37 protein-coding genes and 1 pseudogene are annotated in these 46,045 nt (G+C 37.2%); 4 read left to right on the top strand and 34 right to left on the bottom strand.

From position 1 onward, the window contains the following. The 7 genes from BMY85_RS12190 to BMY85_RS12220 form a co-directional block, all read right to left on the bottom strand. Positions 1-609 (bottom strand): hypothetical protein (locus tag BMY85_RS12190; RefSeq protein ID WP_177180777.1); only part of this gene is annotated, 609 nt, incomplete at its 3' end. 377 nt (positions 610-986) lie between these two features. Continuing rightward, on the bottom strand, positions 987-2,462 hold the full coding sequence (locus BMY85_RS12195) for an L-fucose/L-arabinose isomerase family protein (RefSeq protein WP_092478556.1): 1,476 nt from the start codon (positions 2,460-2,462) through the stop codon (positions 987-989). A 54-nt stretch (positions 2,463-2,516) separates the two neighbouring features. Beyond that, entirely contained in the window at positions 2,517-3,161 is a 645-nt protein-coding gene (locus BMY85_RS12200) for a DUF4867 family protein (protein ID WP_092478557.1), read from the bottom strand. A 39-nt stretch (positions 3,162-3,200) separates the two neighbouring features. Further along, entirely contained in the window at positions 3,201-4,682 is a 1,482-nt protein-coding gene (xylB, locus tag BMY85_RS12205; protein ID WP_092478558.1) for a xylulokinase, read from the bottom strand. Between the two features lie 17 nt (positions 4,683-4,699). Further along, on the bottom strand, positions 4,700-6,850 hold the full coding sequence (locus tag BMY85_RS12210; RefSeq protein ID WP_092478559.1) for a beta-glucosidase: 2,151 nt from the start codon (positions 6,848-6,850) through the stop codon (positions 4,700-4,702). Between the two features lie 32 nt (positions 6,851-6,882). Further along, positions 6,883-9,228, bottom strand: a complete 2,346-nt coding sequence (gene yicI / locus BMY85_RS12215; RefSeq protein ID WP_092478560.1) for an alpha-xylosidase — start codon at positions 9,226-9,228, stop codon at positions 6,883-6,885. 305 nt (positions 9,229-9,533) lie between these two features. Next, entirely contained in the window at positions 9,534-10,259 is a 726-nt protein-coding gene (locus BMY85_RS12220) for a hypothetical protein (RefSeq protein ID WP_143066383.1), read from the bottom strand. 143 nt (positions 10,260-10,402) lie between these two features. Here BMY85_RS12220 and BMY85_RS12225 point away from each other — a divergent pair, with 143 nt between their 5' ends. After that, positions 10,403-11,965, top strand: coding sequence for a response regulator transcription factor (locus BMY85_RS12225; RefSeq protein ID WP_092478588.1), 1,563 nt, complete (start codon positions 10,403-10,405; stop codon positions 11,963-11,965). Positions 11,966-12,133: 168 nt separating this feature from the next. Here BMY85_RS12225 and BMY85_RS12230 read toward each other — a convergent pair whose 3' ends face one another. The 4 genes from BMY85_RS12230 to BMY85_RS12245 form a co-directional block, all read right to left on the bottom strand. Continuing rightward, a complete protein-coding gene (locus BMY85_RS12230) occupies positions 12,134-12,748 on the bottom strand; it encodes a YesL family protein (RefSeq protein ID WP_177180778.1) in 615 nt (204 codons plus the stop codon). Next, positions 12,745-14,403: an extracellular solute-binding protein gene (locus tag BMY85_RS12235; RefSeq protein ID WP_092478563.1), complete on the bottom strand. Its 1,659-nt coding sequence runs from the start codon at positions 14,401-14,403 to the stop codon at positions 12,745-12,747. Before BMY85_RS12235 ends, BMY85_RS12230 begins: the two co-directional genes overlap by 4 nt. An 84-nt stretch (positions 14,404-14,487) precedes the next feature. Further along, the gene (locus tag BMY85_RS12240) at positions 14,488-15,471 is read right to left on the bottom strand and encodes an alpha/beta hydrolase (protein ID WP_177180779.1); all 984 of its coding nucleotides are present in this window, start codon (positions 15,469-15,471) and stop codon (positions 14,488-14,490) included. 143 nt (positions 15,472-15,614) lie between these two features. Continuing rightward, the gene (locus BMY85_RS12245; protein ID WP_092478565.1) at positions 15,615-16,727 is read right to left on the bottom strand and encodes a GDSL-type esterase/lipase family protein; all 1,113 of its coding nucleotides are present in this window, start codon (positions 16,725-16,727) and stop codon (positions 15,615-15,617) included. Positions 16,728-17,008: 281 nt separating this feature from the next. Between BMY85_RS12245 and BMY85_RS12250 the strand changes: the two genes are divergently transcribed. Continuing rightward, the gene (locus BMY85_RS12250; RefSeq protein ID WP_242939736.1) at positions 17,009-18,412 is read left to right on the top strand and encodes a S1C family serine protease; all 1,404 of its coding nucleotides are present in this window, start codon (positions 17,009-17,011) and stop codon (positions 18,410-18,412) included. Between the two features lie 262 nt (positions 18,413-18,674). Here the strand turns inward: BMY85_RS12250 and BMY85_RS12255 are convergent, their stop codons facing one another. From BMY85_RS12255 to BMY85_RS12310, 12 genes are all read right to left on the bottom strand, one after another. Further along, positions 18,675-19,502: an undecaprenyl-diphosphate phosphatase gene (locus BMY85_RS12255; RefSeq protein ID WP_092478566.1), complete on the bottom strand. Its 828-nt coding sequence runs from the start codon at positions 19,500-19,502 to the stop codon at positions 18,675-18,677. A gap of 640 nt (positions 19,503-20,142) precedes the next feature. Next, positions 20,143-21,471, bottom strand: coding sequence for a sensor histidine kinase (locus BMY85_RS12260; RefSeq protein WP_092478567.1), 1,329 nt, complete (start codon positions 21,469-21,471; stop codon positions 20,143-20,145). Positions 21,472-21,583: 112 nt separating this feature from the next. Further along, positions 21,584-22,795 (bottom strand): hypothetical protein, encoded by a 1,212-nt coding sequence (locus BMY85_RS12265; RefSeq protein WP_092478568.1) that lies wholly within the window; start codon positions 22,793-22,795, stop codon positions 21,584-21,586. A 26-nt stretch (positions 22,796-22,821) separates the two neighbouring features. Continuing rightward, on the bottom strand, positions 22,822-23,784 hold the full coding sequence (locus BMY85_RS12270; protein ID WP_092478569.1) for a glycosyltransferase family 2 protein: 963 nt from the start codon (positions 23,782-23,784) through the stop codon (positions 22,822-22,824). A gap of 180 nt (positions 23,785-23,964) precedes the next feature. Further along, positions 23,965-24,402 (bottom strand): MarR family winged helix-turn-helix transcriptional regulator, encoded by a 438-nt coding sequence (locus tag BMY85_RS12275; RefSeq protein ID WP_092478570.1) that lies wholly within the window; start codon positions 24,400-24,402, stop codon positions 23,965-23,967. 98 nt (positions 24,403-24,500) lie between these two features. Continuing rightward, positions 24,501-24,812, bottom strand: coding sequence for a thioredoxin (trxA, locus tag BMY85_RS12280; protein ID WP_092478571.1), 312 nt, complete (start codon positions 24,810-24,812; stop codon positions 24,501-24,503). After that, positions 24,812-25,699 (bottom strand): NAD(P)/FAD-dependent oxidoreductase, encoded by an 888-nt coding sequence (locus BMY85_RS12285; RefSeq protein WP_092478572.1) that lies wholly within the window; start codon positions 25,697-25,699, stop codon positions 24,812-24,814. The genes trxA and BMY85_RS12285 overlap by 1 nt, the downstream gene beginning before the upstream one ends. A gap of 18 nt (positions 25,700-25,717) precedes the next feature. Further along, positions 25,718-26,260, bottom strand: coding sequence for a glutathione peroxidase (locus tag BMY85_RS12290; RefSeq protein WP_092478573.1), 543 nt, complete (start codon positions 26,258-26,260; stop codon positions 25,718-25,720). A 12-nt stretch (positions 26,261-26,272) separates the two neighbouring features. Further along, positions 26,273-26,680 (bottom strand): flavodoxin family protein, encoded by a 408-nt coding sequence (locus tag BMY85_RS12295; protein WP_092478574.1) that lies wholly within the window; start codon positions 26,678-26,680, stop codon positions 26,273-26,275. A 115-nt stretch (positions 26,681-26,795) separates the two neighbouring features. After that, positions 26,796-27,518 (bottom strand): zinc dependent phospholipase C family protein, encoded by a 723-nt coding sequence (locus BMY85_RS12300; protein WP_143066384.1) that lies wholly within the window; start codon positions 27,516-27,518, stop codon positions 26,796-26,798. 76 nt (positions 27,519-27,594) lie between these two features. Continuing rightward, positions 27,595-27,909, bottom strand: a complete 315-nt coding sequence (locus tag BMY85_RS12305; RefSeq protein WP_092478576.1) for a hypothetical protein — start codon at positions 27,907-27,909, stop codon at positions 27,595-27,597. Positions 27,910-27,922: 13 nt separating this feature from the next. Beyond that, complete coding sequence (locus tag BMY85_RS12310; RefSeq protein ID WP_092478577.1) at positions 27,923-28,324, bottom strand: hypothetical protein; 402 nt, start codon at positions 28,322-28,324, stop codon at positions 27,923-27,925. Between the two features lie 370 nt (positions 28,325-28,694). On the opposite strand from BMY85_RS12310, the gene BMY85_RS12315 reads away from it, so the two are divergent. Both BMY85_RS12315 and BMY85_RS12320 read left to right on the top strand, forming a co-directional pair. Then, positions 28,695-29,921, top strand: coding sequence for an AMP-binding protein (locus BMY85_RS12315; protein ID WP_092478578.1), 1,227 nt, complete (start codon positions 28,695-28,697; stop codon positions 29,919-29,921). Positions 29,922-30,267: 346 nt separating this feature from the next. After that, positions 30,268-31,551: a hypothetical protein gene (locus tag BMY85_RS12320; RefSeq protein WP_092478579.1), complete on the top strand. Its 1,284-nt coding sequence runs from the start codon at positions 30,268-30,270 to the stop codon at positions 31,549-31,551. Between the two features lie 128 nt (positions 31,552-31,679). Here the strand turns inward: BMY85_RS12320 and guaA are convergent, their stop codons facing one another. From guaA to BMY85_RS12375, 11 genes and pseudogenes are all read right to left on the bottom strand, one after another. Further along, positions 31,680-33,224 carry a glutamine-hydrolyzing GMP synthase gene (guaA, locus tag BMY85_RS12325; protein ID WP_092478580.1) on the bottom strand — a complete coding sequence of 515 codons (1,545 nt, stop codon included), beginning with the start codon at positions 33,222-33,224 and terminating at the stop codon, positions 31,680-31,682. Between the two features lie 104 nt (positions 33,225-33,328). Continuing rightward, positions 33,329-34,267, bottom strand: a complete 939-nt coding sequence (locus tag BMY85_RS12330) for a penicillin-binding transpeptidase domain-containing protein (RefSeq protein ID WP_092478581.1) — start codon at positions 34,265-34,267, stop codon at positions 33,329-33,331. A gap of 94 nt (positions 34,268-34,361) precedes the next feature. After that, complete coding sequence (gene yfbR, locus BMY85_RS12335; RefSeq protein ID WP_092478582.1) at positions 34,362-34,940, bottom strand: 5'-deoxynucleotidase; 579 nt, start codon at positions 34,938-34,940, stop codon at positions 34,362-34,364. A gap of 6 nt (positions 34,941-34,946) precedes the next feature. Beyond that, positions 34,947-37,796 (bottom strand): excinuclease ABC subunit UvrA, encoded by a 2,850-nt coding sequence (gene uvrA, locus BMY85_RS12340; protein WP_092478590.1) that lies wholly within the window; start codon positions 37,794-37,796, stop codon positions 34,947-34,949. 85 nt (positions 37,797-37,881) lie between these two features. Next, on the bottom strand, positions 37,882-39,861 hold the full coding sequence (uvrB, locus tag BMY85_RS12345; protein ID WP_092478583.1) for an excinuclease ABC subunit UvrB: 1,980 nt from the start codon (positions 39,859-39,861) through the stop codon (positions 37,882-37,884). A gap of 327 nt (positions 39,862-40,188) precedes the next feature. After that, a complete protein-coding gene (locus tag BMY85_RS12350) occupies positions 40,189-41,430 on the bottom strand; it encodes a S41 family peptidase (protein ID WP_092478584.1) in 1,242 nt (413 codons plus the stop codon). A 29-nt stretch (positions 41,431-41,459) separates the two neighbouring features. Further along, positions 41,460-42,770 carry a murein hydrolase activator EnvC family protein gene (locus BMY85_RS12355; RefSeq protein WP_092478585.1) on the bottom strand — a complete coding sequence of 437 codons (1,311 nt, stop codon included), beginning with the start codon at positions 42,768-42,770 and terminating at the stop codon, positions 41,460-41,462. Between the two features lie 85 nt (positions 42,771-42,855). Continuing rightward, the gene (ftsX, locus tag BMY85_RS12360) at positions 42,856-43,767 is read right to left on the bottom strand and encodes a permease-like cell division protein FtsX (RefSeq protein ID WP_092478586.1); all 912 of its coding nucleotides are present in this window, start codon (positions 43,765-43,767) and stop codon (positions 42,856-42,858) included. Continuing rightward, the gene (ftsE, locus tag BMY85_RS12365) at positions 43,754-44,482 is read right to left on the bottom strand and encodes a cell division ATP-binding protein FtsE (protein ID WP_242939737.1); all 729 of its coding nucleotides are present in this window, start codon (positions 44,480-44,482) and stop codon (positions 43,754-43,756) included. Before ftsE ends, ftsX begins: the two co-directional genes overlap by 14 nt. Positions 44,483-44,494: 12 nt before the next feature. Next, a complete protein-coding gene (locus tag BMY85_RS12370) occupies positions 44,495-45,580 on the bottom strand; it encodes a PucR family transcriptional regulator (protein WP_092478587.1) in 1,086 nt (361 codons plus the stop codon). Between the two features lie 360 nt (positions 45,581-45,940). Next, positions 45,941-46,045 (bottom strand): annotated as a pseudogene (locus BMY85_RS12375) (IS200/IS605 family transposase); the annotation flags it as partial.

A 46,045-nucleotide genomic window follows, 5' to 3' on the forward strand; every position in this document is an offset into this window, starting at 1 on the left:
GCCCACAAACTTATCTCCAGAGTTGTCCTTATGCTCTATTTTCTTTTTTCCTCTGATCTCATAGATATGCCTGGTTGTTCCGTTTTTGTCATAGTCATACGTGCAGATTGTCTTGTTGTTCCTGTCAACCAGTCCTGTGATAATGCCATTTTGAATACAGTATTTGTAGGTAGCATTGCAATAGGATATGCTGTAGGCACTGGTTTCACTGCCCTTTGCCGTATAGGAATATGTAATCTGCTTTTTGTCTGGCAGCACTTCCGATACCAGATTGGAAAACTCGTCATACTGATACGTAGTGATTTCCTGTCCTACGATTTTTTCCGTTCTCTGTCTCTCTTCATTGTATTCAAATTCAATCTCGGTTCCATCTTCTGTTTCCATTGTGGCAATGGGATCTGGCACAATGGTATATGCAAGGACTCTCTCCACAAACTGCTGGGCAGTGTATCCACAGCCATTGATCGTGATAATGGGTTCGTCCTGCTGGCAGTATTCCGATTCTTCTGGAGGGAAACTGACGGTTTCATCTGCCCGTACAGACATAGGAATGCTAGATAGCATTGTGGAGAAAGCCATAACAGCCGCCAAAGTTTTCTGTATTTTCATAAAGGTATCCTTTCCGTTGCAAAAGAAGCAACCTAATCCATTCATTTTCCTGCTAATTATAGATTGTTTTGGTTTATTATGTCAACTTGCAACTTTGGAAAATTAAAATACATGATATCCTTATCAGTGGAGAGGCAAGACTGGCGAATGCTCTCGGAAATGATTAACATACACTGTGTTTTTTCATTTTTAACGGATTTTTGACATTTCTGTTATAACAGTTTGTCTTTTAGGCATAAGAATTGCATTTAGAACGAGTTTTTGACATTTTTGTTTATTTTATTTTTTCATTTTATTACTTTCACTGTAAATATAGCAATATTTCACCAAAAAGGGCATGCACTCCTAATTTCTTAGGAATGCATGCCCTTCATTTACTAACAGAAAGGATTTTCTGTTTTGTATCTCACGCCTGCTGGCTGATTGTAATCAATTTCATCAACTGGTACTCCAAGGTATTTAAATACTTCGTACATTGTTTTGCCATAATGGCCAAATGCTACTGCACAGTGATGTGGGTAATTCTTTTCTACTAATACGTGACGGTAGAATCTTCCCATTTCTTTAATTGCGAATACGCCGATTGCACCGAAAGAACGTGTTGCAACTGGAAGAACTTCACCTTGTGCAATGTAAGCACGGATTTTTGCGTCGGATGTTGACTGTAAACGGTAAACCGTAACTTCTCCTGGAGCAATATCTCCTTCCAAAGTACCTTGTGTTACTTCTTCTGGAAGTGTTCTTGCCATGATTCTCTGGAATTTCATTTCACAGAAAGAAAGTTTATCTGTTGCTGTGTTTCCACAGTGGAATCCCATAAAGGTATCTTTTAATGTATAATCGAATTTGCCTTTGATATCTTCTTCGTATAAATCCGCTGGTACTGTGTTGTTGATATCAAGTAATGTAACCGTATCTTTGCTGATTACGGTTCCAATGAATTCGCTTAATGCTCCGTAGATATCTACTTCACAAGATACTGGAATACCCATTTTTGTTAAACGGCTGTTTACATAGCAAGGTACGCATCCGAACTGTGTCTGGAATGCTGGCCAGCACTTGCCTGCAATACATACGAATTCACGGCTGCCTTTGTGTGCTTCGATCCAGTCAAGTAATGTTAATTCGTACTGAGCAAGTTTTGTAAGGATTTCTGGTTTCTTGTTCCCAGCTCCTAATTCTGCTTCCATATCTTTTACTACGTCAGCGATACGAGGATCCCCTTCGTGTTTGTTAAATGCTTCAAATAAATCTAATTCTGAATTTTCTTCGATTTCTACTCCAAGGTTGTAAAGCTGTTTAATTGGTGCATTACAAGCAAGGAAGTCTTGTGGACGAGGACCAAAAGAAATAACCTTCATATTTCTTAAGCCAACAATTGTACGTGCAATTGGTTCAAAGTCATGAATCATATCTGCACATTCACTTGCTGTTCCAACTGGATATTCCGGTATGTATGCTTTTAAATTTCTAAGTTTTAAGTTATAGCTTGCATTTAATACGCCACAGTAAGCATCTCCACGACCATCAATTAAGTTGTCTTTTGTTTCTTCTGCTGCTGCAATTACCATGCAAGGACCATCAAATTCTTTTACTAACAATGTTTCTGGTGTCTCTGGACCAAAGTTTCCAAGATAAACAACAAGTGCATTACAGCCTGCATTTTTTATATCGTCTAATGCTTTGCGCATATCTACTTCATTTTCAATACAAACAGGACATTCATAAATGTCACCATATTTTTCTTTGTATGATGCAACAACTGCTTTTCTGCGGTTTACAGATAAACTCATTGGAAAACAGTCTCTGCTAACGGATACAATTGCTATTTTTTCTTTCGGCATATTATTCATGATATTACTTCCTTTCTTATACATAGTCTCACTTTATATTTATACAATGAATCTCTACAGCTCATATGTTGCACAGGAGAGATTTTCACCAATTAAACCAATGTGGCTTCCTTCTGGAAGTCCGCCTTGTGCATGCCCGATAAGCCATTTATTTTTTGCTGTAATTAAAGCATCTTCACCATCTTCTTTTACAGATTTTTTATGAGTATCTGTTAATTCTTCGTTTGTTCCTTTTGGCAGGACAATGCACACTTTAAATCCATCTTCTGATGCATTGCATGGTGCATAATGAAGTGTGGTTGCATAAACTTCTACTGCTGTTCCCTTTGGCAGGAAAAATGCTTCTACTTTGCTTGTATCATAAGTAAATTCTTCTGTCACATCTTGCTGGCATCCGACCATTAAAATGGCATCTGTTGCACCAATGTTAATTTCTGAACTTCTATGATACTCAAGGGCATTTAGTAATACATTATGTCCGTTGCAGTAACCCACCTGAATTGGCATTTCACCATAAATTTCTGTCTGAAGCTGTTTTGCTATCTCTAAACTTTCTAATGAAGAGATAGATGGCTGGTAATCCACACCACTTGGCAATGGAGTTTCCTTCATCATTGTTTCTACTAAGGCGTCTGTGTTCAGGTTTAGCACACGTCCATATTTTTTAAATTGTTCGGATGTAACTTGATATACCTTCATATCTGTCTTCCTTTCTACATGTTTATACAACATTTATTTTTATCGGTTTGAAACACTCAGTAACTTGAAAATGGACTTGCATTGTGGATAGATCTCTTTAAATACCTGATATTTCTTTTCATATTTTGCTGCTAATTCTGGTTCTGGTTCAATCGTATCCACTACTTTCACAATTTTCTGTGCCGCTTCTTCTACATTTTTGAATTCGCCACAGGCAACGGCCGCTAACATAGCACCACCAAGTGCTGGTCCTTCTTCACTTTCGATTACATCAACTTTTATATTCAATACATTGGCTATAATTTTTTTCCATAATGGACTCTTTGCACCACCGCCACAAATCTTGGTACGTTCAATCTGAATTCCTAAGGATTTTGCAACTTCCAGGGAATCACGAAGTGCAAATGCAACCCCTTCTAAAACAGCTTGTGTCATATCGCTTCTCTTAGTATCCATAGACATTCCTATAAATGTTCCTCTTGCATCTGGATCGTTATGTGGAGAACGTTCTCCCATAAGATATGGCAGAAAGAACACATGATTTTCACCAAGAGTTTCTATATCCTGCTGTTCTTTCGAAAATGCTTTTGTCTGTAAAATATCTTCCATCCACCATTTATTACAGGAAGCCGCACTTAACATGCATCCCATTAAATGATAGCTTCCATCTGCATGGGCGAAAGAATGCAGTGCGTTGAATTTGTCTACTCCAAAGCTCTTAGATGCAATAAATACGGTTCCACTTGTTCCTAATGAAATATTGCAGTTTCCATCTCCTACTGTACCAGTTCCAACTGCGGCTGCGGCATTATCTCCTGCACCAGCAGCAACTTTCACGGTTTTAGGGAATCCTAATTCCTCTGCAACTTCCGGCAGAAGTTCTCCAACCGATTCATAGCTTTCATAAATATCAGCTAACTGATCCATGGAAACCCCACAGATTTCACACATTTCTTTGGACCAGCAGCGGTTCTTTACATCAAATAAAAGCATGCCAGATGCATCTGATACGTCTGTACAATGAACTCCTGTAAGTTTATATGCAAGGTAATCTTTTGGCAGCATAATCTTTTCTATTCGTGCAAACTTTTCTGGTTCATTGGCTTTCATCCAAAGAAGCTTTGGTGCCGTAAAACCAGTAAATGCAATATTGGCTGTATATGTACTTAATTTGTCTTTTCCTATTTCATTATTCAGATAGTCACATTCTTTATAAGTTCTTCCATCATTCCACAGAATTGCCGGACGAATTACTTTATCTTCCTTATCCAGCACAACAAGACCGTGCATCTGGCCACCAAAACTGATTCCTCCAATCTGAGATTTATCAATTCCAGAAGTCAGTTCTTTTAAGCCTTCCATGCTTTGTGAATACCAGTCTTCCGGATTCTGTTCAGACCATCCTGGCTCTGGGAAAAATAAAGGATATTCTTTTGACACGACAGCTTCAATGCCACCCATTTCATTCATTAGCAAGAGTTTAACTGCACTTGTTCCTAAGTCAATTCCAATATAATACATTCTGTTTCTCCTTTCGACTAAAATGCCCCTAAGGTAATTGTTGCACGTTCCCTGATATCTCTGGAAGATGCTCCTACCTCAATGACAAAAGACCCTTCTTCTATTATAAATTGCTTTTGCTTTTGTGCATAGTATGAAAATGCATCTTTCCCTAATTTAATTTCTACCTGCTTTTGTTCCTTTGGCTTTAAGTAAATCTTACGAAATGCCTTTAACTCATGGACAGGCCTCCACTCACTGGATTCCACATCACTAACATAAAGCTGGGCAATTTCTTTCCCCGCTCTGTCTCCTGTATTTGTTACTGTAAAAGAAACTTTGACGCATATCTCCTCCTTAGATGGAGATACATACGCTTTTAAATCTGAATACTGAAACTGTGTATAGGAAAGCCCATGTCCAAAACAAAATGCTACCTCTGTTTTATCGGTGTCATATTGCCGGTACCCTACCTTTAATTTTTCTTTAAAAGTTACCTTTCCTGGTTTTCCCATTTCTCCTAACTGAACTGGCAAACAATCCGTTGCATGATATGGAAATGTCTCTGGCAGTTTCCCTGATGGATTTGTATCTCCAAACAGAATTTCAGCCAAAGCTGTTCCCCCTTCCATCCCAGCATAATACTGGAATACAATTGCTTTTGCTTTGTCCTGCCATGGCATTTCCACTGGCGAACCTGCACACATTACAACAACCGTATTTGGATTTACTTTTAAAACTTCCTCAATAACTCGATCCTGCCCATATGGCAAAACCATATTTAGCCGATCAATTCCCTCTAAATCATATGCATGGTTTAACCCGCCGATAAAAATAACTTCATCTACCGTTTTAGCAAGTTCTACTGCTTCTTTTAACAGTCTTTCTCGTTCTTTGTTATCTGTTTTTACTCGTATTTTAGAAATGTCTACTTCTTGGGTACTGCTTGCCTGCCAGCTTTCTTCATCCTCGTAAACAGCTTTTAAATTATCTGCAACTTCATACCCTTTGGCATATTCTACCGTAACATTTCCGCCTAATATTTTCTTTATTCCAAGAAGAGGAGGTGTTTCGTATAAAGCTTTTAACTCGGAACTGCCACCTTTGTTAGAATGAATACGGATTCCGTTTTCTCCTATAACGGCAATTCGCCGAAGCCCTTCTTTTCGTATTGGCAGCCGGCTATCTTCATTTTTCAAAAGCACAATGGATTCTCTTGCAATATCTAATGCCGCCTGATGATGTTCTACTGTACTGTATGTACCTGATTTTCGTTTTCCTTTATCTTCACCAATCATATTAAGGCGTTTCATAAGACGAAGGATGTTACTTACTTTCTTGTCTACAAGTCCTTCGGAAAGTTCTCCATTTTCTATCTTTTCTTTTAAAGGATTTGCCATATAATGTTCATCAAAATCACTATGAATATCCATTTCAATGTCCAGACTAGATTCTGCCGCTTCTACAGTGCCATGAACACCGCCCCAGTCCGAAATAATGGTTCCATCATAATTCCATTTTTCTCTTACTACCTGATTTAACAATTGCCTGCTGGTACAGCAGTATTCTCCATTTAATTTATTGTAAGCCCCCATCAGGCAATAGGAATTTCCTTCTTTGACAGCTGCATAAAATCCTTTAAAATACAGTTCATTTAAGGTTCTTTCATCCACAATGGTATCCACCGCCATACGGTCATTCTCCTGAGAATTGGCTGCTAAGTGTTTTACACATGCTGCAACATCATTCTCTTGTATTCCCTGTATAAACGGAACACACATTTCTTCTATTACTTTGGGATCTTCGCTCATATATTCAAAATTACGACCACATAAAGGTGTCCGTTTTATATTAATGCTTGGTGCTAGTAAAACGTCTTTCCCCCTGCCTCTTGCTTCTTCTCCAAGAACTTTTCCATTTAATCTGGCAAGTTCCGTATTGAAAGTTGCTGCAAGAGCACTTCCACTTGGAAAGTAAGAAGCATAATCCGAAGTCATTCCATTTGGAATCCATCGTTTATCTTCAAATTCAGCCCTGACGCCGATAGGACCATCCGTCATCACAAGCGAAGGGATTCCTAGCCTTTCTACACTTCCAGTCCGGAATAAGCCCGCCCCATGAATCATTGCAATTTTTTCATCCAATGTCATCTGTTTTACAATGTCTTGTATCCATGTTTCTGTCTCCATTCCTTAACTCCTTCCATCCTTACTTTCTATTTTTACGCTAACATAACGGTTATCTCTTTATTTAATTCTGGCGTAATAATAGTATTCTTTCCTTCTATTACAAATGTCCCGCCATTTATTTGAGATACGTTATCCACATTTACTAAAGATATTCTGCATGGTTTTTCACTTATCACTTTTAATCTGTACATATTGTCCTCTTTCTGAATGGATAATGTACTTTCAATTTTTCTGTCTTTGTTATAAACTGCACATGTTTTTTCTTTCTTTTGTGCCAATCTGAATATCTGATAAGTTACTTCATCTGCATAATCATAAACAGGCCCGTTTTCCTTAGCACCTGTTGCAACAATGCTTCCTTCTCTTGCATAAAGAGGAATGCTTAAATAGCTGTGTTTTTCACTATACCATTTTCCGCCTTCTCTTTCTTCTCCTGTTAAGAAGTTCGTCCATGTCCCTTCTGGCAAATAATATTCTCCTATGCTTTCTTCGTTGAAAACAGGTGCAACCAGCAGGGAATCTCCAAACATATACTGTTTATCTAAGTAAGCACAGTTTTTATCCTTTGTAAATTCTAACACCATGCTTCGCATCATTGGAACACCTGTTTCTGATGTTTCAATGGCATTGCGATACAGATATGGCATTAATCTTGCTTTTAGCTTAGTAAAATATCTTACTACATCTACTGCTTCTTCGTCATAAGCCCAAGGCACACGGTAAGATGTGCTTCCATGTAACCTGGAATGAGAAGATAACAGTCCAAATGCACACCAGCGTTTGTATACATCTGGTGTAGAAGTATTTTCAAAACCTCCAATATCATGGCTCCAGTAACCGAAGCCTGACATTGTAAGAGATAGACCGCCTCGAAGGCTTTCTTCCATAGATTCGTAATCAGACCAGCAGTCTCCACCCCAATGAACTGGGAACTTCTGTCCTCCTGCTGTTGCTGAACGGGCAAATAAGACAGCTTCTTCTTTGCCTTTCTTTCTTGCGATTAAATCATATACAGTTTTATTAAATAAATAGGTATAGTAGTTGTGCATTTTCACTGGATCCGAACCGTCGTAATATACGCAGTCCGTTGGAATTCTTTCCCCAAAGTCTGTTTTAAAGCAGTCAACTCCCATATCCATTAATTTTTCTAATTTTTTTGTATACCAGTCCCTAGCTTCTGGGTTTGTAAAATCTACAATGGCCAAGCCCGGCTGCCACATATCCCACTGCCATACATCACCATTGGTCCTTTTTAGGAAGTATCCGTTTTCTACGCCTTCCTGAAACATAGAAGATTCCTGCCCCACATAGGAATTAATCCATACACAGATTTTTACCCCTTTTGCTTTTAGTCTTTTCAACATTCCTTCTGGATCTGGAAATACTCGTTCATCCCAAGTAAAATCACACCAGTTAAATTCTTTCATCCAGAAACAGTCAAAATGAAATACTGCCAACGGAATATCCCTTTCTAACATACCATCTACAAAGGTATTAACAGTTTCTTCATCATAGCTGGTTGTAAAAGATGTAGACAGCCATAAACCAAAAGTCCAAGGTGCTGGCAAAGATGGCTTTCCTGTTAAATCGGTATAGCGCATCAATACTTCTTTCATAGCTGGACCATTTAATAAAAAGAAATCCAAACTTTCTCCTGGTACGCTAAATCCTGCCTTGGTTACCTTTTCGCTTGCAATTTCAAAGGATACTCGTTCTGGATGATTTACAAACACACCATATCCTTTATTGGATATGTAAAATGGAATGTTTTTGTAGGACTGTTCTGTTGATGTTCCTCCGTCTTCATTCCAGATATCAACACTCTGTCCATTTTTCACAAATGGAGTAAATCTCTCTCCCATTCCATAAATCAGCTCTCCTACTGACAAGGAAAGCTGTTCACGCATATACGCATGTCCTTCACTTCCATGCTCGTAAGCATCGCCTTTCCAGTCTGTTCTCATATATGCTAAATCACGATAACCACTGGAGGTAATTTTTTCATCACCTCTGTAATAAGTCATGGAGCAGTCTTCTTTTTTTATTTCCAGGCGAAGTGTTCCACTATATATTGCAATTTTTTCTTCATTTTCTTCTGCTTCAAGAATTGCATCTTCCGATATATTCAGTTCAAATACAGGTGTTTTTTCCTGTACGCCCATATAATGAAACGTCTGAACACGAAGCACTTCTTTCATTGGTGCAGTAACCACAATGGTCAAATTTGCACCGCCTAATGTACATCCACGATTTGCTATTTTATGAGTAGGTGCACATATTCTTACCTCTTTTTCTGTTACCTTTGTAAAATACACTTCTGCAGGTGATAAACACTCAATTCCTTCTCTTTGTAACCAGCATCCATTACTAAATTTCATACTCCTGCTCCTCCATTATCTTATGATTATAATTTCTTCCTTCTGTACTTGACCATGTTTATGGACAGCATCTCTATTTAAATTATAAGATAATTCGTAAAAAGATAATACCATTAATTTTATCACAAAAACACTCTAATTATCCTAGTAAATATGGGGGGAAATTATATATGTTTTTGATTCATTCCAAAACAGTGTCCCCATTCCTCAAATTTTAACAACTCTAGCTATACAGAAGAATTTCCCATACGTAATAAACGGGCAAAAAGTGTAATGCTTTTTCCCCGTAGCCATCTATTTCATTTTTAAATTTCCTCTGGACCAAATACCGTTGCAAATCCCTGCTCCGCTTCTATCATTAACCCATAATTTTTTCGAAACATATTACCTAATTCTTTAAAGGTATATCCATGTATGTTAAAATTCCTTACATTATATTTTTCAGCCCGCTCTTTGGTAGTATAAAGTTTTACTGCCTGATACTCTTCTCCCTTTACCAATACAATATCCATATGAAAAATATCTTCATCCTGAGTAGCGGCTGTTGGCATTTCACCTAACATATAAAACATTCTGTTCTGCAATAGCTGGCAAACTCTCTTTTTCGTAATCTGCTTCACTTTTAAAGCCTGAAACAGATGTATCAGATCTGCAGTCTCTTCAAGGGTTGACAGTTCTTCTTTCGTCAGGTATACCTCTCCTTCTTCAAATCCATGTATTCGCATTCCCTTACATTCATTCTTACATACAATGCGTATGGCTACCACCATGGGAATTTCACTGTAAAGAAGCTTCTGTTCTCCCGGTATCTCATGAATGCATTTTGCAAAACTATCTGCTGATAAACAGATTTCTAAATCCCCATCTATAAAATACTCTTCTTTACTAGGCATTAACACCATCACTGGATTGTTCCAGTGTTCTATTAATTCCAGCTTATCTAAAACCATAACAGCCCCGTCTTTTTCTAGCTTTTCAAAGTCTCCCATGTCAACTACCTCTCTTTTATCAATATGGTCTAATTCTAACATATTTGCCTTAAAAAACAAAGGAAAATGACTGAACTATGTTTCCCTTTATTTGACACGTTTCTTCCTAGGAGGTATAATTTTGATAAGTTTTTTAGGCCAAAATAGTGGCCGTTCAGATTCATTCTATAAAGGCGGAGGATACTATGTATACGATATTAATAGCCGATGATGAATCCATTATTCGTCAAGGATTAAAATACATTATTGACTGGAACAGTTTCGGATTTTCTATTATGGGAGAAGCCTCTAATGGTGCAGAAGCTCTTAATGAAATTTTATCAAAATCACCGGATTTAGTACTGCTTGACATTCGCATGCCTAAATTATCTGGCCTGGAGGTTGTCTGCGAAGCTAGAAAACAGGGCTATCAAGGTAAAGTAATTATCTTAAGTGGTTTTTCCGATTTTAATTATGCAAAAGAAGCGATTGCATATGGTGTTCAGTATTATTTAACGAAACCTATTGAAGAAGAAGAACTAGAGTCCATTGTAAGTGAAATGGCAAAGCAGTTAGAATCTGAGCAGCGCCAGAAAGAAATTATGGAAAACTATCTGGAAAAGGCAAAAGAAAACATTTTAAAAGACCTGTTCCATCGAAGTTTCAAGGAAACCAATTACAATTTAACGGATCTTAATATGACTGCCCATATCTATCAGGTACTTATTTATGAAAAATACAGTCACAGTCAGGATGCTGTTTCCTACAGTTTTTCTGATTTGCTTCGAGTCACCAATAAAAACAATAACTCTTTTGATTTCATAGATTTAGAAGAAAAACAGATTATCTTGTTAAAAGGTGATTATGCTATTTTACGTTTTCAGGATTTTTTATCCAGATACCATCAGGTACTAAAACCTCAAGAAGGTTCTCCTTTGGACAGTATCTTTATTGCCTATGGACGAAGTGTATCGGAACTTACAGATATTTATCTTTCCTACGAAGATGCCTGCCATCTTATGGAACGACGTTTCTTTTGCGAACACAAACAGCATACTTTAGGATATGAAGAACTGTTAGACTTGCCTAATGGACAATTTGAATTAAGTGAAAAACTATTACAGGAGTACAGCGATAAGCTTGTAAATTACATTCAGGCATTCCATAAACATCAGGTAAATGAAGTGTTATCCACCTTGTTTAAAAAATTATACCGTTCCAATAATACTCCTTTGAGAATTAAACAGTTTATGATCGATCTTTATTTAATGGTAAAAGAAAAAGTGTATCATCTGTATAATAAGTCTGATATTCCTTTTCTTCCTAATGGTACGATCATTGAAGAATTTAATAAAAAATATTACTTATATGAAATTATAGATTTGTTCCAGGCACAGTGCGAAATGATTATCCGTTCTATTGGAGATACTTCTCATGAAAATATTATTGATAATATCATCCACTATATAAAGCACAATTATATGAATAATATGAAGCTAGAAACCATTGCCCCTTTGTTTGGCTATAACAGTTCCTATCTTGGAAAAATTTTTAACAAGAAAATGGGCATGAATTTTAACTCTTATGTAGACAGTATCCGCATTGAAAAATCCAAAGAACTTCTAGAACATGAAACCTTAAAAGTTTATGAAGTTGCAGCTCGGGTTGGTTATCAGAATGTGGATTATTTCCATATGAAATTTAAGAAATATATGAATATGAGTCCTGCTGAATATAGGAAAAAAGCAAGGAATTTTTCCAATACATAGTATATATTTAAAATAAAGTGCCTTCCACGTTCTCAGCTCCCTTGCTTCACTTTTGAAGAAGAAGGACTCTTTGTTAATGTAACGTTGGCTGTAATACTAAAGGGATGTGGTCGAATGAATTTTCCTTTTCCATTCGTACACATCCCACACTGTCCTCTCAAGTCTTTTTTATTCCTGGCTTTTCTCTATCTTTTCAAAAATTTCCCTGCAGAAAAATCCGTAGGTGTATAACATACAGCCTGGCCCAATCAGTATCATAAAAATCAGCATAACTGCATTAAAACTTAAAATTATATAAATTAATGCTAGACTAAATAGCATCGCTATGGTTCTTCCCAAATGGTGGAACGTGATTTTTATAGAATTGAGAATTGTATTTTTAATAGAATTCTGGTAACGTGCAATCAAGGCAAATGCATATCCAAAACATATAATAAACAGCATTCCCAATGCAAATGTCATAAAAATAGTCAAATAACTTGGATTTCCTGAGACTTTTAAAATCTGTGTATCCAGATAAAACGCATATCCTACAAGCATCATTAAAATCCAGATAATCGTTCCCTGTTTTAAATTATTCTTAAATTCTTTCAAAAACTGCCTGCCAATATAGCTTTCTTCATTCTTTGCCATTTTCATCGTTACTGCACAGGCTGCCGCTGTTGAAGCTCCAATTGTTACAACAGGCAGACTGCATACAATCCATAAAAAATTCAATTCCAGCAGCTCCATAAGCTGCATCATAAACTTGTAAAATCCTCCATCTGTACGAAATAATTTCAACCTGTTTCCTCCTTCTGTTTCTGCCATAGTTTCACTTGTGCTTGCACAATTTCTGTAAGCTGTGCCTCCACTTTTTCCCTGCCCGCTTCTTTTAGGCTTTTTTGAAGCCAGTTCCAGTTTGCATCAAATAGTTCTGGTTTACAGACAACGCACTGAATTAATCCTTTCCATGCAATCTCATCTAGTTTCTTCTCAATTCGGGTTGCTTCTACTGGAAAAACCTGCGCCCACAATGGAGAATATTCTATCTTTGGCAATGTATCCGCCTGTGGAAATATATCTGTCAGCATATGCACATTCCAGTTCTCCAGAGCTTTTTTTTCAGCAATATTATATTCCTTAATAATAGATTCTTCTGTTGTGACTGAAAAAGAGTTTCCCTTTTCATCTACTTTTTGGGAACCGTAACATGGAAATGGATAGTTATGTTTTCCTACTCCTGTTTCTTCTGCATAATTAGGATCTTCCTCAGAGCGCTTAACCTCTGCTTCAGAACGATAACGTTTTCCTGCTTTATCATAATAATAATTAACTCCCTCAATTCCCCAGTTTACTAGAATCTGTGCTTCGTCAGTACATAACCAGTCCAGAAACTGTACGGCTCTAACAGGATCTTTACAGCTTTTCGTAATTCCAATTCCCCAGCCTGTTGCAATGCCCTGTTCCTGTAATGCTGTACATTTCATATCTTTATTCATAGTAATAGGAAGTCCTGCATATGTGCGGTCATATTTTCCTTCTGCACATAATGCCTGTTCTGCTTCTAGGTAATCCCAAGATGCATCCATAATAGCTAATACTCTGCCAGATGCTAACTTTTCAAGATAATCTGCATAAGTCTGAGTTGCAAATTCCGGGTCTAGGATTCCTTCTGCATACATTCTATTTAACCATGCATAATACTCTTTTTGTCCTTTTACCGCATGTTTATAGTGAACCTTATATTTGTCATCTACAATCCATTGCCCATTGTCTGGCGAACCATTGGCTATGTATCCTGCCGGATTGGAAAGTGTGGGATACCAGTGCCAGTCCGAACAGCATATGCTAATTCCTATCGTCTTTTTTCCCTCTATGGAAGGATTGTGCGATATGTATTTTTTTATCATTTTTTCATACTGATCTAATGTCCTAGGAATTTTATAATCATTTGCCAAAATCACTGCCCACTGAAGCTGTGCACTTCCTGATGTCTCAAGAACCTTATTTTGTATCTTGGTACAGCTTAACTGATATATAGACTTATCTTCCTGACTGTAACGCAGTTTTTCATATTCCTCCCCATAAAACTGTTTTATATGTGGGCCATACTGGTCAATTAAATCACTTAAATCAAGAAGGCTTCCATTATCAATCAAAGCACCTGCATCTCCTTTGGCAAATATTAAATCCGGATATTCTCCCGTAGCAATCATAAGAGCTATTCTTTCATCACTTCCATTAATAGGATAATCTGTCTCTAATGTAACCCCCGTAGCTTTCGTAATTGCCTCAGCCACTGGATCTGTCCAAGGATCTTCTTTCCCATCTGCATTATAAAATACAAATGTAATAGGCTTTCTGCCTGCCTTGTCTGTTTGATGTATTCTGCTGCATCCTGCAAGCATAAGCATGCATAACATACTTATAATTACTCCTGCAATATATCGTTTCATATGTATGTTTCCCTCCTCTCTTTATTATAGAGGATACCAAAAAAAATAACAATCCCACTACCTTTGCGATAGCGGGACTGTTTCTTATTTCTTCTTCGGCGGCTGTTCTGAAAAATAATTTTCAATTGCATATTTAAATGTATCTAATAAGAACCTGGTTGCTTCTCTGCCTATTTTACTATCCTCTCCAATCTTATCAAATCCATGATAACAGCCTTGGTATTCATGGAAAAATGTATCTACCCCAGCTTCCTTTAATCCTTCTATATAAGCAATTGCTTCATCTCTAAAAGGTTCTAAGCTGCCTATAAATGTACAGGCTGGCGGTAAATTACTATAATCTGTTTCTCTTGCTGGGGCAGCATATTTTGGCACATCGTTTGTCTGGAACATGGAACCAAGATAATAACTCCAGCCTTTATAATTCATTTTTGAATTCCACACTGGATAATAATTATTTTGCGATGATTTCGTTATCATCCTGTCGTCAATCATAGGATACAAAGGGATCTGGAAAGAAATATTGACATTTCCTTTGTCTCTTACATACAATGTAAGTGCTGCTGCCAGCCCCCCGCCTGCGCTTTCTCCTCCTACCATTATCTGATTGGAACGAATTCCTAATTTTTCTGTATTGTGTTTCATCCATAGCAATGCTGCATAGCAGTCATCTAATGCTGCTGGATATGGTTCGCTTACAGATAAACGATAATCTGGTGCTACGATTACACAGTCAGCTGTTTCTAAGAAATTGCTAATAAATTTCTGATCCATTTCTGGCAATCCAATGGCATAGCCACCACCATGAATCCATAAAAGGCCCGGTAAATTACCAGTAGCATTTTTCGGCTTATAAATACAGATTCTTAAACGCTTTCCGTCTTTTCTTGTAATCCATCGCTGTTCATATATAACATTTTCAATTTTACATTTTCCCTGAAGCATTATACTATCTAACTTATTAAATAATTTAATGGTTCTTGTATTCGTAAAAACAGCTGGCAACATTTTTCCTAAAATCTTCAATTTTCTAATTTCCGGATCTATTAGCGATTCATCGTATTTCAAACCCATAACCTCCTCATTCGCAAAACAATTTTTCTAGTCCACATTAAAAACACGATTTATGATAACGTTTTTTCCTCTTTATTATAGTATAAAATTAGTTTTGAAGCAAAACATATTTCTAGAAGACTATGGTGTATTCCATATTATGAAAATGTATAAGAAACATTGTCAATTGTACCCATTCCCTGAAAACCAAATGTTGTATAGCTTTTAGATGCAATTGCATTGTTCCATGACATAGGAGTAATGATGTAAGAATCTCCTGTTTCTGTAACTTCTACACACCATGCATTGGCAATTTCAAAATCTTTTTTCTTTATTACAAGCTTCCAGTCACTAACTGTTGCGTTAGAGTTATTCGTAATACTGCCTGAAAATGTGAAACCAGAAGACCAGCTATTCACGGAAGTATCTAATGTCAACTGTCCTGCTGGTGTTTCACTTACTACTGGTGCTTCACTTACTGCTGGTGCTTCACTTACTGCTGGTGCTTCACTTACTGCTGGCGCTTCACTTACTGCTGGCGCTTCACTTACTGCTGGCGCTTCACTTACTGCTGGCTGCTTTCCATCTAAAATCTGACTTAATGCAGCATACCATTTATCACACATTTTTATGCTGCCCGCATCATTTGGATGCACCCCATCATAAGTATCTGTCATAGCATCAAAACCAGTAAACTGATCTACAACATAAACAGGTGACTGGTTTGTGGTAATCTCTCTTGCCCATCCATCAATTGCTAATGCAAGTTCTTCTGCACGATATACAAAATCGGAACTAAAGTTTGGAATAAGAGGTGTTACCTTTCCTACTACAATAATCATATTTGGATTGTTTTCACGCATTAGCCCTATTAATGTGGTATAAGCTTCTAAAATAGCTTTTGCCCCTTTATCACACCAGCAGTCATTTGTTCCAAACAGCATCATTACCATGTCTGGATTAGATGCCTCTAACCAAGATGCTAACTGGCCTGTCTTTGCAAGATCCGTTACAAGCATTCCACTGTGTCCTTCATGATTACCGTATCTTGTTCCAACTGACTGAACATGATATCCATTTTTATCCAGTTTGTTAAATAACATAGTTCTCCAGAAATCACAGTCCGTTATAGAATCTCCAAGTGGCATAATTTTTGTAATCTCTGCCGCCTTTACCTGTGCCACTGGTTCTTTCACCTGCACAAATGTACCTACTACTAAAAGCATGCAAAGTATCTGTGCAAACAATTTTTTTATTGCTTTCTTTTTCATATCATTTTCCTCCTTAAAATTTATTCGCGAGTCACTACAATCTCATAGTAAATGATTTTTTTCTAGTAAACAATGATCCTTGTAAAAGATGTAGGAATTTAGTAAATATTCTGTACATTTATTGAGCCTTTCTCTTCACTGTTTGGTCATATTTTTTACACAAAGCAATCACAAATGCTACAAAATCCCTTCACAAATTTTCATTACTATATAACTATCAAAAACAAATAATTAAGAAACATGTTGGATATAAAATGATTTATATGAAGGAGAGATTATGTATGAACAAGGAATTTTTTCAAGATAACACGGAACAAGAAATTGATTTGAACAAGAACAGAAAAAAAATGAATCCATTAGCTAAAAAAACAGGAATATTAATATTATCAGGACTTATTCTAGGCACTACTGCTGGAGGTGCATTTTCAGCTTCCACCTACTTCCTGCCAAAGAAAACAATTGCTACAGAACAGATTCCGCACAAAACTTCAGCTTCCTCAAATACAGCCCTGACAAAAGTATTAAACACCTCCTCATCAGCTAGCAAAACCTCTGTTCAGGATATTGCCGAAAAAGGAATGCCTTCTATTGTTGCCATTACCAATAAAGGAGTTACCGAAACTATGACTTTATGGGGTAATATGCAGCAGCCAAGCGAAAGCTGTGGTTCTGGAATTATTATTGGTGAAACAGACAAAGAACTTCTTGTTGTCACAAACCATCACGTTATTGAAGGCAGCCAGACACTTACTGTTGTATTCAGTTTTGACGAAGACAATAAAAATGCTGATGCAGTGGAAGCTCATGTAAAAGGATACGACTCTAATAAAGACCTTGCGGTAATTTCCATTTCCAAAGATAAATTAAAAGATGATGTACTTAGCAAAATCAGCATTGCCGCCATCGGTGACTCTGCGAAATTAGGTCTTGGAGAGCAAGTAGTGGCAATCGGTAATGCCCTCGGATATGGCCAGTCTGTCACAACAGGTATTGTAAGTGCATTAAACCGCCAGATAGGCTCTGATAAATCAAACAGCTCTGATAATAGTTATATTCAGACAGATGCCGCTATTAACCCTGGGAACAGTGGCGGTGCCTTATTTAACATGAATGGAGAATTAGTTGGAATCAATACAGCCAAAATCGCTTCGGAGCAAATCGAAGGAATGGGTTATGCAATTCCAATCTCCGATGTTCATGATTTAATTGAAAATCTTATGAACCAGACAACTCGTACGCAGGTAGTAGATGCAAAAAATCGTGGTTATCTCGGTATTAGTGGAACGGATGTATCTTCTGAAGTTACAGAAACTTATAGCATCCCACAAGGTGTCTATATAGCAGAAGTATCCGATAATAGTGCCGCAGCAAAAGCAGGCTTAAAGAAAGGATATGTCCTTACAAAATTTGATGGAAAAACCATAAGTTCCTCAAGCGAACTGAAAACTCTAGTAGCTTACTACAAAGCAGGCGAAACGGTTACCGTTACTGCACAGGTTCCTGAAAATTCAGAATATAAAGAAAAAGAATTTAAAGTGACCTTAGGCAAGAACGAAAATGCTACAGACGATAACGTTCCCAATGAAACTCCTTCTGACGGGACTCAGAACCAGCAAGAACCAGCCAATCCTTTTGAAGAATTCCAGTCTCCTTTTGAAAACCCATTTGGAGATCAGCTTGCATAAAACTCCCCTAAAAATTTCCCATCGAACAAAGTCTGAGTTCTTCAGACTCCCGTGACTGGAATGTACTCAAAAGAACTCAGACTTTGCCGTACCAGATGGGTGTCGCTGTCTTTTAGCTGTCGCTGTCTTTTAGCTGTCGCTGTCTTTTAGCGACTATCTTCCTTACCCATCTGTGCGCATCCTGTGCCCTTCTTTTTCAGGGCACTTTTTATTTGATAGGAAAGACCAGCCACAAAAAATTTACGTGACTGGCCTATACTATTTATAAAAACACAAAATACAAAATCACTATTACCCCTAGAACTACCCGGTACCATCCAAATATCTTGAAATCATGTTTTTTAATATAAGACATCAAGAACCGTATCACAAATACGGATACTAAAAATGCTGTAATGGTTCCAACTGCCAATGTAGTAATTTCATCTCCTGAATAGTGGAATCCATACTTCGCTAATTTCAAAAGACTATATCCAAACATCACAGGTACTGCCAGAAAAAATGTGAATTCTGCTGCTGCCACCCTGGAAACCCCGATTAACAAAGCTCCAATGATAGTTGCACCTGAACGGGAAGTTCCTGGCACAATAGAAAGAACCTGAAATAACCCAATGTATAATGCTGTTGCATAAGTAATGTCATCCAATTTTCTTACTTTCGGAACTCTCTTTTTATTCCAGTCTTCTAGCCAGATAAATACTAGACCGTAAAAAATCAAAGCAGCTGCTATTACCATTGGTGTATGAAAATGTGCTTCTACATAATTGTCGAATAATAAGGTTACCGCTGCACCTGGAATACAAGCCGCTACTACTTTAAACCAGATAGAAAAAATATCTTTTCGAATAACTGGCTGGCTCTTATCTTTGAACTGAAAAGGGAACATCTTATTCCAGAACAATAAAATTACGGCTAAAATAGCTCCTAACTGTATTACAACAAAAAACATTTCTTTAAATTCTGCTGACCCTTTTATGGTCAGAAACTGATCCACTAAAAGCATATGCCCTGTACTACTGATTGGAAGCCACTCTGTAATGCCCTCTACAATTCCAAGAAAAAATACTTTAAAAAACTCTATTATATTCATTTCCTTATTCTCTCCTTCTGCTCATCAGCGTAAAGCCTAACTGCCCATTTTTCTATTTTAAACTTTTTTCAGCTAAAAACAATGCCCCCCCTTTTCATATATGCTGCTTTATACATCTCCAGACATAAAGAGATTATATACCGAATGCAGGAAAAATACAATAAACCTTCCCTTATCTTCTATAGATTTTCACGCTTATTCCCAATGCTGCTGTCACGCAAGTATGCATCCAGCGTCTGATCTTTTAGGCTGTATTTTTACATTATAGGTCTGCAGACAGTATTTTTCCAGAACAAAAAACTTTTCCACAAGAAAAAGCCTTACATAAAAATTTATATAAGGCTTTCACGATTAAGAACAATAAAAACTTGTCATCATAGATGACTGCAGGCTGTCAGCTAAGCAGGTCTAACTTCAGGTCATAACATTAAGTCTATTAAATGTCCTATCATAAATGGGGATATACGGTCCAAAACCAGTTGAACCCTGTACACAAGATTTATAATTCATATACGCCTTGTGCTGTACACTTTCATTATATCCATTCGACTCCACAATACAATAGTTTCTGTGCATGTTACAAACCTGCTAGATTAAGTAATATAAACTTACAATCTTGCAATGCAAAAACGAAATTGTTTTACAAAATGCTGTTTTTCTCCTCTTTAGCTCCTGATTTTTCTGTTTGTGGAACTGGAATAAAACTGGTTATTTCAAACCAGTTATAATCATTTGGAATTATCTGCATCACTCCTCCATTTTTCTCTGTCAGCATTTTAATAATTCCCAGTCCAAGTCCGTGTTCCTCTTTTTTCTTTTTCGTTGTGTGAAAATATTTCACTGGCGTATCATAAGGATTCATACAAGTTATATAATACCCATCTTTTGCGGGATAAATATCAAGAGAAATATACCGCCTCTCCTGCTCTAACTTTTCAGTGGCTTCAATGGCATTATTTACCATATTAGAAATAATGCCACATACATCTTTGCTCTCTATGTAAAATTCCTCAATCATAAGATGTCTTTCAAACAGAATTTTCTTTTGGCTAGCCTTCATAATTAAATCATTAATCATCATGGATATTGCATGATCTGGCAATGTACAGATACTACTAGCAATTTTAATATCCTTAAATATACTGTTTATGTAATTTTCCAGTTCCGTATAACATCTATTATGTACTAAATTGCCAATAATGGCTACATGTGTATTCATATCATGTTCTAATTGCTTTAACTTGGTCGTAAGCTCCATAATACGGTTTAATTCATTTATCCGTTCTTCTGCCTCTACAAGCTCCATATCTTTTTTCCCTATAAGGCTTATGACATAAAACACGTTTAATAGCAGGACTACCTGAGCCAGCAGAATTAAAACTATCAAATCTGTGCTATATGACAAATCTGCATGCCTTACAATCATACTGATCAGCACTGTAAAAAACCAGCTAGTAACTAAAAATGCAAGATTTTCTTTTCTGTGACGCAGTACTCCTATAATCCTTCCATTGTTATGAAAAAAGACAAAATAAAAAGCTGGAAATAATAATATTCTAGATAACAGCGTGCTTAATGCATTTATTCTCCCAAAAGACATAATCTGGACAATTGGTATCTTTGCCACATAAACCAATATAGCTAACAATAAGCTCTCCACACATGAAATGGTAAATCCAAACAGCCCAAGCCCCAATAAACATTTGTATAGTTTTTCTTTGAATAATACCAGGCTTATGCCTATAATATATGCAATCATTGCAACACTTAAAATACTGTCAATAGTATTATTCTGCTGAGTAAAACATATATACTGCTTCAATAAAGCTGCTATGTAATAACCAGCCGCTGCCATCACATAATACATTCTTTTTTCAAACCTTCTCGGCAGCAGCGACATTGACTTTATCCAGAGATACGGCTCTGCAGCATAACACATCAACAATATAATACAATTGACATAAACCATGATTCTCTCTCCTTCGCAAGACGTTTCTTAACTAGTTTATGGAAGCTATTCTCACTCTTAAGTAAAGATATGCTATATCCTGATTCCTCTCTATTTCTTATCCTCCTATATGTCAGGCTTTTTTTACAAAGTCCTCCAGTGAAGTTTCCCCCTCACAGCCAGAGTCCTGTTTTACTATCATATAAGTAAAATGTGCCCATGCGATTAAATATATAATGGCATGCCACTTATTATCAATGGCACCATTTCCAAATAAATAATAGCCATAAGTCAATGTACTTAAGATAATAGAAACTGCTGCATATTTCAGATATTTTAAATGAATAAAGCATAAAAGCATTAACAGAATATCTAATGGATATGTGTATCTTTCATGCATAGCTGGAAGGAATAAAAGACATGTCCAGGCAAACCATGCCACAGTATTTAAATACTGTTCCAGATTAGTAATCTTTTTCTTTTCCGTCATAATGGCATATAAGCCAACACCACAAAGCACCAATGTAAGCTGCACTGCAAATGTTTTTAAGTTTCCATAATCATTTCCTGCTAAAATCCAGAAACTTGGAATATTCATATACATGCTCTCGTAAGTCTTTGTCTGGTTTGCATAAATCTTAAATGGATCTAATAATCCTCTTCCCTGAATAAAGGCAACAATTCCTGTAAGCCAGAATACCAGAACTGATATTCCAAACATGGAAATGCTGAATTTCTTTTTGCAGAAATAATAAGAAACTACAAATGGCAGAATCAATACTGCCTGAAATTTAAATCCAAAGGCAATTCCTAAAAATACAAAAGCTCTAATAAATTTTTCTTTGTAAAGATAATATAGTGTTAATATAATGAAAAGTGTATAGATGGAATCACACTGTCCCCAATAGGCACCATTTAACACAACAGTAGGCAAAAAGAGCACTGCTGTATATACTAAAGCAAATAATTTTCCAAACATTTTCTTGCCTGCCAGATCGGTCAGCATCCATGCACAGCCAAACGCCAATAGGAAATCAAAAATACAGGAAAATGCTTTGAATATATACATGCTGTTGCCTTTAAAGTATGTCATAAATGCAATACAGGTCTGATAAAGGACATTGTAATCACCAACTTGGGTTTTCAGTGCTTTAACCTGTCCACCTTGCAAAATCTGATCAAACCATGGCTGCAGACAAGCTACCATATCTCCCGACTGTGCATTTCTTCCAGCATACCGGACATAAATTCCTATTAATGTCATGACAATAAGAAACAGCCAGTTTATATACTTTTCGGCCAGTTCTATGGCCTTTTGTTCCACACGTGTCATACGCATTTTCATTCATCCTCCCCAATCTTCATTTCCTTTTATTTATTTTCTAACTTATCGTCTGTTCTTTCACTGATGATATATCTTGGCCTTCCTTTTACTTCCATGTAAATCTTTCCGATATATTCACCAATCACACCTAGACATACAAGCTGGATTCCGCCCATAAAGCAGACAATACAAATGATGCTTGCCCATCCTGCAACCGTATTGCCAACTACCTGTGCAATAATTGCCCAAAGAACACCAAGAAAACTTAAGAAGGATACTGTTAGTCCAAATCCAGTAATCATACTCAATGGTTTTACGCTTAAACTTGTTATTCCATTAAAAGCAAGTGCAAGCATTTTCTTTAATGGATAATGACTTTCTCCTGCAATTCTTTCATGTCTTTCATAATATACTGATGTACTTTTAAACCCAACCAGCGGAACCATTCCACGTAAAAACAGATTTACTTCTTTATAATTCGCAAACTCTTCTAGGACTCTGGAGGAAATCAAGCGGTAATCTGCATGATTATACACAACCTCTGCTCCCATCCTGTTCAGGAACTTATAAAAAGACTGTGCAGTAAAACGTTTAAAGAATGTGTCTGTCTTACGGCTGCTTCTTACGCCATACACAACCTCGCATCCATCTAAATAAGCCTTAACCATATCATCCATCGCATTAATATCATCTTGTCCATCGCAGTCTATGGATATGGTAATGTCACACTTTCCTTTTGCCTCCATTAATCCAGCCAATACCGCATTCTGATGTCCACGGTTCCTGCTCTGGCGTATGCCGCAATAAGTTTTATCTTTCCTTGCTAAGTCAGATATAATACTCCAAGTATTATCTTTACTTCCGTCATCAATAAACAGGATTCTGCTCTCCTCGGATATCATTTCATTCTTTTGCAGTTTTCTTATTTCCTGCAAAAATTCTGGAGCTGTAATTGGCAGCACTTCCTGCTCATTGTAACAAGGAATCACAATATATAAGGTAGGTTTCATATTTACTCCTCCGTCTGTATATGTACTTTAAAACAAATAAACATTAAATAAAGTATACTATATCCAAGTGGAAAAATCCACTAATACGAATAAGTTTCCCCACTAAAAAAAGCTGTAATCCTAACCCAATAATGGATTTGGCTACAGCATTTTCTTGCAAAAAACTATTGTTTTACTAGTTTAATTATCAAATGATTTCATCACTTTGCGAAGTAACTGGTATAGCTGTGCTGCTTCTTCCTCATTAAGCTCAACACAGCCGTTCATTTTTGCAGGTATCTCAAGTGCCTTTTCCCTTAAACGGATTCCAGACTCAGTTATAGTGACATTTAGTACCCGTTCATCCTGTTTGTCTCTTTCCCGCAGGACATATCCTTTCTGCTCTAGCTTTTTTAGAACAGGTGTAAGAGTTCCCGAATCTAAAAATAAAAGTTTTCCCATATCCTTGACATTCAGTTTTTCATGTTCCCACATTACCATCATGGCAATGTACTGGGTATACGTCAAATCTATCTCATCTAAAAAGGGTTTATACTTTCTCACTATTTCCTTTGAGCATGCATATAATGGAAAGCATAGCTGGTTGTCTAATTTCAAAATATCATACTTATTATCCATATCTTACTACCTTTTTTATATTGTCGTGTTTAAACTGTTTGCAAACAATTTAATTGTACTATTCCCTTTCAGATATTTCAAGGAAGATATGACTTTTCTTAAAGATTATTTTCAATAAATTCTTTTAAAAATACTTTTGGCATAAACCCAACATTTCTTGCTGCTTCCTTTCCGTTCTTTAAAACGATCAAAGCTGGAATGCTTGTAATCATAAAATCCTGTGCAAGATTAGGATTTTCATCTACATCTGCATTAAAAAATGCTGCCTGGCTGCTCATTTCTTCTGATAGTTCTTCCAGTACTGGTTCTAGCATTTTGCAAGGCCCACACCATCCAGCAGAAAAATCTACTACTGTCAGTTTGTCACTGCTTACTTCTGGCATTTCACCATTTACAATTTTTTTAATCATTACTTCTCCTCCTGATTATGATTATTTTTTCGTTTCAGTGCATCTAAATAAGCTGCTGCTGAAAGCGCCGCTACATTTCCTTGACCTGCAGCTTTGATATATTGATACGGCTTGCCTGCAATATCACCACAAGCAAACAGGCCTGGAATATTTGTTTCCATCTGCAGATTGACTTTAACATGATTCCCAGCCATTTCCAGTCCTGGCACAAGCTTTACGGGAGAGATTACTTCCCTTAAAATAAATACGCCGTCTACTGCATATTCATTCTGAGCTGTAACAAACTGTTCTACTTTCATGCCACCTTTGATTTCTACTGGTTTTTCGTAAATTACCTTTACTCCTTTTGAAACCACTGGTTCCTTTTTATACATTGGAAAATACAGCACTTCCTCTACGATTTCTGCAAGATAATCCGCTTCCAGCTCAGATTCTTCATTGTAACCGATTACAGCAGCTTTTTTTCCTTTATAAAACTGTGCATCACATGTAGCACAATAACTTACGCCTCTTCCTAAAAATTCGTTTTCTCCTTTAAATGTCTTGTCTGGAGCAAACCCAGCTGCAAGAATTACGCTAGTCGCTTCTAGCATTCCTTCTGAAGTCTGGATTCCAAAATATTCTCCCATTGGGTAAACCATGGAAACCCTCTGATCGGTAATTGCAATCTTCATATCATTTAAGTGTTCCTGAAACTTCTTTGAAAATTCTTCCCCTTTCACAGCAGGAAGGCCTGGGTAATTATTAATCTGATGGGCTTTGCTCACTTTATCACTTAAACTGGACTTTCCAATCAGCATAAGGTTCTTATTACGAACCTTAGCTGTAATGGCTGCGGAAATTCCTGCAGGGCCTGTTCCGATAATTGCAATATCTATTCTTTCCATATAATACTCTCTTTCACATTACATTAACTCTTCTACTTGTTTCATAACCTTTTTCATATCATCTGTTGGCTCAAAACGTGCAACAACATTTCCATTTCTATCTACTAAAAACTTAGTGAAATTCCATTTGATATCTGGATTATTTTTATAATCTTTATCAATTTTCTTTAACATTGCATTCATAGCTAGTGCTTTCACACCTTTTCCAAATCCCTCAAATCCTTTTTGTTCTTTTAAATAGCCGTATAGTGGAAGTGCATTTTCACCATTTACATCGGATTTTTTCATCTGTGGGAACTGTGTGTTGTATTTTAATGTGCAGAACTCATGAATTTCTTCATCCGTACCTGGTGTCTGTCCTGCAAACTGGTTGCATGGGATATCAAGAATATCAAAACCTGCATTGTGGAATTTTTCATACATTTCTTCTAATTCTTTGTACTGAGGTGTGAATCCACATCCTGTCGCTGTATTGACAATAAGTAATACTTTTCCTTCATACTCTTTTAAAGATACCTCTTCACCTTTTGCATTTAATACAGAATAATCATATAATCTCATAATAAAATCCTCCTATAAAAAGTTTTTTGCAAATGTTTCTGCTTCTATTAAATCTTTCGCATTTGGCCTATCTTTATGCATCATCTGAAACTTTCCTCTGCAATGAAATTCTCTTTCATCCATAACAATTCCTTTTGCCTTAACAAGTTTCTTTACTTGCTTGTATGTGGATGGAAGCAGTGCTGCTGTACTTAAATTTACAACCTTGCCAACTTGTTCTTTCTTAAGATTTGAAATGAATTTCTTAACTTCCTCATCAATACCTGCCCCATATACGGAACTGGCAAGAAATAAATAATCTACCTTTTCATTTAATGGTGCTGTTACAGGCAGTGCTTCTGTGTTAAGAACCTTCCCAACTGCTTCTGCTACCTTTTTCGCATTTCCCGTTTTGGTATAATATCTAATTGCATATTTCATTGTTTCGCCCCTTTCAATTGCTCGCCATTTTATTGTGTGCAATCTATTTGATAATTAAATTGTACACAATTCAATCGAGTATGTCAACACTTTTTTAATTTATTCTAATTTCTTTTTAACGCAAAAGCGAATTTTCTTTATTCCTAGTAAACAGTTCATTGCAATGCACACCCATTTCTTCTATAAATCTCATAGAACCTTCTTGTGTAATCATGTGAGCATTGGGCTGCACTGTTCGACTGCTTTTTTCATATTCCATCTTAGCTGACTCAATCATTTTTCCAATAGAAATACAATTGATTTCCTTATCCAGATTCAGATTTTCCAAAACTGGATGGTTTCTTAATAGATTCAGTCCTTGTTCCAGTTTCTGAAATATCTCTTCTGTATATTTATAATCACGGTAAAGTGCATGGTCAAAATCCAGGCACTGTTCACGATATTCTTTTCGGAATGCCTCTACATCCAGACCAGATTTACACAGGTTAGGAGCGTAGAAATACTTGCAGTTAAACACATCCACCAGAAGATGTATACCATACCCCACAAGAAACGCTCTCTCTAGGCCATTCAGGTCATCCAGATTCCGAGACAGATAGTTCTCCCTTATGGCTGCATACCAGTCTTCCATCTGCTGATCCAGATAAATATGCCCCCAATTTATCTCCTCTGGCATAAAATGACTATGCTCTTTCATTTCTAAAGTAAAATCCTTATTCTTATGCACCGAATCTGGACTTATAGAGGCAATTAACAGCAAAGCGGCTTCCTCTCTGGCAATCCCTTGGCTTCTTATATATTGGTCTGCTATTACTAAATGGGTCATTGTATAAGACATAATCTGCTTTCCTTCCTTATCAACAAAAAAACTGGCCAGCACTGCCAACCAGTTTCAAACTGTTTTCATCATTTATTTAATCTTTGTCCCTTCTAAGGGCAGCACGTACAGAGCCTTTTGGATCCGTAATCAAAAGTCTTACCACCCAGATTACAAGCCCAAGTGCAACTACTGCCAAACCAAGAAATGCGTCATTTACCATATCTTCTAGGACAGGTTTAAAGTATTCAGCTTTCAGCTGTGTATACTCAAAGACCGCATCAACAAACCACATAATAGAAGCACCCCAATACATAAACAGCAAGATGCCAAGCTTCATGTTATCATCCTTGCGGTTATACCACTTCACAGTAGCAATTACAGCTGCAAACACAGTAATCAGTAATGTCATTTCAACTGCCCCCTTACATTGCTGTTTTCTGTCCAGATATTTTTGCTGGACGTTTTACAATAGAATTGGCAACAACACACATCCCTATCCAAACTGCAGTAATCAGGACATCCATCAGTACTCCGACTGTTGCCATCTCCTGGAACATCTCTGCCGAATCCGACGGATCCGACATTGCTGTCAGAAATGGAAACCATGGCATCACCTCACCATGCCAGATATGCTCAAATGCAAGAAGTACAGCACCGCCCCAAAGCATATATGTAAGCCATTTCAATTTTCTGCTTAGGGGAATCCTGTATTCCTCTGCCTTTTCAGTCTTCGTTTCTACAGATTTCCGTTCTTTTTTCTCTTCTGCTTTCTCTACCGCCGTTACCACTACTGCTTCAGCTATTGATACTAAAAAGCATGCCATTTTTTGTACCTCCTGTTATTCTCTCCCTTTTTTCTGGAAGTTTTTATTATTTTAGAACTTTTATTCCGTGCTTTTGCACAGTAACCATCAAATTTTTACCAACTGATTTTAAATTATAAACACTTATACATCTTCTGTCAAATATCTTTTCCACTGACTAGCCATATCTAATGCAGCATTCCTATAAAAGCAGCAAATTTCAGAACGTTTGTTCTGTTTTTTCTTATGAAATATTGTTCTTTATTTTGTATAATGCTATAATTTGTTTACACTTTCAAAGCTAAAGTGTTTCCCCCTTATTTTCTTAACATCAACTGTTTATATTTACTAAAGCATTCAAAAACTACAAGAAGAAAGGTGATGGAAAATTATGATCTATGAAAAAATTCCCCAAAAGTTCAATCTTACGAGCTATTTAATTGATGACTGCAATGTAAAACAAGGAAGGAAAAACAAAAATGCAATATACTATCATGATGAAACTTATACATATGGCCAGCTTGCTCAAAAGATAAATCAATATGCCAATTATTTAAAATCACTCAATTTATCCAAAGGACAGCAAGTCGGCATTTATTTAAATAACTGTCCAGAATTTGTATTTCTTTTCTTAGGTGCAATAAAAGCTGGTATTGTTCCAGTGGTAATAAACCCCTTAACAGAAGAATATACTCTTCATAAACTCATACAGGATTCTTCCATTGAATTTTTATTTACCACACAGGATTTAGCAGATTCTATTCCCTTAACCGAACTTCAAAATTATGTTTCCATCCAAACAGATATGGAACATTCCACAAAAACCAAAAAAGACACTTTTACACCAGAAAAAACCTGCAAAAATGATACCGCTTTCATTCTTTTCACTTCTGGAAGTACTGGCATTCCAAAAGGAGTTGTGCACCGGCATTATAGCATTGTCATAGGTGAAAAAACTTTTATAGACACTAGTTTACAGTCTAAGTTTTCTGATGTATTTTATTCCCCCTCTTTCATGTCTTCTGCCATAGGATTGGATACCAGTATTTTTTTCCCTTTCTTGAAAGGCTCCAGTTCTGTTATTCACGATAATTATAGCCCTTATTCCATTTTAGATATCCTGTACAAATATAGAATTACCATTTTCTTTGCACTCCCCTCCATATATGCAGCACTGCACACACTTATCCCCAATTTTCAAAATCCATTTTACCAATTTCGATACTGTATCGCTAGTGGTGAATCCTTGCCAAAACAAGTTATCCGCATCTGGAGAGAAAAGTTTGGAATCCAGCTATATCAAGTCTACTGTACAACAGAACTATTATTTCCCGTTCTCTCTAATATTAATACTGCCTCTCCATTAGACGGCAGTACTGGTAAAGTCATTTATGGTTATAAAGCATTACTATTTAATGATGAATATGCTCCCACAAAAATGAATGAAGTTGGAAGGCTTGTTATTCAAGGGGAAGGAATTGCCACAGAATATTGGGAAAATGAAAAACTGCCTTCAAAAGTTTTACGAAAAAACTGTTATTTTTCTAATGATCAGTTTTACCGTGACAAAGATGGGTACTTCTGGTTTTCTGGAAAAGATTCTGAAATTTCCAAATAGAATGGCAGGAAACAGAGCATTATTCCTATTTAGTCTAACATGACGGAATGTAGACTTAATATGCCTATTCAACAGTTTGTAGCAAAATAAACAAATTCAATTGTTATTTTTGCATAAAGATAGTACTGTCTTTTTCTATTTTAATTATCTAAACTATCATAGAATAAAAGGGAGAATTCGAACAAATGTTCTATTTCTCCCTCATGTATATTGTCTTTTTCTATTTCAAATGTTATAGTCTATATACGCTTTTTCAATAGAAAAAGTTCCCTTCTAAAACAAACTTCCCCCTGCACAGCATTTCCATTTACTATTTATCTATTTCATTTAGAAAGGGGAAAAAAAATTGAAACATAAAATACAGATTGATCGAGTATATCTTTTTGATCCTGCAGCGTGGGGAATTGTAAGAGCTAAAATAGGTGGCATGCCTTCTGATTCCGTAATTCAGGCAGCAATTACAAAAGCTGTAAAAAAATACGAAATGCTAAACTGCAGTATCACACAAGACGAATCCGGAGAGTGCTATTATTCACCGAATAAACAATGGAGTGCTCCTGATATCACATTCGTCTCCCAAAAACTAACAGAAGAAACTATTTTCCATGAACAGAAAAGCCGTTTATTTAACTTTCAACATGATAAATTGATTCGTTTTGTTGTCAACACGGAACCATCTGGACTATATCTAACCATCATACAGCATCATTTAACAGGTGATGGCGAATCAATCCTTCTCCTTCTTCAGGATATTATGAAATTCATGCAAGAAGATTTAAAACCAGATTCCGAAGATACAGAGCCGGAACAACAGGTTCCAATTAAACTCTATACCAGTGAATACTTAAAACAGTTTATAACACCAGCTCCAGATTACAATAAAATTCTCAAGGAAATAAACGACGAATGGAGCAGCCTGCATTCTATTTACCGGTTTGAGGATTATCATATTCTGTGCCAAAAACACGCAGCCAATAAAGAAATAGGCATAAAAACAGCCAAAATAACGGATTACGCCTATACTGCTTTCTGCAGGAAATGCAAAGCAAATAATGTAACTGTAAATTCAGCTCTAACAACCATGATTGTCAAGCATCTTCGTACAATTGAAAATTTAGCAATGGCCGTAAGCATACGGACGAAAGACTTTCCAGGAATGGGAAATTATGTGTCAGCTATTAGTGGTAACTACACATATAATCAAAACGATTCCTTTTGGAATAATGCAAGACAGATTTCTAAAACAGTTTCCAAAAAACTTGAGAACCGAATGGCCCTTAGTTTGCCTCTGTTTTATAAAGGGCTATGCCATACGGGAATACAGGATGCTCCTAAATTCGGTGTAACAAATGACTGCATTCGCAAATTTAGTGAACTAACAGGTCCTGGAACTGGTGGTTATCCCGTTTTTATAAGCAATCTGGGAAATAGCCGAATTGCTGCAGATTACGGTAAATACAGCATTCAAGAACTTTCTGTCATCTCTCCCCCATTGACAGGTCTTTTTGGAAATATCTGCATAATAAGCATTCGAAACTGCATGACTCTAAATATGGTCTATCAAAAAAACGAAATTGATTATCCAGAACTTTTTGATAGTATTATCAGGCAGATTAACCAGCTTATCTAAATCTGAATGCTATAATCCATAATAGCATTCAGATTCTGGATGAACCCATAGATAGTATTAAAATCGAAAATTCCCAAACTGACTATACATCAAGACAAACAAATACTCTTTTTCTGGTTATTATGCTACTATTCAAACTCAATAGTAGCTGGTGGTTTTCCTGTACAGTCATACAGTACCCTATTAACCCCTTTCACCTCATTCACAATCCTTGAAGACACTTTTCCCAGCACATCCCAAGGAATCTGTGCTGCCTCTGCAGTCATAAAATCAACCGTATTGACCGCTCTTAAAGCAATTGCATAGTCATAGGTTCTCTCATCTCCCATAACACCAACAGATTTCATATTCGTAAGTGCTGCAAAATACTGGCCAATTCCTTTATCCAGTCCAGCATTGGCAATCTCCTCACGATAAATAGCATCTGCATCCTGCACGATTCTGACTTTCTCAGCAGTAACATCACCAATGATTCTTATGCCAAGCCCTGGACCTGGGAATGGCTGCCTGTATACTAAGTGTTCTGGAAGTCCTAACTCAAGGCCTGCCTTACGCACTTCATCTTTAAACAGGTCACGAAGCGGTTCAATAATTTCCTTAAAATCTACATAGTCAGGCAATCCACCTACATTATGATGGGATTTGATTACTGCAGATTCACCGCCAAGTCCACTTTCTACAACGTCTGGATAAATGGTACCTTGGACTAAGAAGTCAACTGCTCCGATTTTTTTCGCTTCTTCCTCAAATACACGAATAAATTCCTCACCAATGATTTTACGCTTTCTTTCTGGTTCTTCAACACCAGCAAGTTTTTCATAAAACCTTTCCTGCGCATTTACACGAATAAAGTTTAAGTCATAATTGCCTTCTTCCCCAAATACGGCTTCTACCTCGTCTCCTTCATTTTTTCTAAGCAGACCATGATCTACAAATACACATGTCAGCTGTTCCCCAACTGCTTTAGAAAGCATAACCGCTGCTACAGAAGAATCAACTCCACCGGATAACGCACATAATACTTTGCCGTTGCCAACTTTTTCACGGATTTCCCTGATAGAATTTTCAACAAAAGAATCCATTTTCCAGTTACCACTGCATCCACATACGCCAAGTACAAAATTGGATAGCATTTTTGTTCCTTCTACTGTATGAAGAACTTCTGGATGGAACTGAATTGCATATAAGTTCTGAGCTGCATTTTCAGCTGCTGCTACTGGACAGTCTGCTGTATATGCTGTAATTGCAAATCCTGATGCTACATTTGCAATATAATCTGTGTGACTCATCCAGCAGACAGATGATTTTGATACGTTCTGGAATATTTTTGAAGCTGTATCAAAATGTACTTCTGTTTTTCCATATTCACGAACTGGGGCTTTCTCTACCTTACCGCCTAATACATGCATCATAAGCTGTGCACCATAACAAAGACCAAGAACAGGAATTCCAAGTTCAAATAATTCCCTGGTACAGGATGGCGCGCCTTCTTCATAGCAGCTATTTGGTCCACCTGTTAAAATAATCCCCTTCGGATTCATTTCCTTAATCTTCTCAATGTCTGTCTTGTAAGAATAGATTTCACAGTAAACATTACACTCTCTGACTCTTCTTGCAACTAATTGATTGTACTGGCCACCAAAATCCACTACAATTACTTTTTCCTCTTTCACCAAAAAGTCCTCCTATCAATCACTAGTAATTTTAAGTCGTCTTAAAACCATAATACCCTTATTCTACATCATCATATAAAATAAGACTAGTACCTAATTTAAAATTATTCTTTCTCTTCTAAGTATTCATTCGCTATGATATTTCTTGTAATCTCCTGTGCTTTTGGACCTGAGATCTTTTCACTTGCTGGTTCTGTTAAATGCAGGGCAAAAAAATACGGTCTATCTTTAACTTCAAATTTGCCAACATACCAGCCATTCTTTACCTTTCCTTCTTTATCCGGCTTACCCGTTCCTGTTTTCCCGTAAATAACCAAACCAATTGTATCTTGTATATTCATAATATTCTTTAACAAATCAATATCTTGCTTATTAAACTCTGTTTTTCCACTCCAGATACTGGCTAACACGTCAACCCATTCTAAAGGAGAAATTTTCAACGTAGAATCTAACCAGAATCCATTCAGATCTTCTGGATCTCTATCCTCATTCCCATACCATTTGCTAATATCACAGTTTCCAAACTTTAAATTATCAACATATTTCTGCACTTTTTCCTGGCCTACTTTATCTATTACCTTACGGAAATACCAGACACAGGAAGCTCTGAAAGCATCTTTTAAACCTAAATTCTGATTCCACGCTTCTGATCCATAATCGGTTCCATCGTAATCCATTTTTGTATATATACCTGTCAGTACCTTCTCATGGGCCCCTATTAGAGTTGCAATGATTTTAAATGTAGAACAAGGTGAATCCTGCGTCAGACACATTTCTTCATTATATATGTAATATTTGCTGGCTTTCATATCATAAAATACAGCACAGCCATTTAATCCCTCGAAATAGGATTCGTAATCTACTTTATTTAAGTTTTTTGTTGGCAGAACCTCCATTTCTTCCACTTCATTCTCTGCTTCTTTCACATTCCCTTTGGCACTGCTTTTTCCACATCCAGTCATAACAGCCACAAAAACGCATGTCAAAATCATTGCAAACAGCCGACGGCTTCTCATTTTCCATTCTAAAATTTCTTTTCTCATAACTTCCTTCCTTCCCAACTACCCTCTTACACAAATCAATCTAATAAATAGAGAGAATTTGCCGACTTGCGCCTCCTCTCTATTTTATAAAACTTTATAATTCATCCAAGGTCATTTCAAAAGCTGGCATAAATTCTTCCATAAAAATAGCAACCTCTTTTAATTCCATAGCCAAAAGGGACTCTTTTATCGTTTCCTTGGCCCGGCGAAATTCCGAATTTCCTGACTTTTCTTCTTCAATACATTTACAATATGCAGATATCTTATCAGCAGCTTTTACCAGTTTCCATAAAAATGCATCCTCTTCTTCTGGGAAAAAAAGAGCTTCATAGTAACTTCGCATATCTTCTGGAAGCATCTTTAAAAGCTGGGCAGAGGCGAGATTCTCTACCTCCTGAAATGCCTGATGAAGATCTTCGCTATGATATTTAATTGGTGTAGGCATATCTCCTGTGATAATCTCGGCACAATCATGGTACATAGCAAGAAGTGCTGCTTTTTCAACAGACAGCTGGCTGCCCAAACGCACATTACTGATTACAGCCAGATTGTGGGCAACCATTGCGACATTCAGGGAATGCTCACAGATATTTTCCCTTTGGGTATTTCGCATTAATGCCCAGCGGTTAATATATTTCATTCTGGACATCATAGCAAAAAACTGATTGCTCATAAGCCACTACCTCTCCTTTTCTTTGTCTAACATTTTCTGAATATAATAGCCTGTATAAGAATTCTTACATTTCGCAATTTCTTCTGGTGTACCTTTTGCCACAACGGTACCACCACGATCACCGCCTTCAGGTCCAATATCTATAATATAATCTGCTGTTTTAATTACATCTAAGTTATGCTCAATGACCACCACTGAATTGCCGCCTTCCCGTAAACGGTGCATAATCTCAATCAAACGGTGGACGTCTGCAAAATGAAGTCCTGTTGTTGGCTCATCCAAAATGTAAATAGTCTTGCCTGTACTTCGTTTGCTTAACTCCGCTGCCAGCTTGATCCGCTGTGCCTCTCCACCTGACAAAGTATTCGATGGCTGTCCAAGACGAATATAAGATAATCCTACATCATGCAATGTCTGCACCTTTCTCTTAATTGAAGGTACATTTTCAAAGAATTTCAGTGCTTCTTCTACCGTCATATTCAAAACATCATAAATGCTCTTGCCTTTATATTTTACTTCCAATGTCTCACGATTATAGCGTTTTCCCCCACACACTTCACACGGAACATAAACGTCTGGAAGAAAATTCATTTCAATTTTTAGTATACCATCTCCACTACATGCCTCACAACGTCCACCTTTTACATTAAAGCTGAATCTTCCTTTGGAATACCCTTTGGTTTTGGCATCAGATGTGGATGCAAATAGCTCCCGGATCATGTCAAACATTCCTGTGTAGGTTGCTGGGTTGGAACGTGGTGTTCTTCCAATTGGAGACTGATCGATATCAATAACCTTGTCTAACTGCTCCATGCCAAGTATTTCTTTATGCTTTCCTGGAATGCATCTTGCACGGTTCAAGTTCTTGGCTAAAGATTTGTAAAGCACTTCATTGATTAAAGAACTCTTTCCTGAACCAGATACCCCTGTAATACAGGTAAAAATTCCAAGCGGAATATCTACGTTGACATTTTTCAGGTTATTTTCAGAAGCACCTTTGATTTTCAGATATCCTACTGGTTCTTTTCTCTTTTTTGGAATCGGAATATGAATTGCACCACTTAAGTATTTTCCTGTAATGGAATCTGGATTTGCCATAATTTCATCTACCGTTCCTGCCGCAATAACTTCTCCTCCATGTTCACCAGCTTTTGGCCCGATATCCACAATGTAGTCTGCCGCAAACATTGTATCTTCGTCATGTTCTACTACAATCAGCGTATTGCCAAGGTCCCGTAAATGATATAAAGTCTTTAGCAGCTTATCATTATCCCGCTGGTGTAATCCAATACTTGGCTCATCTAAAATATAAGCAACTCCAACTAATCCAGAACCAATCTGGGTAGCAAGACGGATACGCTGTGCTTCGCCACCAGACAAAGAACCTGTTGCTCTAGCTAATGTAAGGTAATCCAGTCCTACATCCACTAAAAAACCAACTCTTGCACGAATTTCCCTTAATACCATTTCACCGATTTTCGCCTGAGTTTCTGTAAGCTGTAATTCCTGTAAGAATTTCTGTAATTCCGCAATGGAGTATTCTGTTACATCTGAAATATTTTTATCTCCAACTGTTACTGCCAGAGATTCCTTTTTCAGACGCTTTCCGCCACAGGTTTTACATGGCGTAATTCTCATAAAAGTTTCATATTCTGCTTTGGATGAATCAGAACCTGTTTCACGATAACGTCGTTCCACATTGCGGATCAGTCCATCCCAGTGTACATCATAGACACCTTCTCCACGCTGTCCTTTATAATATACTTTCACTCGCTTTCCATCTGGAACGCCGTAATAAATAATGTCCTGGATTTCCTTTGGATAATCCTGAAATGGCGTTTCCAGACTGAAATTATATTCTTTTGCCACTGCTTCTAACGTACAGCGGGAATAACTTGACTTTTCCGTTACAGACTGCCATCCAAGAACTGCAATTGCTCCCGAAGCAATACTTAAAGATTTGTCTGGAATTAGCAGCTCCTCATCAAATTCCATTTTAAACCCAATACCAAAACAATCCGGACATGCTCCAAAAGGATTGTTGAAGGAAAAGCTTCTTGGCTCAATTTCTTCAATGCTGATCCCACAGTCAGGACAAGAAAAACTCATGGAAAAATTAATTGGCTCCCCGCCAATGACATCTACAATCATAAGTCCTTCCGCTATTTTCAAAACATTTTCAATAGAATCTGTAAGTCTCTGCTGAATCCCATCTTTCACTACAAGACGATCTACTACTACTTCTATGTTATGCTTTTTGTTTTTATCTAACTCAATGGTTTCCGAAAGCTCATACATATTCCCATCTACACGAATACGCACATAACCGCTTTTCTTCATCTGTTCAAATATTTTCACATGCTGGCCTTTACGTCCACGGACCACTGGTGCTAACAGCTGAATCTTGGTTCGATCTGGCAGATTCATAACTTCATCCACAATCTGGTCTACCGTCTGCTTTTTTATTTCTTTTCCACATTTTGGGCAATGAGGAATCCCTACTCTGGCATATAATAGACGGAAATAATCGTATATTTCTGTTACCGTTCCAACCGTGGAACGCGGATTCCGATTGGTAGACTTCTGATCAATGGAAATGGCTGGTGGCAAACCTTCAATACTTTCCACATCTGGTTTCTCCATCTGTCCTAAGAACTGTCTCGCATAGGAAGATAGGGATTCCATATATCTTCTCTGGCCTTCTGCATATATGGTGTCAAATGCTAAAGAAGATTTTCCCGAACCACTTAATCCTGTAAGTACAACAAATTCATCCCTTGGTATTTTCAAACTGATATTTTTTAAATTATGTTCCTTTGCTCCTCGAATAGTAATATATTTGCGATTGTCCGCCATGTTTCTTTCCTTTCTTTTTTGCATACAGCAATACAACATAAACCGATGTCTTAAACTTCCTGTCTATGCTTCTCTTTTTCTATATTTACAAGTCATTTAAATGTTTCTTTATTTCAACCATCTGATCACGAAGCTCTGCTGCCAGCTCGAAGTTCAATTCTGCTGCTGCAGTATGCATTTTCTTGGTAATCTCCTTGACCATCTGCTCCAGTTCCTTTTTGGACATAGATTCCGGATCTTTTTCCATATCAATAGACTTCGTATCCACCTTTTTGGAAATGCTGATTAAGTCACGGACAGCCTTCTTAATTGTGGTTGGAGTAATTCCGTGTTCTTCATTATATTTCTGCTGAATGCCACGACGTCTATTGGTTTCGCTAATAGCCTTGTCCATAGAATCCGTTATCTTATCTGCATACATGATAACGTGTCCCTCTGAGTTACGGGCAGCACGCCCAATGGTCTGAATCAGCGAAGTCTCAGAACGCAAAAACCCTTCTTTATCCGCATCCAGAATAGCAACCAAAGTAATCTCTGGGATATCCAGACCTTCTCGAAGCAGGTTAATTCCCACTAACACGTCGAATACATCCAGACGCATATCTCGGATAATCTCCGAACGTTCCAATGTGTCAATATCTGAATGAAGGTATTTCACACGTATTCCAGCTTCACGCATGTAATCGGTCAAATCCTCTGCCATACGCTTAGTCAATGTAGTTACTAACACTTTATTTTTATTGGCAATTTCTTTATTTACTTCCGTTACAAGGTCATCAACCTGTCCTTTGACTGGTCGCACGTCCACAATCGGATCAAGCAGTCCTGTTGGACGTATAATCTGTTCCACCCTCTTTAGCTCATGTTCCGATTCGTATACATTGGGTGTGGCAGAAACGAACATCATCTGATCGATTTTTGATTCAAATTCCTCAAAATTAAGCGGCCTGTTATCCAATGCGGAAGGCAGTCTAAAACCAAAGTTTACTAATGTTGATTTTCTTGCACGATCACCTGCGTACATTCCCCGAACCTGTGGAATGGTAATATGGGACTCGTCTACAATGATTAAGAAATCGTCTGGGAAAAAGTCAATTAGTGTAAATGGCGGTACTCCTGCTTCAAGCCCAGCTAAATGTCTGGAATAGTTCTCTACGCCTGAACAGAACCCTGTCTCCCGAAGCATCTCAATATCAAAATTGGTTCGTTCTGAGATTCTCTGTGCCTCTAACAGCTTATCTTCACTTTTAAAGAATTTCACCTGTTCTTCTAATTCTTCTTCTATATTTTTAATTGCCGTATTCATATACTCCGGGGCAACTACATAGTGGGTTGCAGGATAGACATGGACGTGTTCTAATTCATATTTCACATTACCTGTCAGCACATCAACTTCTGTAATACGGTCAATCTCATCTCCAAAAAACTCTACTCGTACAGCCGTATCCGTTGCATTGCTCAAGAAAATCTCTACTACGTCACCTCGTACACGGAACGTGCCACGTCTGAAATCCATATCATTTCTATGGTACTGTATCTCTACTAACTTACGGATAAGTTCCTCACGGTCTTTCTCCATGCCTGGGCGAAGGGAAATGGTCATGTTCTGATAGTATTCTGGACTACCTAAACCATAAATGCAGGACACACTGGCTATAACGATAACATCTTTTCGTTCCATCAGTGCTGCTGTTGCTGAATGGCGCAGTTTATCAATCTCCTCATTAATTGAGGAATCCTTTTCTATATAAGTATCTGTCGAAGGAACATATGCCTCTGGCTGATAATAATCATAATAACTTACGAAATACTCCACAGCATTTTCAGGGAAGAACTCCTTGAACTCTCCGTAAAGCTGTGCAGCCAGGGTTTTGTTATGTGCAATAATAAGCGTCGGTTTATTCAATGCCTGAATCACGTTAGCCATAGTAAATGTTTTACCCGATCCAGTTACACCAAGAAGTGTCTGAAACTGATCTCCTTCTTGAAAGCCTTCCACTAACGCCTTAATTGCTTCGGGCTGATCACCTGTTGGTGCAAATTCACTGTGTAATTTAAACTTCATTAAGCAGCTCCACCTCCAAATAATAGTACCTTGTTCTTTATCCCCCTAAATCCAACCTTTAATATAGCATAGAATAACAGGAATGTCTATATTCTGACGAACATTCGTTCTTTTATTTTATATGCTGTTTTCCCTGCTTCTTATAATTTTATTATTTCCCTAATAACCTATTGTTATTATCTGCTGATTTACTGATTTTATGACATATATAAAAGAGGCTATTAAATAGTTACTGTCTACTACCTAATGACCTCTTTAATATTAAAGTATTACACCTGCATAAACAATTTATAAAAGTATATCATGCAAAACATGGATTTCTCTTTGTTATGATAATTTTTCTGATAAACACTTAATCGCCGTAAGCAGCTGATTATCCTTCTCCAGATCTGGCCCCTCTGTCAAGTCATCTTCTACAGGATCATAACTTTCATTCATCTCTACCACAACATCTGGCTCAATTCCAATATCGTGAATATTATTCCCATCAGGGGTGTAGTACTTTGAAGTAGTCAGCTTTATGGCACTCCCATCATACAGGGAAAAAACAGACTGAACGATTCCCTTTCCAAACGTCTTTGTGCCAACTAAAGTTGCCAGTTTATGATCCTTTAATGCCCCAGCCAATACCTCCGATGCACTGGCACTATTTCCATTCACTAAAAGCACCATTGGCAAATCCAGTTTCTTTTTATCCTTGGCATAGTACTTGTCACCTTTCCCATTCTTGTCTTTGGTATATACAATCAAGCCCTTTGAAAGAATTCTATCCGTTATGGAGACTACGGCATCTAAAGCCCCCCCTCCATTATCCCTCACATCCAGAATAAGACCTTTCATCTTCTGCTTCTGCAAAGAATCCACCGCTTTATTAAACTGCTTCACTGTTGTATTCTTAAATCCAGCAATCATAATATAACCAATGTTATCTTCCAGCATGGAATACGTTACGGTTCTGGTTTCTACTTCTTTTCTTCTAACATCCAGTTCAACAAGTTCTTTTCCTGATTTTCGCTTCACACATACCTTAACTTTAGATCCTTCTCTTCCTTTAATCATAGAAACAACATCCGCCAGGGTTTTCCCATGTACACTTTCTCCATTAATGGATACCAGTACATCACCTGTACACATCCCCGCTTCATCTGCTGGACCGTCCTTATATGGCTGAAGTATGGTAAAGAGTCCTGTCTCTTGGTCAAATGCCACCGAACACCCGATTCCTACATACTTCCCTATACTGTCAATATTGTATTCTTTATATTCTTCCTTGTTATAATAGGCTGCATAACGATCCTGCATGCTACTGACCAATCCATTATACAAACCCTCTTCATAATCTTTTGCTGTTAAATCATTAAGATAATATTTATCTATATACTTTTCTAATACCCCAAGTTTCCGTAATGCCTGCCGGCGCTGTGCATTGGTAATATTCTCAGAACCTCTTGATATCTGATATATTTTATCAAACCAGCCCACCTGGTTTCCGTACGTTACAAATCTCCCAATACAAAGTGTAAGTGCTATTCCACATAAAAACCCCGACAGAAATTTTTTACGTTCCATTAAAAATCCTCCAGACTAAAGCAAACTTATTATGGTCTTGAAACATAGTTCAATGGATTCACATAAGAACCATTCACATTTACCCCAAAGTGCAGATGTGGTCCCGTTGAAACACCAGTATTCCCTGAATATCCAATTACATCCCCTTTACTTACTGTCTGTCCAGCAGATACACTAAAGGAAGACATATGCATGTATACCGTATAAACTCCATTTCCATGAGACACCATAATAAAGTTACCTGCTGCCGACTGATAAGCTGCAGTTGTAACCGTTCCACTTGCTGCTGCTACCACCGCTGTTCCAGATGGCACTGCAATATCAATTCCCTTATGATAAGAACTAGCTCCTGCAGTTGGTGCATTACGGTAACCAAAAGAAGATGTAATGGTACCACTTACGTTTAATGGCCAGCGGTATCCTCCACTAGCAGAAACATTGTTACCAGAACTGGCATTCCCATTGTTATTATTATGACTGGAATTCGTGTCTGTGTTATGACTGGCCTGACTCTGCTGATTTGCACGTTCCTGCTGTCTTCTTAACTCTTCTTGGCGTCTTAATTCTTCCTGGCGTTTTCTTTCCGCTTCTTCCTGACGTTTTCTTTCTTCTTCAAGAAGCTGTTCTAACAGATCTTCCTGCTTCTGAATCGCAGATTCATAAGAAGAAACCTGTTCCTTAGAAGATGCAATGGCTGCTTTTTTCTTTTTCAGCTGCTCTGTTTTCTTAGCAGAAAGAGTTTCCACCCCCTGCTGCTCCACTTCCAGATCACTCTGCATGCTCTCAAGGCTTGCAATCTGCTCTTCCTGTTCCTTCTGCTTCTTGGCAATTAAATCTTTGGAAGCCTCATACTCTGAAAGAAGATGGTTATCGTACTTGTTGATTTTATTGATGTATTCAAAACGATTTAATAAATCACTAATGCTGTCTGCACTTAGTAAGATTTCCACATAGTCCTGTGACCCATTTTCATACATATATTTTATTCGCTTCTTCATGGTATCATACTGATTTTGTGCAGTTTCTTTCGCTTCTTTCAAATCCGCTTTGATTTGCTCTAAATTCTCATTGGCATTACTGATTTTCCCCTTTAGTGCTGTAATCTCTGTATTCAGTTTTCCCAGCTTCTGATCAAGTTTTTCAATATAAGAAACAATGTTGTCCTGTTCCTTCTCTAATTCAGCAATGGAATCTTCCACTTCTGCTTTCTTAGACTCTAATTCCTGCTTCTTATTTTCTGCATCCTTTATGGACGTGGCAGAAGCTGTCTGGCTAAACACAAGTGTCATGACCATAGTAAGAACCATCACTCTTTTACCTAATCTCTTTCCTAAATGCATAACTTATCCTTTCCTCCCTATGCGAAGAAAAATGCATGCTCATGAACTTGCCACCATTCAGAACACACACTTTTCCAATATCACTTTATACTTTCAAATGCTTCCTTACTGTAATATAACTGCCCACAAATCCAATTCCAACTCCAATAACAGAAGAAACCGGAACTAAGGTATGAAATACTTTATCCGCTGATAAGAATGTCAGCAGATTCGAAAGCACATCAAACCTATTCATTACATATGAAATAATTTTCTGATACAAAACATATAAGATTCCAAGCGGAACGATAGTTCCTACAATACCGATTATAATTCCTTCTACAATAAATGGAGCTTTTACAAAAAAATCTGACGCCCCTACTAACCGCATAATCCGAATTTCTTCACGACGGATTGAGATCCCCATAGTAACCGCAGTACTGATTAAGAAAATGGATACGGCTACCAGAATAATAATGATTGCTGCAGAGGCATATGCTACTAAAGCGTTAAAACTGGATAAACTTTTTACTGTGCTTTCTGCATTATTTACTTGGCGCACCCCTTCTAAATCCTTTACGTACTTTACAAATCCCTGCTGTCTGTTAATGTCACTTAAAAATACTTCATATGACGCAGAATCGGCAAGAGGGTTATCTTCTGAAAAGGTATCGGTAAGTTCTTCCTGCCCATCAAACATTTCTTTTTTGCATTTCTCCCATGCTTCCTCTGCAGAAATATAATTGCACTCAATTACTTCTGGCCTTTTTTTAATCTGTACTCCAATCTGCTCTATTGCCTCATCCGTTATGCCCTCGTCGAAAAACACCGTTACTCCCACTGATGTTTCCGCATTATTAATAATATATTGAAAATTCATCAGTATTGCATAAAAAATACCGAATAGAAATAAACAGGCGGTTATGGTTCCAACGGACGCTAATGAAAACATGCGATTGCGCCTAAGGTTTTTAACTCCCTGCACAATGCAGTATCCAAACAAATTAATTTTTTTCATAGCTGTATCCACCCTTTTTCTCGTCACTTACAAGAACACCTTTATGCAGTGCAATTACTCTTTTCTTCATCATATTCACGATTTCCTGATTGTGAGTAACCACTACTACAGTAGTGCCATTCCTGTTAATCTGCTCAAGGAGTTCCATAATCTCCCATGAGTTCTTAGGATCCAAGTTTCCTGTAGGTTCATCTGCAAGAAGCAGTGTTGGGCGATTTACAAGTGCCCTGGCCAATGCAACCCTCTGCTGTTCCCCACCAGATAATTCCCTTATGTTTGCATGTATTTTCTCAGATAACCCTACTAGTGCTAACACCTCAGGTACCCTTTTGTTAATTTCATGCTTGGCTGCTCCAATAATCCGCTGGGCAAATGCTACATTTTCAAAAACTGTTCTATCTTTTAACAGACGGAAATCCTGAAATACAACTCCAATGCCCCTTCTAAGTATTGGTACTTGTTTCCTCCTAAGTCGTACTAAATCTCTGCCATTTACAAATACTTTTCCCTTAGTAGGCTCAATTTCTTTCATAACCAGCTTGATAAAGGTTGACTTGCCAGAACCGCTAGTTCCCACTACAAACACAAATTCCCCCTTATCAATCCTTATGCTTACGTCATTTAATGCTAATACATCACTTCGATATATCTTGGAAACGCCTTCTAAGACTATCGGAGGTATTTCTTTTGTCTCTAAATCCATCTTAATTAGCATTCCTTCCTCTCTTTAATCTAAACTTTCCATATACTTCATATACTTCACTACCATAAGTGCAATCTTAAAGGTAATTGCATCCTCAAATACCCGCAAGTCCAGATTCGTGCTCTTCTGCAGCTTATCTAAACGGTAAACCAAAGTATTTCTGTGAATGTACAATTGTCTGGATGTCTCTGAAACATTCAGGCTGTTTTCGAAAAATTTATTAATAGTTGTTAATGTTTCGTCATCAAAACTGTCTGGTGATTTTCCATCAAAGATTTCACGGATGAACATTTTGCAAAGCGGCATCGGAAGCTGGTAGATTAAACGTCCAATTCCTAAATTATTATATGCCACTACGTTTCTGGAACTATAAAAAATCTTGCCTACATCCAGTGCCATCTTTGCTTCCTTATAAGAACGGGAAACATCTTTGATTTCATTGACAATGGTGCCATAAGCAACATGTACTTTTGTCATCGCTTCTGTATTCAGCATATCCACAATAACTTTCGCAGTCTTGCTTAAATCATCATATGATTCTGACTGCTTCAGCTCTTTTACAAGAATAATGTTTTTCTCATCCACCGCTGTAATGAAGTCTTTTGTTTTACTAGCAAACAAACCTCTCACTGTTTCCAAAGCATTCATATCTTTTTCATTCTTTGTTTCGATTAAGAATACAACTCTTCTGACCTCAGTATCTATATGAAGTTTTTTTGCTCTGTTATAAATGTCTACAAGCAATAAATTGTCTAATAGTAAATTTTTTATAAAGTTGTCTTTATCATATCTTTCTTTATATGCAACTAAAAGATTCTGAATCTGGAATGAAGCAATCTTGCCAATCATATACACATCTTCACTGTCACCTTTTGCTAAAATTACATATTCTAACTGATGTTCATCAAACACCTTAAAAAATTGAAAACCCTGTAATACCTGGCTATCTGCAGGTGATTCCACAAATGCTAATACAGCCTGTTCGTAATCGTCTGCATTGGTTATCGTTGCCGCTAAAGCTTTTCCTTCCGTATCCATTACACAAATGTCCGTTCTTGTAATAGCTTTAAGTCCCTCTATTGTATTTTGAAGAATCTGATTTGAAATCATTCCATACACTCCTTTTAGCTATTTTCTGTTCTTACTCCATGTCATTTTATCACCATTTTGTGAAAAAGTAAATAAACCTGTTCTTTGTCTGGCATTGAAAGGCAAATTTTTTTTACCTTTCAATGCTGTTTTATAATAATAGCTTCACATTTTTCCATACTTGCAAAAGAACATCTCTTTTTAATATAGAAACATATAAAAACAGTTCAGAACCCCAAAAACCTCCAAATCAAAACCACCGGCTTAGCCGGTGGTTTGCTCACGCCCTATAAGGGCTCATTACCAGCGTTTGAGTCTAAAGACTCATCGAAGGTTCGCCAATCGCTAGACATTTCCCTACATAAGCCCCCTGGGCTCATATTATTTGTTTGGTTTTACTGGCTCACCCGTGAACGGGTCTATATACTCTTTTAATGTCATTTGATCATATTCTAAATCCTCTCTTAATTGATTTTGAATATATTC

Source organism: [Clostridium] polysaccharolyticum, from assembly GCF_900111595.1.
GTDB classification, from domain to species: Bacteria; Bacillota; Clostridia; order Lachnospirales; family Lachnospiraceae; genus Clostridium_AI; species Clostridium_AI polysaccharolyticum.

Excerpts from the sequence above, each read along its gene's own strand:
- xylB (WP_092478558.1), bottom strand. The coding sequence starts at position 4,682 with ATGTATTATATTGGAATTGACTTAGGAACAAGTGCAGTTAAACTCTTG.
- uvrB (WP_092478583.1), bottom strand. The coding sequence starts at position 39,861 with ATGAAGTTTAAATTACACAGTGAATTTGCACCAACAGGTGATCAGCCC.
- BMY85_RS12310 (WP_092478577.1), bottom strand. The coding sequence starts at position 28,324 with ATGGCATGCTTTTTAGTATCAATAGCTGAAGCAGTAGTGGTAACGGCG.
- ftsX (WP_092478586.1), bottom strand. The coding sequence starts at position 43,767 with ATGAAAAAAATTAATTTGTTTGGATACTGCATTGTGCAGGGAGTTAAA.
- BMY85_RS12370 (WP_092478587.1), bottom strand. The coding sequence starts at position 45,580 with ATGATTTCAAATCAGATTCTTCAAAATACAATAGAGGGACTTAAAGCT.
- BMY85_RS12220 (WP_143066383.1), bottom strand. The coding sequence starts at position 10,259 with ATGTTAGAATTAGACCATATTGATAAAAGAGAGGTAGTTGACATGGGA.
- BMY85_RS12300 (WP_143066384.1), bottom strand. The coding sequence starts at position 27,518 with ATGTCTTATACAATGACCCATTTAGTAATAGCAGACCAATATATAAGA.
- BMY85_RS12305 (WP_092478576.1), bottom strand. The coding sequence starts at position 27,909 with ATGACATTACTGATTACTGTGTTTGCAGCTGTAATTGCTACTGTGAAG.
- BMY85_RS12260 (WP_092478567.1), bottom strand. The coding sequence starts at position 21,471 with ATGGTTTATGTCAATTGTATTATATTGTTGATGTGTTATGCTGCAGAG.
- BMY85_RS12195 (WP_092478556.1), bottom strand. The coding sequence starts at position 2,462 with ATGAATAATATGCCGAAAGAAAAAATAGCAATTGTATCCGTTAGCAGA.
- BMY85_RS12295 (WP_092478574.1), bottom strand. The coding sequence starts at position 26,680 with ATGAAATATGCAATTAGATATTATACCAAAACGGGAAATGCGAAAAAG.
- BMY85_RS12235 (WP_092478563.1), bottom strand. The coding sequence starts at position 14,403 with ATGAAACGATATATTGCAGGAGTAATTATAAGTATGTTATGCATGCTT.
- BMY85_RS12350 (WP_092478584.1), bottom strand. The coding sequence starts at position 41,430 with ATGGAACGTAAAAAATTTCTGTCGGGGTTTTTATGTGGAATAGCACTT.
- BMY85_RS12265 (WP_092478568.1), bottom strand. The coding sequence starts at position 22,795 with ATGAAAATGCGTATGACACGTGTGGAACAAAAGGCCATAGAACTGGCC.
- BMY85_RS12210 (WP_092478559.1), bottom strand. The coding sequence starts at position 6,850 with ATGGAGACAGAAACATGGATACAAGACATTGTAAAACAGATGACATTG.
- uvrA (WP_092478590.1), bottom strand. The coding sequence starts at position 37,796 with ATGGCGGACAATCGCAAATATATTACTATTCGAGGAGCAAAGGAACAT.
- ftsE (WP_242939737.1), bottom strand. The coding sequence starts at position 44,482 with ATGCTAATTAAGATGGATTTAGAGACAAAAGAAATACCTCCGATAGTC.
- BMY85_RS12270 (WP_092478569.1), bottom strand. The coding sequence starts at position 23,784 with ATGAAACCTACCTTATATATTGTGATTCCTTGTTACAATGAGCAGGAA.
- BMY85_RS12250 (WP_242939736.1), top strand. The coding sequence starts at position 17,009 with ATGAACAAGGAATTTTTTCAAGATAACACGGAACAAGAAATTGATTTG.
- BMY85_RS12290 (WP_092478573.1), bottom strand. The coding sequence starts at position 26,260 with ATGAGATTATATGATTATTCTGTATTAAATGCAAAAGGTGAAGAGGTA.
- BMY85_RS12245 (WP_092478565.1), bottom strand. The coding sequence starts at position 16,727 with ATGAAAAAGAAAGCAATAAAAAAATTGTTTGCACAGATACTTTGCATG.
- BMY85_RS12275 (WP_092478570.1), bottom strand. The coding sequence starts at position 24,402 with ATGGATAATAAGTATGATATTTTGAAATTAGACAACCAGCTATGCTTT.
- BMY85_RS12225 (WP_092478588.1), top strand. The coding sequence starts at position 10,403 with ATGTATACGATATTAATAGCCGATGATGAATCCATTATTCGTCAAGGA.
- trxA (WP_092478571.1), bottom strand. The coding sequence starts at position 24,812 with ATGATTAAAAAAATTGTAAATGGTGAAATGCCAGAAGTAAGCAGTGAC.
- BMY85_RS12315 (WP_092478578.1), top strand. The coding sequence starts at position 28,695 with ATGATCTATGAAAAAATTCCCCAAAAGTTCAATCTTACGAGCTATTTA.
- BMY85_RS12355 (WP_092478585.1), bottom strand. The coding sequence starts at position 42,770 with ATGCATTTAGGAAAGAGATTAGGTAAAAGAGTGATGGTTCTTACTATG.
- yfbR (WP_092478582.1), bottom strand. The coding sequence starts at position 34,940 with ATGAGCAATCAGTTTTTTGCTATGATGTCCAGAATGAAATATATTAAC.
- BMY85_RS12255 (WP_092478566.1), bottom strand. The coding sequence starts at position 19,502 with ATGAATATAATAGAGTTTTTTAAAGTATTTTTTCTTGGAATTGTAGAG.
- BMY85_RS12200 (WP_092478557.1), bottom strand. The coding sequence starts at position 3,161 with ATGAAGGTATATCAAGTTACATCCGAACAATTTAAAAAATATGGACGT.
- yicI (WP_092478560.1), bottom strand. The coding sequence starts at position 9,228 with ATGAAATTTAGTAATGGATGCTGGTTACAAAGAGAAGGAATTGAGTGT.
- BMY85_RS12330 (WP_092478581.1), bottom strand. The coding sequence starts at position 34,267 with ATGAGAAAAGAAATTTTAGAATGGAAAATGAGAAGCCGTCGGCTGTTT.
- BMY85_RS12285 (WP_092478572.1), bottom strand. The coding sequence starts at position 25,699 with ATGGAAAGAATAGATATTGCAATTATCGGAACAGGCCCTGCAGGAATT.